We start from the raw sequence: 57,246 nt of genomic DNA, 5'->3' as shown, positions 1-57,246 counted from the left end.
TAGCTCCAATCTGCTCAGCGCTGAGGTGAACGAGATCGTGACCTTCAATGACGTCGATGATCCCGATCTCTGGATACGGCCCGATCTCCCACACGCTCCCATCGAATTCGTCGATCACGATCCTGCTTGGGCTGAGAACTATTCGCAGCTGTCGCAGCAGATCCTCACCCGGCTCGGGGACAAAGCCCTCGGCATCGCTCATGTCGGTTCCACCTCGGTGCCTGGTCTGGCGGCGAAGCCGATCATCGATGTCGCTCTCGTTGTCGCGGACCCCCGTGTAGAGCCCGACTTCCGACCATTGCTGAACCAGATCGGTTTCGAACTCGTCATTCGCGAACCGGCCTGGTACCTGCACCGAATGTTCAAACACCTCGACGCGCATTCAGGAATCCTGGTCGCTCCGATGTGCAACCTTCACGTGTTCGGACCACGGTGCCCGGAAGTCGCCCGCATGCGCCTGTTTCGCGATTGGTTGATTGGCAGCCCCGATGACCGGAATCGCTATCAGGCGGTGAAGCTGCGCTCGGTCGCTGAGGCGAATTCCGCCGGTGAGACGGTCATGGAGTACAACGCTCGCAAGCAATGCGTCATCAGGGAGATCTATCGCAGCATCTTCCGTGCAGAGGGCTGGATCTGAGCAACCGCGCCACACCCCTGGAAAATCGCATTGAAGCGCCTATGCTCGAGGTATGGCGAAGGCACTTCTCATCGTGGACATCCAGAACGACTTCACCGAGGGCGGGGCGCTCGGCGTGGACGGCGGCGACTCCGTGGCCACCGAGGTGACCCGCTACCTCGGGGCCCATGCCAGTGACAACGACGCAATCATAGCCTCCCGCGACTGGCATGATGCCGACAGCGACAACGGCGGCCACTTCGCGGCGAACCCGGACTTCGTCGACACCTGGCCGATCCACTGCGTGGCCGGCACAGGAGGCGCCCAATACGATCCTCTGCTGACCACCGACGCCATCACCCACCATGTGCGCAAGGGGCAGGGCACCCCCGACTACTCTGCCTTCCAGGGGACGACGGATGAGGGGGACCACCTCGGCGATCTGCTGACGAAGCTCACCATCACCGAGGTCGACGTCGTCGGCATCGCCACCGACCATTGCGTATGCGCCACCGTCCTCGACGCCCTCAAAGGCGGATGGTCCGTCCGTGTTCACCAGGAGCTCATCGCAGGAGTCGGCAAGGACTCCTCCACGTTGGCCCTGGCCGAGATGGACGCCGCCGGAGCGACGATCGTCTGAAGTAATTGCCCAGGTGACACGGTGCATAGTCGAGAATCCTGCGCTTTCTCCATCGAAAGTTGCAGGTTGAGTCTGAACTCCTAGGCGATGTTTCCGGCTCAGAAACTTGATGAGCTTGAGACATGAACACAACACTTGCGAAAAGCGCGCACACGCTCGTGTCGAAGCGCGGTTCGTGGTTCGTCCTCGGCGGGGTCGTCATCCTCGTCACCCTGCTCTTCGGACTCCTGTCCGGCGCAGGCGAGGACCGGGCCAATGAATCAGCTCCGGCCGACTCCGAATCCACCCAGGCCGCCCAACTCCTGCAGAAGTTCCCCGACGCCGACAAGCAGTCGGTCATGGTCGTTGCCTCCCACACCGACGGTTCGGTCCTCAGCGACAGCGACCAGTCCGAATTGGGGAAGCTGAGCGCCTCGCTCGGCGACTACATCGACTCCGCCCAGAACGGCGAATCGAGCACAGACTCCTCGTCCGATGATGCTGCATCCCAGGCGAGCGGACCGATCATCAGTGACGACGGCAAGGCAGCGCTCCTCATGGTCCCCATCGATGTCGGCCTGACCAACTCCGACACCGCCGATACCGTCGATGGACTCCGCGACTTCATCGTCGAGAACTCTCAGGCAGGTGACCTCACGGACTCCGGCATGTCCCTCCTGGTCACCGGTGGACCGGCGATCGGTGCCGACATCGCTTCGGCATTCGGCGGCGCGGACTTCACGCTCCTCATCGTCACCATCGTCATCGTCGCACTCCTGCTCATCATCACCTACCGCTCGCCGATCCTGTGGCTGCTGCCGCTGATCGTCATCGGCACCGCCGACGGACTCGCATCCACCGTGACCGCAGCAGTCGGCGACGCACTCGATCTGCAGTTCGACACGGGCATCATCAGCGTCCTTGTCTTCGGTGCCGGTGCCAACTATGCGCTCCTGTTCATCTCCCGCTACCGGGAGGAGCTGGGCCGCGAAAGCGACCACCGTCTGGCACTTGGCTCCGCCTGGACCCACACCGCATCGACGATCCTCGCCTCGAACCTGACCGTGGTCCTGTCACTGCTCAGCCTCGTCTTCGCCGTCATCCCGGGAACCCGCGGACTGGGCATCACCGCTGCAGTCGGACTCCTCATCGCCGCAGCCGCCGTGCTCTTCGCCCTGCCTCCGGTTCTCGCGATCTGCGGCAAGGGCGTCTTCTGGCCTTTCGTTCCCAAGGTGCAAGACGCCTCCGACGAGACTGCCACCGATGGGAGGGCTGCTGACGCCTCCGGGAGCGAGCCCGCAGCGAAGCCTTCCATCTGGAGGACCATCGCGACTCGCGTGGTCAAGAAGCCGGGCATCCACCTCGGCGCTGGAATCGTCATTCTCGGTGTCATGGCCACGGGTCTCATCGGTATCTCGGTGGGACTGGATCAGTCCGAGAAGTTCCGTGTGCAGTCCGAGTCAGCGCAGGGCCTCGACGTCCTGTCCGAGCACTTCCCTCCCGGTGAATCGCAGCCGATCTGGGTCGTGACCGACTCAGCCCACGCCGATCAGGCAGCGGATTCCGTGGCCGACATCGACGGCGTCGTGCGCGCCAACGTCGTCGACGAAACGAACGCCGGGGCAGACCCGATCTCGAAGGTCATGGTCACCGGCGAATACGAACCCGACAGTCCTGCGGGCCTCGACCTGATCACGGACATCCGGTCAGACGTCGACACGATCGACGGTGCGAACGCATACGTCGGCGGCGCGGCGGCAACCGAGCTCGATGCCCGCGACGGCAACGCTCAGGACTTCGGGACGATTGCGCCGATGATCCTGGCCATCAGCTTCATCATTCTGCTCGGCATCCTCCGTGCCCCGCTCGTGGCGGGAACCCTGCTCGTGGTCAACGTGGCGTCTTCAGCCGCGGCGATCGGCCTCGGCGCATTCCTCAGCCGGACGATGTTCGGTCAGGGAGCACTCGATGCCCAGGTTCCGATCCTCGCTTTTCTGTTCCTCGTGGCGCTGGGCATCGACTACTCGATCTTCCTGTCTCACCGTGCGAAGAAGGAATCGGTCGTCCACGGTGCCCGCCAGGGCATGATCGAAGCCGTCAGCCACACCGGCGGCGTGATCACCAGTGCGGGAATCGTTCTGGCCGGGGTGTTCGCAGCCCTGGGCATGCTGCCCCTGATGGTCCTGGGCCAGCTGGGACTCATCGTCGGAGTCGGCGTCCTCGTCGACACCGTGCTCGTGCGCACGGTCATCGTTCCAGCCATCTTCGGCCTGGCCGGAAACCGGATGTGGTGGCCCAACAGGGCAATCACACACTCGGAGCACAAGTACGCCGATGCTGACGCCGCCGCGGCCGGTGATGAGGAGACGGGGGATCTCCAGTCAGCAGGCTCAGCCCACGGCAGGCACTGACCCAAAGGTGCCGAGAGCTGACACAGGCGACTGACGCAGTCAGCTCACACGGGCAGGGCTCGACCATCGAAACAACTCGATGGTCGGGCCCCGTCGCCGCCGCAAGCGTCGACCGCTGAAAAGAGCACGCACTCGCCGCAGATGTGATTGAGTTGGCAGGAATGACCACAGCAGGATTGACGACAAGCACGAAGAACGACATGCAGGAAGGTGACACCGTGGACACACGCGGGTGGACAGAGAGAACCATGGAGATCGGCCAGCACGCAATGGCTCTGGCTCTCACCGTGATCTCGTGCGTCCGCGCCATCGATGCGGGAGCGGCACCCCTGGCCGCGATCGCCGTGAGCATCGTGTTCCTCGCCTGGTACGCCCTCGGCGCCGTCCGGGCCGCTCGCAGCGGTGCAATCGTTCTGGCCAAATGGTGGCTGCTGGTCCTCGCCGGTGCGTGGCTGTGCACCTTACTGGTCTCCGCCGAATTCATCTGGATCGCCTTCGTCCTCTGGCTGCTCGCCGGTCACCTGTTCTCGTTGCGCATAGCCGTTGTCTTCACCGCGCTGACCTACATCGCGACGGTCGTGGCACCCCTGGCCCATTACGGTGCGGTCGGCACCGCGAGCATCATCGGGTCGCTCATCGGCGCGGTCTTCGCGCTCGGACTCTCCCGTGGCTACATCGAACTTCTGCGGGAGGGGCGCAGGCGCGAAGAGCTGCTGCAGTCCTTGGAGCTGGCTCACCAGAATCTGCTGGACCTGCAGGACGAACTGGCCTTGACTCAGCGCCATGCCGGTGAGATCCAGGAACGCACCCGCGTGTCCCGCGACATCCATGACACGATCGCACAGGAGATCTCCTCGATCCGTCTCATCGCCCACGCCGAGATGGACAGGACCACCGATGAGCACGCACAACAGGTTCTGCGCCAAGTCGAGGACCTCGCCGCTCAGAGTTCGCGCGACGTGCGCCGGATCATCGCCGCCCTCGCCCCGGCCGAGCTCGAGGACGGAGCGCTGACCGCGGCCCTCCGACGCCTGCTCACCCGCCTGGAGGAGGACACGTCCATCCGGGGTCGCGTCGAGGTCGACGAGACCGTGCCCTCTCTGCCCGCCGAGGTGGAGGTTGCACTGCTGAGGACCGCGCAGTCCGCGCTCGCCAACGTCAGACAGCACTCTCAAGCCTCGAGGGTCGTGGTCAGCCTCATGGACTTGGACGGATCGATCCGCATGGACATCGTCGACGACGGTGTCGGCATGGCCGACCCGGAGGCGCGAAAGCGCGAATCGGAATCCGGTTTCGGACTCGATTTCATCGGCTCACGGATGCGCGAGCTGGGAGGCGAACTCGTCATCGAAACGACGCCCGGTTCAGGCTTCGCAATCTCAGCCACGCTGCCCAACAACCCGACTCTCACGTCACGACAGGACCACCTCGGCGAGGCCGATGACGCCGATGGACAACGCACGCAAGGGGACAGCGCATGAGCATTCGAGTGATTCTCGTCGACGACCATCCCGTGGTGCGCGCCGGCCTGCGGTCCGTCATCGACGCCCCCGACCATATCGCTGTCGTCGGTGAGGCCAGCAGCGGCGAGGAAGCGCTGGCCATAGTCGATGAGCTCGCACCCGATGTGGTGATGTGCGATCTGCGACTGGGCGATGGCATCGACGGCATCGAGGTGACGAAGCGGCTCAACGCCATGGAGCAGAAGCCTGCGGTCCTCATCCTCACGACCTTCGACAACGATTCGGAGATCGTCGCCGCCCTCAACGCCGGAGCTGCCGGTTATCTGCTCAAGGACATCAACCCCGAGGACATCTCGACTGCAATCGAGAAGGCCTCACGCGGGGAGACCTATCTGCCGCCCGAGATCTCATCGAAGGTCATCGCCGCGATGCGAAATCCAGGGCCGAAGCTGACCAGAAGGGAACGCGACGTGGTGAAGCTGCTGGCCACCGGTGCCTCAAACGCTCAGATCGCACAGGAGCTCTTCGTCACCGAAGCGACCGTGAAGAGCCACCTGGTCAACGTGTTCACGAAGCTCGGCGTGGACTCTCGTTCCCGCGCCATCCGTGTCGCCGAGGACCAGGGGCTGGTGTAGCAGCTGCCGGCGCGGAATCGGACTCCAGGCGGAATCGGACTCCAGGAGGCTGGGCTCAAAAGTTGTCCTGAAGTTCACCGATACTCATCGGCGGATTGTTGGTTCGCATGAGGCGCCGAGGCCAGAATAGTGAGAATGGGCGAATCGATGACAGACGTGCAGCAGGAGCGCAGGCATCCCGGCACGATCGGGGAAGTATTCTGGGCATTCCTGCGCCTCGGGGTGACCTCGTTCGGCGGACCAGTCGCACACCTGGGATTCTTCCGGGAGACCTTCGTTGAGCGCCGGAAATGGCTCTCCGACGGCACCTACGCGGACCTTGTGGCGCTGTGCCAGTTCCTTCCCGGTCCCGCCTCCAGCCAGGTGGGCATGGCGATCGGACTGCAGCGAGCAGGCATCGGCGGTCTGCTCGCTGCCTGGTTCGCCTTCACCATGCCCTCGGCAATTGTGCTGGTCGCCTTCGCCTTCGGCATCGCCTCACTGGGCGATGACGCGAATATGGGGTGGCTGTACGGGTTGAAGGCGGCTGCGGTCGCCGTAGTGGCTCAAGCGGTGCTGGGAATGGCGAAGAACCTCACCCCAGATGCCAAACGCGCCACCATCGCAGGCGCCGCTATGATCATCATCCTGCTGGTCCCGAACCCCTTCGTTCAGGTTGCGGCAATCGTGCTGGGCGCCGTCATCGGACTCGCTTGGCTGGGCCGAGAAGCCGCTGCGGTCACCGGCGGTCAGGGGCCGGATGCGGGTGCGCGGTCCGGCGGAGATGACGTGCGTCAGGATTTCGGGGCGCGATACGACTTCGGCGTACGCATCTCCCGCAGGGTCGGTGCCGTCGCTCTGACTGCCTTCGCGCTGCTGCTGGTGGCACTGCCGATCCTGACTGCAGTGACCGGAGACTCGAGTCTGCGCTTGGTCGACGTCTTCTACCGCGCCGGTGCTCTGGTCTTCGGCGGCGGTCACGTCGTGCTGCCTCTGCTCGAGACGGAAACTGTCGCGACCGGTCTCGTGGGGCACGATTCATTTCTCGCCGGATACGGCGCCGCGCAGGCGGTGCCGGGTCCGCTGTTCACATTCGCGGCGTTCCTCGGGGCCTCTACGACAACGGGGCCGACGGGACTGATCGGTGCCGGAATCGCCTTGGTGGCGATCTTCCTGCCGGCAGCGCTGTTGGTCATCGCCGCCCTGCCCTTCTGGGAGCGCCTGCGTCGTGCACCTTCTGTGCGGCGGGCACTGCTGGGAGTCAACGCGGCCGTGGTGGGCATCCTGGCGGCCGCCCTCTATGACCCGGTGTTCACTCAGGGCGTCACTTCGCCTGCCACCCTGGCGCTGGCGGTCGCCGTCTTCATCGCTCAGGTGAAGTGGAAGCTGCCGGCATGGGCCGCCGTCATCGCCGCCGGACTGATCGGGTTCGCGTTCCTCTGACTCCCAACCTCGGTGCTGACGTCGGGTTGGCATTCGCCGAAACACACCTGGAGCGTCGCCACCCCTGTGCGTGCACCGGGGTCTCGACACGACGGCGGTGTGTCGAAGCTCGGTAGACGCGAATAATCAAGAACGTGCCGATTGCGTCCGACTGTAAGTTGAATAACCGATAAGTAGCCGTTTGCGATGTCGCACCTGGTAGCAGGCCTGTCGATTCACGCGTTGAAGCTCGAATTGTGGCCTGGAGCCCGGACTCAACTGTGATGGTTCTTCTCCTCCAGGTAGGCTCTTCCATGCAGATCGGCAGTCCATGCTGGTCGAGACCGGTGGAGGCGAGCGATGGCAGATGGGGACAAGACACTGCCCGGTTCCCTTGACGAATCTGGCGTACGCCGCTTCGGAGCACTTTCGGGAAATACCAAAGGCATCAGTCCGCAGACGCAGCAGGCCGGCGACAGCGCAGCCTCAACCGAACCTCCGTCAGAGCCCCCAATCGAGCCGGCGCTGCCGCGCGCCGGCGAACTCACATCGGCGAGCGAAGACGCCATCGTCGATCCATCTGAGGCGATCCTCGAACGCATCGATCTCGACTCCTGGAAGTGGCCGAAGTACTTCGCCTTCGCTCTGACGCGCATGGAGGAGATATTCCCGACCGGGGGTATCCCGCGCGGGATCGGCCCGGTCCGCGAGCTTGTGACCGAAGAGAACGATTTTCGTCCCCTGCCCATCGACCGCGAGAAGTGGTCCGGTGCTGACGAGAGTTGGTCGACCGTCGGCGACGTTCTGGCCAACACATTCACCGACGCCTGGATGGTCTCCCGCGACGGCATCGCGCTGGAAGAGGAATACGCCTGGCCGATGAAGCCTGCGCGCCAGCATATGCTGTTCTCGATCAGCAAGTCCATCGTTTCCGCGGTCGTCGGCGCACTCACTGACGCGGGCCTTCTGTCCCCAGACGACCTGGTCACCACCCGCGTGCCCGCACTGTCCGAGAGCGGATATGTCGGGGCAACCATCCGCGACCTCCTCGACATGCGATCGGGCATCAAGTTCTCCGAGGAATACCTCAAGGAAGGATCCGAGATCCGGGACCTGTTCGAGGCGGTCGACTTCGCGCCGCGGACAGCCACCTCGGCGAACGGAATCAAGGACTTCCTCAAGGGCCTGACCAGCGAACGCGAGCACGGCGGTGCCTACGTCTACCGCAGCTGCGAGACCGACGTTCTGGCCTGGATCTGCGAAGCCGTCGTCGGGCAGCCCTTCTCCGTCATCGCCAGCGAATACGTATGGTCGAAGATCGGTGCGGCCCACGCGGCCCAGGTCTGCCAGGACCGGTGGGGCGGGTCCATCGCGGACGGCGCCATCAGCACCACCCTGCGCGACCTGACCAGATTCGGTGAGATGATCGCCCGCGGTGGAACCACGGCCGAGGGAGAACGTGTCCTCTCGGGCCAGTGGATCGACGACATCTTCACCGGGGCAGCCGATTCCGCCCAGGTATTCGCCGACTCCCCGTCGGGCCAGTCCTACCCGGGCGGAATGTACCGCAGCCAGTTCTGGGTGCCCTCGGCCAGCCGCGACGTGGTCATCGGCATCGGCATCCACGGCCAGATGCTCTACATCGACCGCGCCACCCAGACTGTGGGCGTCAAGCTCTCCAGTGACCCTCAGCCGGTGAGCCTGGCCCATCAGCACGGCACCCTGGCCATGTTCGAGGCCATCGCCGAGGCTGTTCCTCCGAAGACCGGATCCGCGGCTGCATCGCCGGTGGCATCCGCAGTCGAACCCTCGAGTGATCTCGGCAGTGCCGCTCCCGAAACCTCAGCTCCGAGCGCTTCGGCCCCGGCACCGAGCACTTCGGCACCAGCACCGAGCGCTTCGGCCCCGGCACCGAGCACTTCGGCACCAGCACCGAGCACTGCCGTGGCAGGAGCGCCCGCACCAGGTGTCCCAGCTCCGAACGCTTCATCTGCGAACGCTTCATCTGCGAACGCTGCGCCTGTGCACGCTGCGCCTGTGCACGCCGCGGTTCCCCGCGCTGCCGCAGCAGGCACCCTGATTCCGAACGTGGCCGCACCCGCCGCTGCCGCAAGCATCGCACCACAGCCGTTCGTGCCTCAGCCCGGCATCGTCTGACTCGCGTTCGAACGCCGCTGCCCGCCCGTGTATGACGAAAACGGATGCATCCCACTGCCTCGTGGCTGTAGCGTGACGAATTGGAACGATTTCGATCCCAGGAGGTAGCGCACCATGACTGATTTCTTCGATCGCGAAGGCGACGGAAAGTACGACAAGGCCTACAAGGAGACCACCCCGGACATCCTCAAGGCCTTCGGAGATTTCAACAATGCCGTATTCGCCGAGGACGGGCGTGAGATCCCGCTGAAGTACCGCGAGCTCATCGCCTATGCCGTCGGACTGACCACCCAGTGCACATATTGCATCGATGCGCACTCGAACGCGGCGGTCAAGGCCGGTGCTACGGAGACCGAGTTGGCAGAGACAGCATGGACTGCCTCGGCGATTCGGGCCGGCGGCGCATTCGCCCACGGCCGCCTCGGCTTCAAGCTCACCGGAGTCCACGACCACAGCTGAATCGAACGTCGGGGTCGTGCCCGATCCTCGACTGCTCAGAGTCGCTGATGAACGGGGCCATTCGATTGCCTAGACTGAAGAGCAATCATGACTGAAGATTCCCGATCACCTCTGCGCAGAACACCCCGTCTGCAGCCGCACCGCATTCTCGTGCTGGCTCTGGGCGGGGTGTCTGCCATCGACCTCGGCGTTCCCGTCCAGGTCTTCGGCCGGGTCTCCAATGCGGTCAGCCCCACCGCAACGGTCCATCCCAGCGGCATCCTCCCCGGTGGAACCTGGCCCTACTCTGTCGAAGTGTGCGGAGCCGGTCCCGGATTGGTCACTGGTGCCGACGGCCTCTCCTACTGCGTCGATGTCGGCCTCGACGCGCTGGAATCGGCAGACACCATCGTCATCCCCGGCGCCACCTCGGTCGTCGACGATGAGCCATCGGCGGCCGTTGTCGGCGCTCTGCTCTCGGCGTTCGAACGCGGCGCTCGGATCGCCGCGATCTCGACCGGGACCTTCGTCCTCGCGCGCACCGGTCTACTCGCAGGCCGGCGTGCCACGACTCACTGGTCCACGGCGAAGGAGCTGGCCCGACGATATCCCTCGATCGAGGTCGACGAGAACGTCCTGTTCATCGATGAAGGACCGTTGCTGACCTCCGCGGGAGCAGCCTCGGCTATCGACCTCTGTCTCCACCTCATCCGCCGCGACCACGGTGTGGGTCTGTCCAACCAGGTCGCCCGCCGGTTGGTTGCGGCCGCTTACCGCAGTGCCGGGCAGGCCCAATATGTGCCGCGCAGCGTGCCCGATCCTCTCGGCGAGGTCTTCGCCGACACCAGGCAATGGGTCCTGCAGCACCTCGGCGAATCACTGACGCTCACGGACCTCGCGGCAAATGCGGGAGTCTCCGTACGCACCTTCTCGCGGCGCTTCGTCGACGATACCGGATACACCCCGATGCAGTGGGTGCTCAGAGCCCGAGTCGATCTGGCCAGGGAGCTCCTGGAGAACAGCGACTTGGGGATCGAGCAGATCGCTGACCAGGTGGGACTCGGCACCGGAGCGAATCTGCGCATGCACTTCCAGCGCATCCTCTCGACCTCTCCCAATGAATACCGGCACACGTTCTCCGGGTGATTCTGGGGAAGAGTCGGCCAGCGGTCTCACCTGTGCGGCGATGGTGGCTCATACGCGGTGGTGGCCCATACGCGTAGATGCCTCAACGCGCAGATGCCTCACATGCGTAGATACCTCACACGGTGGTGGGGAGAACGCCGCCTTCGGCACGAAGTGCCGCGCCATTCGTTGCCGAGGACTTCGCGCTGGCCAGATAGGTCACCAGATTCGCTATCTCCTCGGGTTCGATGAAACGTTGGATGAGCGAGGACTCACGCACGAGTGTGGACTTCAATGCCGCGGGAGCAAGCGACTGTGCGGAAGCGATCTGCTCGACCGTGTCTGCTACGCCGGTGGAATAGGTCGGACCGCCCAATACGGTGTTGACCGTGACACCGGTGCCCCGGGTGAGTTTCGCGAGACCATTGCTCAGCGCGAGCGCAGCAGCCTTGGTCGCCCCGTAGTGGATCATGTCACCGGGCACATCCACGGCGGACTCGGTGCCGACGAAGATGATTCGGCCCCATCTCTGCTTCAGCATCGGCTTGAGAAGATGACGCGAGAGGCGGACCCCACTCATCACATTGATCTCGAACAGCTGCGACCACTCCGCGTCGGAGATCTCCTCAAACGCAGACACCTCGAAGTGTCCCACATTGTTGACCAGCACATCCACGGGTTCGAGTGCATCGAGGAGTGCACTGACTTGCCCTGAGTCAGCCACATCAGCGGCTATCCCCGAGACATCGCAGCCGGGCACCAAGCAGCGAAGACTCTCAAGGGCTTCGGACACGCGGTGCCCATCGCGACCGTTGATCACTATGGTGGCGCCCTCTGCAGCCAGGCTCGCGGCCACCGCGAATCCGATGCCCTGGGTGGAGCCGCTGACGAACACCCTTTTGCCTGAGATTTCTGTGTCCATGGTGCATCTGTCCTTTCGTGCCGCTGTCCACGGCAGCAATTACTTTCCTGAGTAAGTGAATCGTAGGTGTTTTCACTTTCCCAGACAAGTGAAATGCTAGGCTGTCGCTCATGATCGATGACCAATCCGCTGATGCATTCAACCCAGATGAGCTTGAAGCATGGTCAGCAGTGGCAACGCTTCTGGAATGGCTTCCTGCGGCGCTCGACGCGCAGATGCAGGGTGATTCGGGGATCAGTCACTTCGAATTCGGGATCCTCTTCGCCCTCTCGGAGGCTGAGGGGCAATCGCTTCGGATGAGTGAGCTTGCCGGCTACGCCAACAGCACCCTGTCCCGCTTGTCGCGCGCGGTCGCACGGCTGGAGCGGAAGCTGTGGGTACGCAGGGCTCCGGATCCGAGCGACGGTCGCATCACGATCGCGACGCTGACCGACGATGGACAGAAGGCTGTGCGTGCGGCGGCGCCCGGGCATGTTGCTCTTGTGCGCAAGCTCGTCTTCGATTCGCTGACTCGCACTCAGGCTCGCCAGCTGCGCGACAGCAGTCGACGAATCACCGCCGCCATTCGTGCTGATGGCGAATGGCGTTCCGGTGAATCGACCTGTGACGGGCGTGACTGATCGGCTCCCGGGCGGGTCAATTCGATAATGGCCAGATACTTTCGACATCTGGCAATACGTCTGGCGAGAACCTTTCGTAGAATGTCTCTATGGCCACTGTTGCTGTCTGTGCGAACACGAGACCATAGATATGTACCCACCAGCAGAACCCCTCCCAAGGAGTGACATTGACTCGCATCGCCATCAACGGTTTCGGTCGTATCGGACGCAGCACACTGCGCGCTCTGATTGAACGCGGCAGTGGCCTGGAGGTCGTCGCCATCAATGATCTCGGCCCCGTCGAAGACCTGGCCAGGCTGCTCAAGTTCGACACCACGCTGGGCCGCTTCGGATTTCCCGTCGAGGTCTCCGGCGATGAGATCATCATCGATGGAAAGCCGATCAAGGTCCTCGCCGAGAAGAACCCCGAGAGCCTGCCCTGGTCTGAGATGAACGTCGACGTGGTCCTGGAATCCACTGGGCGCTTTACTAAGGCAGACAAGGCACGGGCGCACATCACGGCCGGTGCAAAGAAGGTCCTCGTCAGCGCCCCGTCCAAGGGTGCGGATGTCACGCTGGCCTATGGCGTGAACACCGAGGCCTACAAGCCCGAACACACCATCATCTCCAACGCTTCATGCACGACGAACGCCTTGGCGCCCTTGGCGAAGGTTCTCGATGACCTGGCAGGCATCGAACAGGGCTTCATGACCACGGTCCACGCCTATACCGGCGACCAGATGGTCCAGGACGGACCGCACAAGGATCCCCGTCGTGCCCGCGCCGCCGCGGAGAACATCATTCCGACGTCGACCGGAGCCGCCAAGGCCATCGGCCTCGTGCTCCCGCAGCTCGACGGCAAGCTCAGCGGCGACGCCTTGCGCGTGCCCGTGCCGGTCGGCTCGATCGTCGAGATCAACGCCATCGTGTCCCGTGAGGTCACCCGCGACGAGGTGCTCGAGGCCTACCGCACGGCTGCCGACGGGGAACTCAAGGGAATCCTCGAGTACGAGACCGAACCGATCGTCTCCAGCGACATCGTCGGGCAGGCCGCATCCTCGATCTTCGACTCCGCCCTGACCCGTGTTGAAGGCAAGATGGTCAAAGTCACCGCCTGGTACGACAACGAGTGGGGCTTCTCGAACCGTGTCGTCGACAATCTGGAGCTCATCGCCGAAGGCTGAGGGCCCAACAGGGAGTCCAGTGAAGCAAGCTGACCCTCCAGCTGGCTCTCCGGGTGACCCTCGAGCAAGACAGAAGCTGCCCCGATCGTGCACAACGCGCGGTCGGGGCAGCTTCCGTCTGCACGGGTGGTCTCAGACATCGTCGTCGGCGGGTGTTCCGCCCTCGTCTTCCCAGCGCTCGATGGCGCGAACCTTGGCGCGGTTGAACTTCAGACGCACTCCATAGCCGCCCTGGGAGTCATCGCGGACGAACCGGGCGCCGAATTCTTCGAGGGCCTCGAGCACGCGGTGCTCCTGCTGTTCGGTGAGATCGTCGCGTCCCTTCTCGAAGTCCTTGAGTTCGGATTTCTTCACATCGGCTTTGGACGCCACGTCACTGGCAGAGACTCGAACCAGGGCACGGGCCGCACGAGCCAACGGCCCGTCGAAGATCTGTTCATTGCTCATGGTCTTACCCTGCCAGAAGAACCTGGAACCTGCCAGAAGCCCGCTTTCTTCCGAGGACGGCTGCACGGGCAGCTGCCGCTCCCACTGCAAGGACAGCTACACAGACTGCTGCGCATTCACGTGCGCGTTCTTCCGATGCTGTGCAGCCAGCCGAACGGGAGCATCGGGTGCACCGAATCCGAAGTAGTCGCCTCGGCGCTCGATCATCTCGAAGAAGACGGAGCCGATCGTCGATGTGTAGAAGTGCAGGAACTCACCGTGCTCGTCCCGATCGTAGAGGACATGATGGGCCTGCAGCCGCTGTAGGAACTCCGGGTCGAGATCGAAGCGGGAATCGAGGTCCTCGTAGTAGTTCTGGGGTACAGGAAGGAAGTCCAGTCCGCGTGAGAGTGCGGTGGCAGCGGCATGGAAGATGTCCTCGCAGGCCACGGCCACGTGCTCCGGGTAGGACTCGGCTTCTGAGTTGATTCCACGGCCCGCGACGGCTTCGGCATTCGGCTGCGGAGAGACGTTGAGCGGCATCCGAACCGATCCGTCGGTGCTCGACATGACCTGCGACCTGACCAGCCCTGATGGGCTCGGCACGTCCTGTGAGGACTGGGCGTGCAGTGCCAGCAGCGAGGTGTAGAACAGGACTGCCTCGTCGTAGTGGTTCGACGGTTGAGCCAGGTTCACATGGTCGATGTGCGAGACCTGCTCATCGTGATCACGTCCGAATTCCTTGATCCACGCCGGTGTCGTCTCGTTGAATTGGTGGAAGAAGACCTCGGAGCCGTCGGGGGCGAAGACTCCGCGCAGCACCTCGTCGTTGTGCGTCTGATCGCGTGGCACCTCCTCCGCATGCAGCAGCGCGGCGCGTTCCATGGCCGACTTCGAATCGGCGACTTCGAATCCGATTCCGCGCAGGAACGTACCGTTCACCGGCGCCGAGGTGGTGCCCGCTTCCTCCGTCACCTCGCTGACGATGATCCGGGCCTTCCCCCGCAGCCACAGCTGCACGTGGGGTTTGCTGCGGTGATAGCCGATGAACTGGAATCCGAGTTGGTGCATCTGGCGAGTCAGGGCGCCGAGGTCGTCGGTGCTCAGTTCGACATAGTTGATTCCGCGTGGTTCCTCCACCTCTGGCAGAGGTTGCAGATCAAGGCCCGGGCCCTGCGCCGCAGACTCAGCAGGGGCTGCAGATGCATCGGCAATGCTGGCCTCGAGCCAGCGCAGCGAGCGCAGGCCGTCGACGGCGGTCCGGTCGGTATCGCCCTGCCGGAACGAGTCGTTGAAGACCTCAAGCGATACCGGCCCGGCATAGCCCGTGGCGGCGATCCTGGTCAGGAAGTCGCTGAGATCCCAGGCGCCCTCACCGGGGAAGACGCGGTGGTGGCGGGACCAGCTGAGGACGTCCATGGTCAGTGCGGGTGCGTCGGCCAGTTGGAGGAAGAAGATCTTGTCTCCGGGAATCTCCGCAATGCGACCCAGATCCGTGTTGCGCGAGAGGATGTGGAAGCTGTCGAGGCAGGTCCCGATCCGAGGGTGATCGGCGGCCTTCACGAGGTCCCAGGCATGGTCGTATTCGGAGACGAACCGCCCCCAGGCCAACGCTTCGTAGGCGATATTCACGCGATGGCGGTCGGCCAGATCGCCGAGGCGACGCAGCTGTTCCACGACCACGCCGTCATCGGCGATGGTGGCAGTCCCGACGTTCGAGCACAGCAGGATGGTGTCGATCCCGAGCCTGGCCATGAGCTGGAATTTCGCCTCCGCCCGCTTCAGGTTCTTCTGAAACTGCGCCTCGTCGACGCCTTCGAGATCCCGGAAGGGCTGGTACAGATCGAGGCTGATGCCAAGATCGGCAGCCAACTTCGCGATGGCCTCGGGGGAGTCGGGGGAGACGACGAGGTCCTGTTCGAAGATCTCGACTCCGTCGAAGCCGGCCCGTGCTGCGGCCCGAAGCTTCTCTTCCAGAGTTCCTGACAGGCAGACTGTTGCTATCGACGTTTGCATAAACGTCCTTCCTTGCTTCTCATCACCGGCAGTTCTTCGTCACCGGCACGCTCCTCAGTGTGAGCGCGCAGCGTGGACTGTGTCGATCTCATCGAGGCTCAGACCCTTGGTCTCCTTCGCCGTCATCGCGGCCAGCGCGGTGAATACGCAGACACCGGCGGTGAACCCGGCGACGGAGATCCAATTCTCTCCCGAGGCGCCGGCGACGGCTGAGGCCAGCACCGGGGCGAGCCCGCCGGAGACGGCGAAGCCGATCTGCGTGCCCAGGGCCAACCCGGTGACGCGAACGGTGGTGGGGAACATCTCCGCGTAGAACGAGGGCCAGATCGAGTTGGCCATCGAGTAGGCGCAGCCGGACATGATCGCACCGCAGATGAAGATGAGGGTCCAGTTTCCGCTCGAGACCGCAGCCAGGTAGGGGAACATCATCAATCCGGCGCCCAAGGCTCCGATGATGAATACGGGTTTGCGGCCGATTCGGTCAGAGAGGATCGCGGCGGCCGGGATTGCGAGCAGAGCCACCCCATTGGCGATGACCGAGACCAGTAGCATGGTCGACCGTTCGAGCCCGACGATCGAGGTGGCGAACGACAGCGACCAGACGGTGAAGACCATGTTCACGGTGTTGACCATGGCACAGGCTGCCACTCGCAGAATCGCGGCTTTGTGCCAACGGAAGACCGCCATCAGCGGAGGATGCTCATTGCGAGCTTCCTTGAAGGCAGGCGGCTCGTCCAGGCCGCGGCGAATCAGCCAGGCGGTCAGCACCACGAATGCCGAGAGCCAGAATGGTACGCGCCAGCCCCAGCTGAACAGCGCCTCCTCGGGGAGGAAGGCTGTGAAGGGGATGAAGACCGCGGTCGCCAGGAGGGTGCCAGCCTGGGTGCCGTGCAGCGTCCAGCTCGTCGTCCAGGCGCGCTTGGTCTCCTCCGAGTGCTCGAGGGAGACGCTGATCGCGCTCGCCTGCTCTCCGGCAGCGGAGAGCCCCTGGACCACTCGGCACAGCACCAGCAGTGCCGGCGCGAGATATCCGATCTGGTCAAAGGTGGGCAGGCAGCCGACGACGAAGGTCGAAAACCCCATGAGGAACAAGGTGAGCATGAGGACGAACTTCCGTCCGAACCGGTCGCCCAGGGGCCCCATGACGAGGGCACCCAGCGGGCGAACCACATATGCGACGCCGACGGTGCCCATCGCCAGAAGGATGGCCATTCCCGGAGCGGTCGTGTCTGGGAAGAACAGAACGTTGAGGACCAGGGCTGCGGCGGTTCCGTATACCGCGAAGTCGTAGTACTCGAGAGCCGAGCCAGTCCAGCTCGACAGTGCCGCCCTCAGCGGGGTCTTGGCGGGACGAGCGTCATCGGTCGCGTTGATCATGCTTCCTCGCATTTCTCTATTGCCATAATATGGAAGTAGTTGTTACAGTGTGGTTTACAGTGTGATCGAAATGACATAGTCTGTCAACGTTCAGTTCACTCAAGCGAGCCAAGGAGGCGAAGAATGCCGGCAAAGGGATCCAACTCCGTGACCAAGGCCTTCGAAATGCTCGAACTCCTCGGTGACCATGCAGAGGGCATCAGCGCCGCCAGAGCCGCAGAGCTCACCGGCCATCCTTTCAGCACCGCCTACAGGCTGCTCGGCGGGCTCGTCGAGACCGGATACGCGGACTACGAGCCCTCCACCAAGGCCTACACCCTGGGGTTGGAGGTCTTCCGTCTCGGGCAGAAGGTTGCCCATCGTCGCGGCTTCGCCGGATCGTCCAAAGACCTGCTGCAGGCACTGACGGCGTCTACGGGGGAGTCGAGCATCCTCTCCGTTCGCCGCGGCAATGCCGCGCTCACGGTGATCACCGTCGATGGCCCGCAGTTCCGGACGACGACGGATCCCGGCGACGATTCGCCGCTGCACACCTCGGCGTTGGGGCAGGCGCTCCTCGCCCACGACCCCAACAGCGATGACACGATCGGTGAGCTCGAACTGGAGCCGCGGACTCCGAACTCCATCACCGATCCCGTACAGCTGCGAACCAAGCTCGAACAGATCCGCGCCACCGGCTGGGCGGGGCAGTCTGAGGAGAACGACATCGGCATGAACGCCCTGGCCGTACCCGTCTTCGACCTCGACGGTCGCCTGCTGGCGGCCCTTGCATTGGCCGCACCGGTGTTCCGCCGAACCTTGGACGAGCTCATCGAATTCGTCCCCCAGCTGACCGAGACGGCGGCCGCGATCGCCGCCAGATTGCCCAGGTGACCATGCAGACCGTCCTCATCCTCAACGGACCCAACCTCAACCTCCTCGGCGTGCGCGAACCTGAAATCTACGGCCGCACCACACTGGCCGATATCGAGGACATGTGCACCGCAAGCGCCGCCGAGGCTGGCCTGGGCGTTCGGTGTATCCAGAGCAACCACGAGGGCGAGCTCATCGATGCCGTGCACGAGGCCCGAGAGACCACCGTGGGTGCCATCATCAACGCCGGCGCCTACACGCACACGTCTCTGGCGCTCCATGATGCGCTCAAGTCCTATGATCATCCGATCATCGAAGTGCACCTGAGCAATCCGCATGCCCGCGAATCATTCCGTCACCACTCCTACCTCTCACCCGTGGCAGCCGCGGTGATCACCGGTGCCGGAGCCAAGGGGTATGTGCACGCGATGGAGATCCTGGCCGACAAGCTCGGCACCGCGGCTGGCTCAACAGCGGCGACCACGTCAGACACGAACACCACACGCACCACACGAAAGTGAGACTATGACCCGGTCACTGCTCCTGGGACTCATCGGCGAAGGCATCTCCGCCTCCCGCACCCCGCGCATGCACGAGAATGAAGGCGCTGCGCATGATCTGACCACGATCTACCGCACGATCGACATCGCCGAGGAGCGACTGGCCTCTGTGCCGCTGACTGAACTGCTGACATCGGCGGTGAACCTCGGCTTCGACGGACTCAACATCACTCACCCCTTCAAACAGCAGGTCATCGACCACCTCGATGAGGTTGCCCCCGGCGCTCGCCGGATCGGCTCGGTCAATACGGTCGTCATCGACGAAGCTGGACGGACGACCGGTCACAACACCGACGTCACCGGGTTCGCACGAGGATTCGAAGCCGGACTTGACGGTGCTGCAAGGAATCGCGTCGTGCAGATCGGTGCAGGCGGAGCAGGACGCGCCGTCGCCTTCGCGCTGTCAGAGCTGGGGGTCAAGGACCTCGTCATCGCCGACATCAGTGCACAGCGAGCTCAGGATCTGGCCACCGAGATCGGGGACCACGTCCGCGCGATCTCAACTCAAGAGCTGGAGCCGGCCATCACCTCGGCGGAGGGGATCGTCAACGCCACCCCGGTCGGCATGGCGGCCTTTCCTGGGACGCCCTTCGACACCGGGCTGCTGGATCCGCAGACCTGGGTCGCCGATGTCGTGTACTTCCCACTTGAGACCCAACTGCTCCGGGAGGCCATGGACAAGGGGTGCCGGACTCTCGACGGTTCAGGTATGGCCGTCAACCAGGCGATCGACGCCTTCGAACTCTTCAGCGGATGCAAGGCCGATCCGACGCGGATGCGCGAGACCTTCCTGTCCTTCGGCGCCTGAGTTCGACCTCCACTGAGCCCGCGATCACCGAGGCGTGAAGCGGCGGCTCACTGTGCGTTCTTCTGCTTGCGATATTCCCGGATATAGGTGATGACGAAGATGCCGACGATGATCGCCAAGGTCAGCCACAGCGCGTACTTGTCGACGACTTTGAGCACATCGACGGCGGCCTCACCGAGCTGATAGCCCAAGGTCGTCCAGATGATGGTGAAGAGCAGGCACCCCAGGAGGTCGGCGATGAGGAACAGTGACAGTCGCATCCGCGTCCAACCGGCGACGAGGTAGACGAGGGTTCCCGGTACTCCCGGGCACCGCGAGACGATGGTCATGAGGAACAGAGCCCAGTTGGGGATCCGCTTGAGGGATTCGATTCGCTTGAGCTGTCGTTCGTTCTGGGCGAAGAGCCGCAGGATTCCGTCGCCCCAGCGTCGGCCGGCCAGCCAGAACGCCCAGTCGAGTTTCGCCATTCCGATGAATCCCGCAACGACGACGAGCCACAGCGGAATCTCGCCGATGCGGGCGTAGGCTCCGGCCGCGACGACCGCGGTCTTCGCCCCGTTGATGAATTCCTGCAGCACCGGTGCGTTGACCAGCATCCAAGGGCGCAGCGGCATGAGGCCCAGGTAGACGAGGGGGACGCCGATGATGAGGAAGAGCAGCACCTTGTCCAGGCGCGAGGCCTTGCCCTGCCATGGTTTGAGCGCGGCCCAGGGGCTCTCGTCCGAGGAGTCAGTGCGGCTCTCGTCGGAGGAGTCAGGGCTTTCGGATTCCTCGAACCGGGCCTCGTCATCGGGCAGACGGTTCTCACTCATCAATGGCTCCTGCATGGGGCTGTGCGGACGGCGCTCACGGTATCACAGCGACTCAGGTGATCCCTGGCAGTGCGCGGATGATCTGTCTAAGAAGACTCTCATCGCTGATCGCTCGACAAACCCTCCGGCCTTGGGCAGTGTTGAGAGCGTGGAAGGAAGATCGAAGATTCTGGGCTCGGTGGTGGCCGCTCTGGTGATCGTGCTCGCAGTTCTCACGGTCATCATCGTCAGGAGCTCCGCTCAGCCGGAGCCGCCAGATCTCACCCCGGTCGAAGTCACCCCCGAGACCTCGGCACCCTCGAAGGCCGATGGACCTGCCGATCAACCCACCGGGTCGACCAATTCCTCCGATTCTTCCGGTGAGTCAACTGTGCCCGACGAACTCGAACATTCCTATGAGCCGGTGCCCAACCCGCCGCGCGAAGTGCCCGCCGATTCCGACGACGATGACCACGGCGACGACGACGATGACCACGACGACGACGATGACCACGACGGCGACGACGGCGACGACGATGACGACTGAACGTCGAATCCGGATGACCGTCCAGAATCGACTGACGATCACGGTCGCCATTCTCTCCGTACTCGCTCTCACCGTCGTCGGGCTCGTCCTCTACACCGTCGAAGCGAACAACGTCGAGGGTCGGAACACGGCCGCCATGGCTCAGGAGATCGCAGAGATGCGCTCCTTCGCCCAGAACGGTGTAGACCCCGAGACCGGGGAGCGCTTCACCTCTGTCGACCAGATCCTCAGCCAGTTCCTCGCCCAGAATCGGCCAGACGAAGATGAGACCCTGTTCGCCTTCCTCACCGACGGTCGTGTCCTCTACCAGGGGGAGCCGAATTCCGCGGTGAACGGTTCCGCAGAGTTCGAGAAGGCCGTGGCCGGAGTGTCCGCCGACGGCGGCGAGATCAACCTGACGATCGACGGCGACGAATACGAGGGCTACGTACTGCCGATCACCTCCGGACCCGGTGGAGACACACCCGGCGGAGACACGGCCGGTGGATCCAAGTCGGGCGCGGACAACGGCTTGGGGTCGTTCGTCGTCGTGCACAACGTCACCGCCAGCCACGCCGATCTCTCGCAGGTCATGCAGATCTACATCGTCGTCGCACTGGCCGCTGCGTTGCTCATCTCGGGAATCTCTTCGGTGCTGGCCAGGCGGCTTCTGGCTCCGGTCACCGAGTTGCGGCAGACAGCACAGTCGATCTCCGGCGGCGATCTCAGCAGCCGGCTCGCCACACGAGGTAATGACGACATCGCCGAGCTCGGACGCACATTCAATGATATGCTCGACCGCCTCGAAGCCTCTTTCGAGACGCAGAAGCGCTTCCTCGACGACGTCGGTCATGAGCTCCGCACGCCCCTGACCATCCTCAGCGGCCATCTTGAGACCATGGACTCCAGCGACGTCGATGATGTCGATGAGACTCGGACGATGCTGCTCGATGAAACCGACAGGATGGCCCGCCTCGTCGAGGAGCTGCTCATTCTGGCGCGTTCTCGTCGCCCCGACTTCGTTCGACCGGGCCAGGTCGACGTACCTTCGCTGCTCAATGAGACTCTGGCTAAGGCCAAAGGGCTGGGACAGCGTGGTTGGAAGGTCGAGACTCCACCGGCCGTCGTGCTCACCGCTGATCGACAGCGGCTGACGCAGGCTCTGCTGCAGTTGGCCGCAAACGCCTTCGAACACACCGAGGTGGATCAGTCGATCACCTTCGGCGCCGGCGTCGACGGTGACAGCGTCCATCTCTGGGTTCGCGACGAAGGCAGCGGCGTCCCGGATGAGATCGCAGCCGACATCTTCGAACGATTCAGCCGAGGGTCGACCGAGGGACACGGTTTCGGCCTCGGACTGTCCATCATCATGGCCATCGCCGAGGCGCACGGAGGGACCGTCGTCCTCGATCACGTATCCAGGGGCGCCCAGTTCCGAATGATCCTGCCGAAAGGACCGCAGTGAACAGAATTCTCGTTGTCGAAGATGAGGAGCGGATCTCCGCCTTCATCGCCAAGGGACTCAAAGCCGCAGGCTTCAGCACGGAGATCGCCGCCGATGGGATCTCGGGCCGAGACCTGGCGCTGACAGGAGACTTCGACCTGCTCGTCCTCGACATCGGGCTGCCGGGTCTCGACGGATTCAGCGTTCTCGGCCAGCTTCGCACACAGCGCCCCGACCTTCCTGTCCTCGTGCTCACCGCACGTGACAACGCAGACGACACGATCTTCGCGTTGGAGTCCGGCGCTGCCGACTATATGATCAAGCCCTTCCGCTTCGGCGAGCTGCTGGCCCGCATCAGACTGCGGCTCAAGGAGACGATCATCGAAGCTCCTAAGACAGAACTCGTTCGCGGAGATGTGCACGTCGACCTCCTCAGACGGCAGGTGTGGGTGGCTGGGAAGATCGTCGACCTTTCTGCCCGTGAGCTGTCATTGGCAGAGATCCTGCTGCAGAACCGCGGCAATGTGCTCTCGCGGGAACAGCTGCTCTCACATGTGTGGGGCTTCGACTTCGATCCCGGTTCCAATGTCGTCGACGTCTATGTCGGCTATCTGCGCAAGAAGCTGGGCAGCGACTTCGTCACCACCGTGCGCGGGTTCGGTTACCGCGTGGACTGAATGCGAGCCTAAGAGTCTTCTCATCTGCGTCTTAACTCCACCTTAATCAGGCAGACCAGGATGAAGAGTATGAATTCCACTCTGAGAATCGCATTGTTCTCCCACGACTCCCTGGGGCTGGGACACATCCGCCGGAACCGTGCCTTGGCCTTCGCTCTGGCCAAGGACCTTCCCACGCTGACCGGACGCAGAGTGAGCGGGCTGCTCATCGCAGGCAACCCCGAGGCCACTCGCTTCGATCTCCCCGCCGGATGGGACTGGGTGATTCTGCCCGGTGTGACCCCATCTGCTGGAGGCTACGAGCCCCGGGCATTGGCCTCGTCGATGGAAGGGCTCAGCGCCCTGCGGGCCGCAGCGATCACCGCGATCCTCGACCAGCAGGACCCTGAGCTCTTCATCGTCGATCGCCACCCCTTCGGCATCGACGGCGAACTGAACGACGCACTCGACCACGTCAGGGCTCGCGGGTGCCGCACGGTCCTTGGCCTGCGCGAGGTCCTCGACACCCCCTCGGTGATCGAACGCGAATGGGATCTTGTCGGCGGAGCCGGCGTCGTCGCTGATGCCTTCGACGAGGTCTGGATCTACGGTGACCCGGACGTCTACGACCCAAGGGCGACCGGTGAAGTGCCAGAGGAACTTGCGCGCATCGCGGAATGCACCGGATACCTGGCCATGGAACGCCCCGCGGAACACTCCGTGGAACGTGCGGCGACAACGCATGGACGGTTCGTCCTCACCTGCCTGGGAGGAGGCTCCGACGGCGCCGACCTCGCATCGATCGCGGTACGTGCGCGTCCACCGGCGGGCCACACTCACCTGGTCGTGACGGGTCCCCAGATGGACTTCGCCGAGTTCGAAGCTCTCAAACGATCCGCGTCGGAGTCGACCATCGTCATCCGACACAGCGACGACGTTCCCGGCCTCATCGACCGGGCATCCGCACTCGTCTGCATGGGCGGATACAACACCATCAGCGAGGTGATCGCGACGACGACTCCGGCCCTCGTCGTCCCCCGGAACGGGCATCGTGCCGAGCAGCCCCGGCGGGCATCTGCGCTTGCCGCGGTCGGCGCGATCGACACACTGTCCATTGATCGGATGAGCGCAACGGCACTCAGCGATTGGTTCAGCCGGCAGGTCGATCGCTCTATCGACCGCTCGCACATCGACCTGGCCGGACTGGCCTCGGTCGCGCACCTCGCTGCCGAACTCATCGGCCCGCACGTCACCGCCATCATCCCCGACCACAGTCCCGCGGCCTTCGGCGCCGTCGCTTCAATCGAGGAGGCCAGCTATGCAGGCTGAACACGCACTCACACACGGGCCCACAACTGCGCACTTGAACACCAAACGCGCCTACGTCCTGAAGATGTACCCGCGCTTCTCCGAGACCTTCATCGTCTCCGAGATCCTCGCCAGGGAGGCTGCGGGGGAGGAGCTGATCATCTTCTCCCTGCGGCCGAGCACCGATACCCGCTTCCACCCGGAGCTGGCCAGGGTCAAGGCCCCTGTCATCCACGTCGAACGGCCCTCGAGCGCCCGCAGCTTCTGGCAGACTTGGCAGGAGAACATGCAGGATCCGAGGATCGCCGCTGGACTCAGGGCCCACCTCGGCGACATCGCAGAGCTGAGCCACGACGATGCCGTCCAGGCTACTGCCGTGGCCCGCTTGGCACTCGACCACGAGGTCACCCACCTCCACGCCCACTTCGCGTCGGTGGCGACGACGGTGGCTCGGGCCGCCTCGGCGCTGACGGGGATCGCATATTCGTTCACCACGCATGCGAAGGACATCTTCCATGAGAGCGTCGAACTCGACGATCTGAGCAGGAAGGTCGCCGACGCCGACCACGTCATCGCCATCAGCGACTACAACCACAGCTACCTGCGCCGCACCCTCGGCCCTGAGCTCAGCGAGCGGATCGTCGTCGTGCGCAACGGTCTCGAACTCGACCGTTTCCCCTATCGTCCCGAGATCGCCGAGCGACCAAGCGGTGCGGCGCAGGCGATTCCCTCGCTTCTGGCCGTCGGCCGTCTCGTTGAGAAGAAGGGATTCGCGCATCTGCTCACCGCGCTCGCCCGGCTGCGCGACAGCGGCCTGCCCTGTCACCTCGATCTTGTCGGTACGGGTCCGCTTGAGGACGAACTGCGCGAGCTCATCGTCACCAGCCACCTCACCGAGCTCGTCGATATGCACGGAGCGCTGACCCAGTCCGAAGTCCGCGAGATGTTCGTCAGTCACGACCTCCTCGTCGCCCCGTTCGTCGTCGGCGCCGACGGCAATGCCGATGGCCTGCCGACCGTCCTGCTCGAAGGCATGGCCACCGGAATCCCGTGCATCGCCGGTACAGTCACGGCCGTGCCCGAGGTCATCATCAACGATGAGACCGGGTGGCTGGTCGAGGGGGATGCCCCCGACCAGATCGCAGCCACCATCGCCGAGGTGGTCCATCGTCTGCAGGAGAATCCTGCTTCCGTACGAGAGATCACCGATGCTGCTCGCCGCCTCGTGTGCCGAGAGCACGACTCACGCTCCCAGGCCCGCGAACTTGCCGACCTGGTGACTGGCGCAATCGCGACCGAGACTCCGGCGGCACACGTGCTCGGTCAGGCCGCATCGAACACTGGTCACCCCGCGCCGAACTCCGGCGAAGCCACGCCGAATGCCGATCGAGAATTGGAGCATGTGTCATGAGAATCGCCTATATTCTGCTCGACCCGGGCATCGGAGTATTCGGCACCAAAGGCGCAAGCGTCCACGTGCAGGAAGTCATCCGCACCTTCAGAAGCCTCGGGCACGATGTCAGCGTCTTCTGCACCCGCACCGATGACGACGTGCCGACCGACCTCGCCGATCTCAACGTCACCCGCCTCAAGGTGCCCGGCGGTCTTGATCGAAGCCAACGGGAGATGGCGCTCATGCGCCTGTCCGACATGCTCGCTGATATGGTCGTCGACACCGCTTCTGCTCCGGATGCGGGAACTGACCAGGCCTTCGACCTCGTCTACGAACGGTATTCGCTGTTCTCCACCGCCGGAGCACAGATCAGCAGTCGCCTCGGCGTGCCTCTGGTCCTCGAGGTCAACGCACCTCTGCTCGCCGAGCAGAAACAGCATCGCGGTCTCGTCCACGATGCACATGCCGCTCGGACCACAGCCCACTGCTTCGTCGAAGCCGAGCGGATCGTCTGTGTCAGTTCCGCTGTTGCCGCCTGGGTGGAGCGGGACTACCCGGGACTGCGCGATGTCTCGGTGGTCCCCAACGGTGTGAACACGGAACGGATCACTCCGGCACAATCGTCCGAAGGGATGGGCAGCCTCGGCGAGGAACCAAGCCTGGGCGAAGAACCAGGTCACGATCGACCCGTGCCAGGTCACAATCGACCTGTGCCAAGTCACGATCGACCTGTGCGGATCGGATTCGTGGGAACCCTCAAACCCTGGCACGGCACCGACCGACTCATCGAGGCCTGTGCCGATCTGCGCGGGAACTTCCATCTCGATATCCTCGGGCACGGGCCGGAGGCGGAGGCTCTGCAGAAGCAGGCGAAGACTCTTCGCCTCGGTGACCGCGTGACCTTCCACGGGGCGCTCGCCCCAGCAGAGATTCCTGTCCGACTGCGCACCTTCGATATTGCTGTGGCCCCGTACCCGGCAGGGGAGAACTACTTCTCGCCGCTGAAGATCTACGAGTACCTGGCAGCGGGACTGCCCATCGTCGCCTCGGCGATCGGTTCGATTCCCGAGGTCCTCGACGGGACCGGTGCGGCAGCGCTTGTGCCTGCCGGCGACTCCAGTGCGCTGGCCGGTGCCCTGCAGGACCTCATCGACGACGCCGCGGCGAGGCAGCGGATGGGTGCTGCCGCTCGCGCCGAAGCACTTGCCCATCATTCGTGGACCAGTCGGTGCCAGGAGATACTGGCGCCGTTCGTGTTGGAGTCGGTATGAGTCAGACCTCGAAAACGAATAGGGCCAGGACCAAGATCTCCCCCGGGGCACTGAAGCGAACCCTGCGGATCCTCACCCCGCACCTGGGCCAGCATAAGTGGCTCATCCTCGGCGGGCTGGCCGCGCTGTTCTGCGACGTCATCTTCCGCATCCTCGAGCCATGGCCGCTCAAGATCGCCATCGATGCCGTGACCGCGGCCCTGGGCGCAGAGATCGGGCCGACCATCGGCGTCGGATCGAACGTCGGGATGACCTTGGCAGCGGCCGCGATCGGTCTGGCGGTCATCGTGGCAGGCCGAGCCGTGGCGAACTATGCCTCGACCATCTGCTTCGCCCTTGTCGGCGCCCGAGTCGCGACCCAGCTGCGCTCGCGGGTCTTCGAGCATGTGCAGGCTCTGTCGCTGAAGTACCACTCGCGGGCCTCGATCGGAGACACCTCCCAGCGCCTCGTCGGCGATATCGGACGCCTCCAGGAAGTGGCGGTGACAGCAGGTCTTCCGCTGGTGGGCAACGTCATCACCCTGGCCGTCCTCCTCGTCGTCATGGTCATCCTCGACCCGGTGCTCAGCGCCATCGTGCTCATCACCGCAGCGATCTACGGGGTGCTGTCGAAGATCGCGACCCCGAAGATCACGACAGCCTCCCGCTCAACCCGCAAGGGCGAAGGAAGGCTCGTGGGCTCCGCCGCCGAAGCGCTGGGCGCCATCCGCGTCGTCCAGGCCTATGGTCTCGAGGGCACCGTGGCCCGCGAATTCTCCAATGGAAACGAACGCGCGCTCAAGGCGGGTGTGCGTGCCCGTCGTCTGGCCGCGGGGCTGGAACGATCAACCGACGTGCTCGTCGGCGTCTCCCAGGCTCTGGTGCTCATCTTCGGCAGCTACCAGGTGCTGCGCGGGGCCATGTCCCCCGGGGACCTGGTGCTGTTCCTGATGTACCTCAAGATCGCGATGAAGCCGCTGCGCGATATGGCCAAATACACTGGCCGCATCGCCCGAGCCACCGCGTCTGGGGAACGGATCGCCGACCTCCTCGACGAACCGATCGAGATTGCTGATGTCCCCGGCGCTCTGACCATGGGGCCCGTCGTCGGTGATGTTGTATTCGACCGCATCACCTCAGCGGACGGCCATGGGAATCCGCTGTTCAACGATTTCAATCTGCTGATCCCTGCGGGGCAGAAGGTGGGGATCCTCGGCGCCTCCGGAGCCGGGAAGTCCACGTTGATGAGTTACCTGCTGCGGCTCTCACAGCCGGAATCGGGGTCGATATTCATCGACGGCTACGACACGCACAACGTCACCAGGTCCTCCCTGCGCTCGAACGTGTCGGTGCTCCTGCAGGAATCGGTTCTGTTCGCCGCGACCGTGCGGGAGAACATCCGCTACGGCCGTCTGGATGCCACCGACGCCGAGGTGGAAGACGCGGCTCGTGCGGCCCAGGCCGAGGAGTTCATCTTGGGATTGCCCGAGGGGTATGACACCGTGTTGGGCAACCGGGGTGACACGCTCTCCGGTGGGCAGCGACAGCGTCTGGCGATCGCCAGGGCATTGGTTCGTGACGCACCTGTCGTAGTCTTCGACGAGGCGACTTCCGGTCTTGACCCGCAGACCCGCGGGCAGGTCGCGGGTTCGGTGTCGAAGCTGACCGAAGGACGGACGAGCATCGTCATCACTCACGACCTGGCGATGATCCGCGACCTCGACCGGGTGCTGTGGCTCGAGGACGGGCAGATCGTCGAAGACGGATCGCTGAGCGAATTGGCCAGTGACTCGGACACCAGAATCGCTCGCTGGATGCGCACGCAGGCCGAGGATTCCCAGATGGGGAACACTCTCAAGGAGGTGACGGGATGACGAATCTCCAGAGCATGGATGAGGCAACCGCAGAATTCGCTGGCCTGCCGTATGTCACCGAGCTCAGGTCGGCCGAAGCACTGTCTCAGCGTTTGGGATCTGCCGTCGTCCCGACCCGGATTCGGGTCAAACGCGGTCGCAGCGCCATCGTTTCCTGGCAGCGCAAGGGTGAGGGCCGCCTCGGCGGGCTCCATGACTGGGGGTGGAGCGCGGTTGTGACCAGCGCGGACAAACTCGCCAACATCCGCAGGCGGGCCGCCCGCGCAGGCGAGCCGGTGGTCGTTCACGAATGCAGCGAGCCGAGATCCGCCGGTGCCACGGGCAGCGTGCTGCTCAGCGGATCGGTGCTGGCCGATTCGAAGCTGGGTAAGGAGATCGCCCGTGCGATGCAGAGCTTGTCCGGCGCAGACAGCCTCGAGGTGATCGGGTACAACCCGGGCCGGCGCGTCCTGCTCAAACACAGACGGCAGCCGTCGGGCGACTCCGAGTTCATCCGCATCGGCACGCGTTCCCAGCAGCACCTGATCGGGACCGCCGCGCAGTGGGCCAGGTGGGGTCTGCCGACTCTGCCCGTCGAGTCCATCGGCAGCAGGGGTACGGCTGTGCGCTCCCCGTGGTGGGGGACCGGTGACCTCGAGACCCTCCCCGATCTGGCAGTGGCAGAGGAAGTGGGAGTGATCATCGCAGAACTCCACCGCCACACCCCCGCCGAGGTTGTACCTGGCTTCTCGACGTCGCCGATCGATCAAGCAGCTGCGGCCGCGGCAGTGTTGTCGCAGCTGCTGCCGGAGGTCGGCGGCGCGACGGATGGCATCGTCCGGCGACTTCACCATCGGATCGGGAACGAGTGCGGAACGGGGGTCGGCGCTGAAGCCGGCCTGGGTGCTCGCGCTATTCACGGTGACCTCAGTCCCGACCAGGTGCTCGTCGGCCATTCGGAATCTCGCATCATCGACCTCGATCGGGCCGGGGTCGGGCACGTCGGAATGGATCTGGGCAGGTGGGTGGCCGCCTGTCGGCGACATACCGATGTGGCGGCCGAAACCCTCGAAACCGGTTTCCTTGACGGCTACCGGAGCGCCGGAGCGGCCGAGGTCGACGTGGAGGCCTGGGCCGCGTGGGCCACGATCGTCACGGCCCTCGAACCGTGGCGGGCGTGCCGACCGGATTGGCAGCAGGCCACGCTGCAAGCCATCGGCGCTGCGCAGCAGGCGCTGACCGCAAGCGAGAGCCGGGTCTCGTGATGACGTCACGCGTCATTGCCGACGTCGTCACGGTCGACGGTGAGGCATGGGCAGTGCGCCGCGCCTGGCCGACCAGCCGCAATCGGATCGCCATCGAGGCCCAGAAGGGCTCGGAGATCAGAGCCGGCTTCCTCAGTGCCGGACATGTGGACATGCTCGCTGCGGGCAGAGATCCGAAGCTTCCGGGTCTCGAGCGACTCCTCGCCACCACCGGAAACCAGCTGATATCGCACCGGCCAGGAAAGAGAGCCGTCATCCGACTGGCCGAGGGAGGCTTCGCCAAATGTGTGCGCTCGGCACGGGCGGCAGACATCATCGCCGGCCAGGACCGGGCCGAATCCTTCCGGAACGGCTTCGCACTGCCGAACGTCCTTGCATCAGATGACTCAACAGTTGTCCTCAGCACATTGCCGGGTGTTGAACTCCACGATCCGCGGCGCCTTGGCGTTGACTGGGCGCAAGCCTGGACTGATGCCCTCGACGCGTGGGCGCTCGCCGCCGAAGAGACTGTGAGCCCGATGCCTGTTCATTCGGCAGCATCGGAGGTGCAGGTGCTCGAGGAGTGGCGAGATCGCGCCCACGAGATCCTCGGACCACAGCTTGCCGAGGTGGACTCCCTGATCACGGACGTGCGTGCTGATCTCCTCAATGCCGGTGCCGTCCTGACAGGCGAAGGGAACTGGGGGCCGATCCATCGGGACCTCCACGACAAGCAGATCATGTGGGACTCGGTCGCAGGGCCAGGACTGCTCGACGTCGACACCGCCTGCCTGGGCGAACGCGAACTCGACCTCGGCAATCTGTTCGCCCACGCACGGTGGCGCACTCAGCAGCGGATCTGGACGCCAGACGACGCCGAGGTGGTGATCCGGGAGATCTCCCGCGTCACCTCGGCGAGCGGACTCGATCCACGGCGGGTGCGCGCTTATGAGCGCTCAGCACTCGTGCGGCTGGCCTGCGTCTACGCGTTCCGGCCACGATGGAGCTCAATGACAGGCGTTCTGCTTGACGCCGCGCACGAGTAACTCATCAGCAACAGGCTGCCGGGGGTCTCAGTCCTTCGTGCTGCGGCGGGCGTCTCCCCAGATGTCGACGCCGGAATCGATCGCGAACTCATCGATTGCCCTCAGTTCCTCGGTGCTCAGCGGATCCGCGTCGAGGGCGGCGACATTGTGCTCGAGCTGCGAGACACGGCTGGACCCGATGACCAGCGAGGACACACGATCGTCGCGCAGTGCCCAGCTCAGGGCCATCTGTGCCAGCGACTGGCCGCGCGCCGCCGCGATCTCGTTCAGTCCGCGGATGCGCTCGAGGTTGTCCTCGGAGAGGAACCCGTCCTTGAACGACGGGGTGGCCTTGCCTGCGCGTGAGTCGTCGGGGACTCCGCCGAGGTACTTGTCGGTGAGCAGCCCCTGCGCGAGAGGAGAGAACGCGATGACGCCCAAGCCCTCGGACCCAGTGGTATCGAGCAGATCATCCGACTCGATCCAGCGGTTGACCATCGAATAGGAGGGTTGGTGGATGAGCAGCGGTGTGCCCAGGTCCTTCGCCAACGCCGAGGCCCTGGCGGTGTCAGCCGCCGAGTACGAGGAGATGCCCGCGTAGAGGGCACGACCCGAGCGCACCGCGGTGTCGAGCGCGCCGATGGTCTCCTCCAGCGGTGTCGAGGCATCGGGGCGGTGGGAGTAGAAGATGTCGACATAGTCCAGGCCCATTCGCTTCAGCGAGGCGTCGAGGCTGGCGAGCAGGTACTTCCGGCTCCCGCCCGGACCACCGTAGGGCCCTGGATGCATCCCCCAGCCGGCCTTGGTCGAGATGACGAGCTCGTCACGATACGGATGGAGGTCCTCGCGCAGCAGTCGACCGAAGTTCGTCTCGGCCGAGCCGGGCGGAGGTCCGTAGTTGTTCGCGAGGTCGAAATGGGTGATCCCCAGATCGAAGGCCCGACGCACGATGTCGCGCTGATTCTGGAAGGCGACGTCATCGCCGAAGTTGTGCCACAGCCCCAACGACAGAGTGGGAAGAACCAGGCCGGATCGGCCGACCCGGCGATAGGTCATCGATTCATAGCGGTCATCGGCTGCTTGATACACGGTGCCTCCTACGGCGTGAAAAGACTCGAGATGCTGAGCTCAGCTTATGCGAGAACGAGGAACGATTCGCCGGCAGGCCCGGCAGGACTCGCTGGCCCGGCAGGTCCGGCAGGCACAGTGCACCGGCCAGTGCTACGCCTCGGTGACGGTCTCCGGCAGAGGCTAAGGACGATTCTCCAGAGTGCAGACGCATGCGCGATTGCCGTCGGAATCGGCAAGGACGGTGAACGACGGCGCCCGGGACTCGTCGACGACCGTGCCACCGGCCGCGACGGCCGCGCGGATGCGCTCGGGTGCGACCGCACCGGGGACCGAGACGTCGACGTGCAGGCGCTGATGCGGCAGTGCGTGCTCTTCGCAGTCCTGGAACCACAGCAACGGCATCTGCCCGGCGGGGTCGATGACATCGCAGCCGGAGACATTGCTCGCATCGCCGGTGAGCAGGGCGGCCCAGAACGGGGCGATGGCATCTGGGTTCGCTGTGTCCATGCCGAGCTCGAGCAGTGCGGGTACCTTCGGATCCGCATGCACCCCCGCCGAGGCGGCGAGCTCGCTGATCTGCGCCGCGAGCCTGAGATCGCGTTCGGTCACGGCTCCGGTGTCGTGACTGGTCAGGCGGATATCGACATGAGGAAAGGTCAGAGTGACGTCCGGGTGGTGGTTCGCTTCCTCTGCGGCAGCACCGATGCGTGCGACGAGGTCCAGCCCGGTCGCGAAGTCGCCGGTGAGGAAGCGGGCGCCGAGGCAGTCCGGCAGTCCCTGCCAATCGGCGAGACCGTGCGCATCGAGAGTGTCGAGCAGCTTCTGTCCGGTGTATGCAGTCATGCAATCATGCTAGGACCCGGACCGGTGCCTGTGAAGTGGTCGACGGTTCCGACATCAGCGTCTCACGAACCTCTTTCCGAAGTTACGCCACGGATAAAGTCAGACCAGTGGTCTTGATTTTCTCGTGTGTCCTATGCCTCAATGGTCACGTGACTAAATTCCATTCGATTCGGGATCAGCTCCTCGACCGCCTTGAGTCAATGGCCGCCGGCGAGCAGTTCCCACCCGAACGCCAGCTCGCCGAGGCGCTGGGCATCTCGCGTATGACCCTGCGCCGAGCCATCGACGAACTGGTCGCCAAGGGCGTGGTCCGCCGCCGCCACGGTGCTGGTGTGTTCGCCCTCGGCCCAAAGCTCGATCAGCCCCTGGCCGCGAGTTCCTTCACCGAAGACATGCTCGCTCGCGGCATGCGCCCCGGATCTCGTGTGCTCTCCTTCGACGTGACGAAGGCCGGAGCCCACATCGGGCGCAGGCTGCACATCGTCGAAACCGCCGAGGTCATTACGATCCTGCGTCTGCGTCTGGCCGACGAAGAGCCGCTCGCGCTCGAAGAGCTCCATATCCCCTCTGCCCTCGTTCCCGGACTGTGCGCTGAAGACCTTGAGAACAGTTCGTTCTACGAACTGCTGCGCTCGCGCTTCGGCATCGCTCTCAACCACAGCGTGCAGACCATCGAACCGACCCTCCTCGACGCCGATGAGGCGCAGGTTCTCGGCGTCCCCGAACAGTCCCCGGCGCTGCTCTTCGAGCGCACCTCGCGCGGGGCCGAGGGCATTCCCTTCGAATTCGTCCGCTCGGTCTACCGCGGCGACCGCTACAAGATCCGCACCGAACTCACCCTGCCCGACCAGCAGCTCGCCGCGGCTTCGCAGTCGAAGGCAGCGCGGTCCGCAGTCGAACAGCCTCTAGGGGGCCTCTCATGATCATCGCCGGCCTCATGACAGGCACCTCCGCCGACGCCCTCGACGTTCTCCTCGCCGAATTCGCCTACGATCCGCAGAGCACCGAGGCAGACCTGAGAGTCCGCATCCTGGCCAGCCAGGAGCTCGAATTCGATCGCGAGCTGCGGGCCGACATCCTGCTCCTCCTCGAACCCCGCGACGTTCCCCTGTCCCTGGTCTCCAGCGTCGATGCTCGCCTGGGACGGTTCAGTGCCGGGGCACTGCAGCAGGTATGCGCCGAAGCCGGAGTCGACTGCGATCTCGTCGTCTCCCACGGGCAGACGGTGCGCCACGACATCACCGACGGGGCCGTCACCTCGACCCTGCAGATCGGCCAGCCCGCCTGGATCGCCGAGGCCACCGGTTCACCCGTACTCTCCGACGTCCGTGCCCGCGACGTCGCCGCCGGTGGCCAGGGTGCCCCGCTCGTCGGTATCCTCGACGGGCTCCTTGCCGGTGACGTCGAAACACCGACCGCGGTGCTCAACCTCGGCGGGATCGCCAACATCACAGTCCTCGCGCCCGAGAGCGATCCGCTCGCCTTCGACACCGGTCCCGCCAATGCCCTCATCGATATCCTTGCCGGCAGGATCAGCGGCGGAGAAGCCACCTTCGACCGTGACGGCACGCTGGCAGCACGGGGCCGCGTCGACGAGGAACTGCTCACCGAGCTGCTGGCCGATCCGTACTACCGGCTTCCGGCGCCGAAGTCGACGGGCAAGGAACTCTTCCACACCGACTACCTCGACGGTTTCCTCGCCACCAGGGCCCACCTCGGCGAGCATGATGCCATCGCCACTGTCACTCAACTGACCGCACGCACGGTCGCCGAGGCCTGTCGAGGACACGGCGTCACCCGGGTCATCGCCTCCGGTGGCGGAACGCGGAATCCCACGCTGATGCATCGCCTGCGCGCCGAGCTCGGCGATGACGTCACTCTGACCAGCACCGATGAGGAATTCGGCCTCCCTGAGGGCGGCAAAGAAGCATTCCTCATGGCACTTCTGGGATGGCTGACCTGGAACGGGCTGGCCGGAACAGAGCCGAGCCTCACCGGTGCCGGGCGCCCGAGCATCGCTGGGAGACTGAGCCCGGGCAAAAGCTCACTGCGGCTGCCGGAACCGCTGCATCGAAGACCCACTCGTCTGAGAATCCTGCACTGAAGCACACCTCTCGAAGCAACGCACACCCCTTGTACGAAGGAGACACACCATGCAGATCATCGACCTTCTGGTGATCATCGCCTACCTTGCCGCCACGGCATGGTTGGGTCTGAAGCTCAGCGGAAAGCAGAAGGACCTCCAGGGCTACTTCTTGGGTGGCCGGAACATACCGTGGTGGGCGGTGTGTCTGTCCGTGGTCGCCACCGAGACCAGCGCGCTGACGGTGATCGGCATCCCGGTCATGAGCTACCTCGGCGACATCAACTACCTGCAGCTGGGGCTGGGCTACATCCTCGGCCGAGTCATCGTCGCCTTCTTCATGCTCCCGAGATACTACGACGGTGAGATGCTCACCGCGTACGCCTACCTGGGCAAACGCTTCGGCACCTCGACCCAGACGACCGCGGGTGTGACCTTCCTGTTCACCCGTCTCCTGGCCGACGGCATCAGGGTCCTCGCCGCAGCCATTCCGGTCAAGGTGATCCTCGACGGTCTGGGCATCCACACGAACTACTTCGTCATCATCGTCGTCCTCTCGCTGGTGACGATCGCCTACACCTTCATCGGCGGCATCAAGGCCGTGGTCTGGGTCGACGTGGCTCAGATGTGCCTCTACGTCGTCGGCGGCCTCCTCACCATCATCGTCATCACCGCGACCTTCGGCGGCGGATGGGTGGCCGATGCCGCCGAGGCGGGCAAGCTCAATATGTTCATCTTCGAGGGCAATCCGATCTCCGCAGACGCCTCGTTCATTCCCTCGCTGCTCGGCGGCGCGGTCTTCGCCATGGCCTCGCACGGCTCGGACCAGCTCGTCGTCCAGCGCCTCCTGTCCTGCAGGTCCAAGGTCGAGGCGCAGAAGGCACTCATCGTCTCGGGCATCGTCGTCTTCGTTCAGTTCGCGGTCTTCCTCGCCGTCGGCCTGGCACTGTGGGCCTATTACGACCACGCCCTGCCTGCTGACCTGGGGCTCAGCCGCGATGACGAGATCTTCCCGCTCTTCATCATCGAAGGTCTGCCACCCGGCGTCTCGGGGCTGCTGCTGGCCGGCATCCTCGCAGCGGCGATGTCGACCCTGTCCTCGTCGCTGTCGGCACTGTCCTCGTCGACGGTCAACGATGTCTACGCACGGCTGAAGAGGACGCCGATGACCGACGCCGAGGGCTTCAAGGTCGGGCGCTGGGCGACCATCGGCTGGGGAATCGCCTTCATCCTCCCGGCAACGATCTTCCAATCCGATGAGGGCAACATCGTCATCCTCGCGTTGGGCGTCGCAGGCATCACCTACGGCGGGCTCCTCGGAGCGTTCGTGTTCGGCATCGTCAACAAGCGCGCCACAGCCGTCGATGCGAACATCACGTTCGCGCTGGCGGTCGCTGTCAACGCCTTCTTCTTCGTCATGGAGAAGTACGTCACCGGCGAGGTCTGGGTCGCCTGGCAGTGGTACCCGCTGCTCGGCGTCATCGTCATGGTCGGCATCGGCGGGCTCCTGTCCCTGCGCCACCCGAAGACGCAGAACCGGAACACCGTCGCCGAGGTGGAAGGCAGCAACCGCTGATGACGCAGTCCCAGCAGCCGGGGCCCCAGCAGCCTCAGCCTCCGCAGTCACCGTCCCCACGCCCGCGGTCCCAGCAGCCGTCGCCCCTGCGCCCGCTGTCGCCGACGGAGCAGCGCAATCCCCGCAGCGAGGGACTCGACGAACTCGACACCCTCGGCGTCCTGAAGGTGATGAACGGCGAGGACCAAGCCGTCCTCACCGCGGTCGCGAACGCCCTGCCGCAGTTGGCAGAACTCGTCGACATCGCGGCCGAGCGGATGCGCCGAGGTGGTGCGGTCCACTACTTCGGAGCCGGCACCTCCGGTCGCTTGGGAGTCCTCGACGCCAGCGAGCTCCTGCCGACGTTCAATCTCGAACCAGGTCGCGTGGTCGGACACATCGCCGGCGGCCAGGCGGCACTGGTCAATGCGGTGGAGAACGCCGAGGACTCCGTCGATGACGGACGCAGAGTCGGGGCAGAGCTGGGCCCGGACGACGTGGCGATCGGAATCGCGGCGAGCGGTTCGACGCCCTATGTCCGCGGTGCGCTGGAGGCTGCCGATGAGGCGGGCGCGCACACCGTGCTCATCTCGAACAACCCCGAGGCCCCCGTAGCCGAGGCGGCTGCTGCCCATATCGTGCTCGACACCGGGCCCGAGGTGGTGACGGGATCAACCCGCCTCAAAGCCGGCACAGCACAGAAGCTGACGCTCAATGGCTTCTCGACGGCATTGATGATCACTCTTGGCCGCACCTGGCGCAACCTCATGGTCTCCGTCGTTGCCACCAACGATAAACTCCGGGAGCGGACCGTGCGTATTCTCTGCGAAGCCGCGGACCTCTCAGATGCGACGGCACGAGACCTCTTGGAGCGTTGCGGCGGCGAACTCAAGACAGCCCTTGTCGTCTCCTTCACTTCGGTGACCCCTGCGGCTGCGGCCAAGCACCTCGCGGACAATGACGGGTCAGTCAAAGCTGCGATCGCCGCAGGTGCCGAGGGCGGAACTGCCTCGGAGCGCGAGGCCACATGAGCGCCTTCGTCCTCGGGATCGACATCGGCGGCACCGGCAGTCGGGTCGCACTGGCGAAGGTCGATGCCACCCGGGACCTGACCGTCGTTGCCACCATGACCGGACCTGGGGTGGAGATCAGTGCCGCCGGCAGCAATGTTCTCGGCATTGCCTCTGGCCTCATCGCCTCGGCGCAGGAGACATGGGGCGAACGTCTCGACCAGATTGCCGGTATAGGAATCGGCGCTACTGGAATTGCCTCGTTGGCCGAAGACCCAGCGTCCGCGATCGCCGAGATCTCGGGCAGGGCAGGGGCACCCACTGCCGCGGCGATCGACGCGGTCACAGCCCACCTCGGAGCGCTCTCGGGAAAGGCAGGCGCGGTCACGGTCTTGGGCACCGGGGCGATCGCGATTGCACATCCGGGGCCGGATGAGCACGGAATCTTGTCCCCGAATTGGACTCGAACCGATGGTTGGGGGCACCTGTTCGGAGATCGAGGGGGAGGAGCCTGGCTGGGGAGACGGTCTCTTGAGATCGCGCTGCGCACCCATGACGGGGTTGACCCGAGTGGGCGCTCACTGCTCGAGTCCGCGACCCGGCTCTTCGGCTCACCAGCCACCTGGCCGTCTCAGTTCTACACTCGCGACAATCGAGCAGGGATGCTTGCGGACTTCGCTGTCGAGGTCGCCGCACTCTCAGACTGCGGCGACGCCGTTGCCACTGGCCTGCTTCGTGAGGCTGGTGTCGAAGCCGCTCGCAGTGCTCTCGCCGCAGCGAAGGGCCTCGACAGTCCGCTGCGCATCGCTCTCACCGGAGGGCTGGTCCAGGCTGGTGAAGCACTCGTCTCCGGGTTCAGGGACGAGGCCTCTCGTCTCCATACCGGCGTCATCATCGAGGAGCCCGCCGGTGATCCGTTGGCCGGATCTGTGAGGCTTGGCGTTCTGGCTGCAGAAGGCAAGCTTCGCGCCCAGAACTCCGTGCTGTGGATGTGAAGTTCTGCGGTCGTGTGAGGCACTCAGCCTCTGCCGGTTCTCTGACCATCCGAAGTTCACGCACTCCGTCATATTCATCGGTTTCTACAGCACCGTCGAAGGCGAAGCCGTTTCTTCGGTAGAAAGCTTGAGCACGCGGATTCGGGTCGGCCACCCACAGAGAAGTTCGCTCCTCGGGACCGACGACTGCGTCAAGAAGCTGTTGTCCGATGCCCGAGCCGTGGACAGCGGCATATGCGTAGAGGACGAACAGCTGTCGCTCTCCGGGACGATCCTCAGCTGCCGACGGGCCTGACAAAGCGATTCCGACTATGACGCCGTCCTGGTCGGCGATCGCCGAGGTATGGTCAGGATGATTCTCAGGCGCGATGAGCGAACTCCACATTCTTCTGCGCTTGCCCATCATGTCAGGGGAATCGAGCAGCTCATCGGACATGAGTCCGCGATAGGTCTCGCGCCAGGTCTCAACATGGACCTGTGCCACCGCCTCGACGTCGTCGATGACGGGAGATCGAATCACAAAAGACATAGGACGAGGCTACAGCAGGCGTGCGGGAGCCCCTGTTGCGCACCGAATGTTCATCTGGCCGGCATCCCAGGACCAACCGCTGGTCAGGATCCTCAACCAGGATCGACTCTGTGAGATTGAATCGCGAATCGTCTTCGGCAGCCGTCTATTCCGCTGTGGCGACACCACCATCGGCAACCGCCTTACCTTCGGCATCCGCCTCACCCACGGCTGGCCAAGCACCGTCGTCGGTCGACTCCCTGCCGGCGACCGATCCGGCATCGGCCGAACTCGAACTTCCCACCGGGCCGCGCACGCGGGCCTATCGGTTCTTCGAAGCACTGCCGGCGATCGTCAGCTTCTCCGCCATCGGACTGGTCTTCGTCCTGCCGTTCATCAACGCGATGGCTGGGGCGGTCTATGTGCTCATCGTCGTCGGTCTTACGCTGATACGAGCGATGCGCGGTGCGGTCGACGTCTCACGCGGCTTCGTGCGTTACCGTCGCAGCTCTCGGGTTGATTGGGGTGCCAGACTGCTTGACATCGAACGGGCGATGGATGGGCTCCCGCCGCGACCGTATCCCTGGACGGGGTTTCAGGCCAAGGAGCATGCCGCGTCCATAGCCCGTGTGCGTGAGTTCCCGGGCGCGGTGGCGCGCCCTTCGACACTGCTCCATGCTGTTGTCGTCGCGGCCTACAACGAACCCTATGAGGTGGTCGCCGACGGAATCCGATCGCTCCTGCACACCTCGACCTCACCATCGAAGATCGTTGTGTTCTTCGCCTATGAGGAACGCGGCGGCCCACAGATGGCTGCGACAGCACGACGTCTGGCGGCCGAATACGGTGACGGATTCGCAGCGTTCGTCCTCGTCGAACATCCGGCCGGGATCCCGGGAGAGATCGCAGGAAAGGGAGCGAACATCACCTATGCGGGGCACAGACTGGCTCGTTGGGTGCAGGCGAACGGCATCGATCCGGAGTCGGTCCTCGTCACCAGTCTCGATTGCGACAACACACCCCATGAGGCGTATTTCGACTCCGTCGCATACGAATACGCGCTCGCTCCCGATCGCGCCCACCTCTCGTTCCAACCCATCAGCCTGTACATCACAAACATCTGGGAGGCGCCTGCGCCGTCTCGTGTCGTCGCGAGCGCGAACTGCTTCTGGAATCTCACCACAACGGTCCGTCCTCTCGCGCTGCGCAATTTCGCCTCTCACACGCAGCCGCTGACCGCTCTCATCGACATGGGATTCTGGTCGACACGGACCATCGTCGAGGACGGCCATCAGTATTGGCGCAGCTGGTTCCATTTCGAGGGTGACTATCGCGTCGTTCCCATTCATGTTCCGATCTATCAGGACGCAGTGCTGGCCGGCGGATTCAGGGACACGATGGTCGCACAGTTCAAACAGCTCAGCCGATGGTCCTACGGCGCCAGCGATGTGCCCTATGTGGGGGTGAGGGTATTCGCCGGCGATGCTCGGACACCTTTCTGGCCCGGAGTGCTGCGCTTCTTCTCCCTCCTTGAGGGTCATGTCAGTCTGGCCTCGATCTCCGTCATCATCGCCGTCGGTGGATGGATCCCATTTGTCGTTGCGTCACAGACCGGCCAGGTCACCAGCCTCATCGAGCGGATGCCGATGACGGTTGGTCTGGTGCAGCAGGTGAGCATGATCGCCCTCATCGCATCCATCCTCGTCTTCAAGTCGCTGTTGCCGCCTCGTCCGGTTCATGTTCCGCAGATACGGCGTCTGACCATCTGGCTGCAGTGGCTGCTCTATCCGCTGACTCTGCTCGTCTTCAACTCATCAACAGCGCTGCACTCACAATGGCGTCTGCTCACCGGCCGCTACCGTGAACGCTTCGATGTCACTGAAAAGGTCTCCGGCACTTCCCTCAGAACGGTGTGAGAGACGACTCTCGGCCGCGATCGGCTCTCAACTTCGCAGTCACCGGTGATCCGAACACACTTCGCAGTCACCGGTGCTGAGTCTCGCCGCATCATGTCTTTCGACTCGCCCGTGGACTAGCATCGATTCTGTGCCCGCAATGCTGAGGAACACAATGCTGAGGAGCGTGTCATGACAGACGCCGCGCACGACCAGTTCGATGTCGGATACGACTGCAACATCTCCGGAGGTGGGCCCGCCGGAATCGTCGCCGGGCTGCTCCTGGCGCGCGGCGGCGTTAGAGTCGTGGTGCTGGAGAAGCACACTGACTTCTTCAGAGATTTCCGTGGTGACACCATCCACCCTTCAACACTGCGGCTCCTCGACGAGCTCGGACTCTACAACGAGTTCGCGCAGATCACGCACCGCAGGGTGACCAATATCAGTCTTGTCGGCGACGACGGTCGGGACTACATCCTCGGCGACCTGTCCAGACTGAACACAGCGCATCCGTTCATGACGATCGCACCCCAGTGGGACTTCCTCAATCTGCTGGCGAAGGCGGGGGAGGCTGAACCCGGTTTCGATCTGCGGATGGGGGTCGAGATGACCTCATTGATCTGGGACGACGACAGGGTCGTCGGCGTCCGCGCACAGACTCCCGAAGGTGAGACCGAGTTGCGCGCGCCACTCGTCGTCGCTGCCGACGGACGCTGGTCGAAGGCCCGGGGCGAGGCGCAGCTGTCGATGCGCGAGCTGCGGTCCACGATCGACGTGTGGTGGTTCCGGATCGACACCCAGGCGCAGCTGAACGAATCCATCGCTCCCCGAACCAAGGGAGGCAATGTGTTCGTCGCGATTCCGCGCGACGGGCATGTCCAGATGGCTCGTCTCATCCCGAAGGGCGAGGACGGACGTTTCCGTGAGCGGGGGATCGAGTCTCTTCGTCGTGCGGTCGCAGAGACATTCCCTGCACTGGCAGACGATGTCGAAGCACTCCAGTTTGATGACGTGAAGCTCCTCGATGTGCGCCGCAACGAAGCCAAACGCTGGTTCATCGACGGGCTGCTGTGCATCGGCGACTCCGTCCATGCCATGAGTCCCTTGGGCGGAGTCGGCGTCAACCTGGCGGTCCAGGATGGCGTGGCCACGGCTCGACTTCTGGCCGAGGCCCTGCGTTCAGGGAGTGTGTCCACTCGCGATCTCAAGCGGGTCCAGCGCCGACGATTGCTGACGACGAAGACCGTCGAGCTGCTGCAGGGCGGCATTCACCGGATGATCGAGCCGGTCGTCCACAACGGCGGAGTCATCCGCCCGCCGGCGCCGATCCTGTGGCTGCTGAAGACGTTCCCCGCGCTGACTGTGATCCCGGCGCACATCCTCGGCTTGGGTGTTACCCCCGAGCACGCTCCGGAGTTCGCTCGACGTCCAGTCGATGGCATCGACCGGAGGGCGGAGGGTCGGAGCCGGACCGAGCAGGAAGCCTAGTCCCGGTACCGACGCTGCCGCGCCAGCAGTTTGGTCAGTTGGTGACACTCTGCTTCGGTCATCGAATCCAGACCGAAGCGGGCATCGGCGACGATCTGACTGGCTCGATCGGTCAGTGCCCGACCTCGCGGCGTGATCTCGGCGAAGACTTCACCGTCGTCACCGGGCTCCATGACTCTTTCGATCAGCCCATTGTCTTCGAGCCACCTGACCGAGGAGAAGGACGAGCTGGCTTCAACTTGCAGCTGGTCCGTGAGCTCGACAAGAGGGAGTGCGCCCTGCTGGTCGAAGAACAGGAGGAGCAGCACCTCGTACCGGGCATAGTTCAGACCCAAGGGACGAAGCTTCTCGTCGAGGTCGGAGATGAGGCGTCGGTGAGCACGCATCAGCTCCGTCGCCGTCTGCATGCGGTCGCGTTCGGGCCACCGCAGCTCCCATGAGCTTGCAGCCCTGGCAACAGGGTCGTTCAACGCAGGCAGTGCGCTGCCGATTCTGAATTCCTCGGATTCGCTGAAGCCGTGGCCGGTATCGAGCTCCATGGTCGACCACTCTCCGGTGTCCACCTCAGGACCTGCCCCCGCGCGCACGGTCGAGTGACCATCGGTTCTCTCGCCTGCATTGAAACGAGGTTTGCTGTTGACCACAGCCGGCTCAGGGTGTGGTTCGACGTCGTCTTCGCGGTCGTATTCGTAGCCGTAGGCATCGTCGGAATCGGAATCACTCTCGACATCGGCTTGGAGGTCCGCGTCTACCTCCAGGTTCGTATCCGGTTCCTCAGCGTCATCCTCGTTGTTCTTGTCGTTGAAGGATTTGATGGCTGAGCGCAGTCCGGAGCGCTGAATCACCGTCTGGATGGTGAGGTCCCTTTCGTCCGGTCGTCCGACAAAACGGATATCGCGCAGGCCCTGGTCCTGGGCGGCAGACTCGAAGACGAAATGCCCGTATCTGAAGATCCGACCCATGAGCGGTTTGTGCACCGAGATGTCGAGAATACGCGACATCGGCATCGTCGCCTTGTGCTGGGTGAAGATCCCGTGGATTCTGAACACTCGCATGTTCGTGATGACGAACCGGTCCATATGCACGAACAGTGCGCGGTAGACACCGAACAGGGCAATGGCGGCGCCGATGCCAAGCGGGATCGGGGCGAAGTCAACTGGGACCGCGAAGCTGATGGCTGCGACGGCCACTCCAAGCGCAATGATGAGCGAGGGGGCGACGAAGGCGAGGAAATGGCGACGTACTTCGTCGACAATGAGCTCACCTTCTTCAACGATGAGGTGATTTTCGACCTTCGGATCGATCAGTCCCCTGAACACGTCAGGCTGCTTCCGGCGCGGTTACGAGGACAGAGTAGTGAAGAAAGTGACCAATGAGCCGACACCGGTTCCCACTGCCTCGAACGCGTTCCGCACTGCATCGGCTGAATCTTCTGGCCGACTGAACAGATAGAACGCCACAAATATGACGACGAGCGTGAGGACGGCCTTTTTTACCCACTTCACAATGGACTCCTCTTTGCCGCGTCGCTGGGAAGGCGGATGCGGACAATTGGTTGCACAACCCGTTAATCGTAACCGCCCTTGCTGGGTGCCTCGGAGTAGGCGCGCCCAAAACCTGTGATCGTCATCTCATATAACGAGAATTGCAATCAGAGGGGCGCCGAGGTGACCGTTGCCCCGCCAGCGCCCCCACCGGATGCCATTCCGGTTTCCCTCAGTCCGGTTAGACGGTCAGCACCCCTGTGCAGACAGCGAAATCTGCGTACTGTTGAGGGTATGAGAAAACTATTTGATTCCATTCGCAAAGTTGGTTTCCGTCGCGGTCCCGACCGGATTCTCGGCGGTATTGCCGCTGGTCTCGCCGAGGCGACCGGGATGAACGTGTGGCTGATGCGCCTGCTGGTCCTCATCTCGTTCCTGCTTCCGGTCCTGGGGATCGGCGCCTATCTCGTCGCCTGGGTCCTCACCCCATGGCAGGACGGAAGTATTCCAGTTGAGCAGGCGTTCGGTGGCCGCCTTGAACGGTAAGTGAACATTTGGTGTCGGCAGCTTCACCCCCGATTCGCTGACTCGATGGTAGAATTCCGGGCCGAGCAGTCCCGGGCTCATGCGTATCTGCCTCGGCGCCGCATGGTGGGAGCCGGAGTTCGCGCAGAAGATTGCCGCCGTCGAGAGCACGGACTCGAACTCCGAGGGCCAGGTCGAAAGGCTCTTCTTCGTCAGAGGCAAGAGACGTCCTCAACAGGGGAATGGCGGGTGCTCATCAGACCGTCCCCGCTGTGCGCATGATCCAGGTCCGAGACGAGAGACGTGCCGTGCTGAACGAGAGGCTGTGTTCTCAGTGCTCGCTGTCCAAGAGCATCATCTGTTCGGACGGATAGCGATCGCCCCGGACCTCGCTGTCTGCCAGAGCAGCGTCTAAGGCTGCCAGATCATCGACGCTCAGATGCACGCCATTGCTGGAAACGGTGGCGGCCACCTGATGAGCAGTACGAGACCCGACGATTGGCACGATGTCCTCACCCTGTGCGGCCACCCATGCGATCGCCAGCTGGGGGAGCGTCACGTCTCGCACTGCAGCGAATTCCGCGAGAGTCGAGACTATCCGCTGATTGTGGACAAGGTTGTCCCCCTGGAAACGCGGGAACATCGCGCGAGTCCCTCCCGTGGAACCTGCCAGCAGACCCTTGGCCAAAGCCCCGTACGCCGTGATGCCGATGCCGAGTTCGCGGCATGCAGCCAGAATCCCATTGTCTTCGATGCTGCGGCTCAGCAGCGAGTATTCGATCTGCAGGTCACTGATGGGCGCTGCCGCCGCCGCCCGACGAATGGTCTCCGAACCGACCTCGCTGAGTCCGATGTGACGAACGTATCCGGCTTCGACGAGTTCGCTGATGGCGCCGACAGTCTCCTCGATGGGCACATTCGGGTCGAGTCGGGCCGGCCGGTAGATGTCGACGTGGTCCGTGCCCAATCGCTTCAGCGAATAGGTCAGAGAGTTTCGGATTGCGTCCGGTCGAGTGTCGAATCCGATGAACGATCCGTCGGGGGCAAGAACGGCGCCGAATTTCAGTGAGATCACGACGTCCTCACGGCTGCGCTCTCGAAGTGCTGCGCCGACGAGCATTTCATTGTGACCGGCACCGTAGAAGTCTCCGGTGTCGATGAGAGTGCCTCCGGCATCCATATACTCATGGATGGCTGCGATGCTCTCTTCATCCCGTGTCGGTCCGTAGGCTCCCGACATGCTCATGGCGCCCAGTCCGGGAGATGTGACGCGAGGTCCTTGGATTCCGAGTCGGCGAGTGTTGACGGTTGAGTTCTCATTGTATGTGCTCATGACCTCAAGCCTGGCAGGGCGGTGGCGAGGGGGCGAGGCCCTGTCGATCCTGGGACAGGCTGTCCCTGGTTAGATCGGCCGATCGGGCGGACAATCAAGAGATGACCGATCGTTCTGCATTCGCTGACTTCATTCGCCGTCGACGGGAGCAGCTGCGCCCAGAAGATGTGGGGACTGGCCACACGGGCCGTCGCCGTACTCCCGGACTGCGGCGCGAAGAGGTTGCCATGCTCGCTGGAGTATCGGTCGACTATTACGCTCGCCTCGAACAGGGGCGTGGGTCGACCCCGTCGATCGGAGTGGTTTCGGCGGTGGCTCGAGCGTTGCAGTGCGACCGTGATCAGCGCGACCACATGCTGCATCTCGCAGGCCACCCGGTGCCACCGCGCAGCTCCGACGGTCACGTGCGTCCCGGTCTCATTGCTGTTGCCAACCGTCTCGTCGATCTTCCGGCGCTGGTCGTCACCGACCTCGGCGAAATCGTCTGGGAGAACTCCCTCGGTCGTATACTGCTCGACGGCCTTGCGGGGGAGCCTGGGCGCGGCAGGAATCTCATCTGGGAGTGGTTCGCCGACCCCGACGCTCGGGCGATGCCCCCGGAGCATTGGCGCAGCATCTCTGCAGCGCACGTCAGCGATCTGCGAGCCACTTACACCCGCAGGTCACACGAGGCTCACGTGAGGAGATTCGTCGAGGACCTCATTGCGATCAGCGATGAGTTCAAAGAGCTCTGGGACCGTCACGATGTGGCAGTCCACCGCTCGGACACCAAGGTCTTCGTCCACCCAGAGGTCGGATTGATCGAACTTCGGTGTGAAGTCCTGCTGACGCCGGACGATGACATCTCTCTGCTTGTGTTCTTCCCGATGGAGGGCACGAACGCGGCAGAACAGCTGCAGCTGCTCGGAGTGGTCGGTTCTCAGAAGATCTCATCCGACTGAGAAAAGCAAAAGCCCCGCTTCCCCCCTAGTTCTAGAGGATCGCGAGGCTTTGCGTTCGGGTGGGCCCCGTGGGGATCGAACCCACGACCCACGGATTAAAAGTCCGTTGCTCTACCAACTGAGCTAGAGGCCCCGCCCCAACACAGCCGCGTGGACAAGCGTCACACCGGAGTTGTTGGAGACTCAATAATATTAGAGGTAAGGAGCCCGAATACTCAAACTGGTTCGCGGTGGCAACCAGCAGGCTTCACCCGCTGATCACTTTCCGAGTTCAGGGTGCTCGTCACCGGTGTAGGTGCGCGGGAGAGCATCCGGTGCGGTGGGATCCTCATCGGCCGCCTCGTCGATGACATCGGACTCAATGGCCTTGTTGTTCTTGATCGCGCCGCGCAGCGCCGCGACGTTCTTCAGGCCTGCCAGCAGCTTGCGATCCTTTTTCGGGGCGACATACTCAGGATCGGTCTCCAGCGGGAAGATCGTAGGCGCGGCACCGAAGGCCTCGGTCGACTCATTGGCGACCTTGCGGGCCATCTGAGCGTTGACCACGCCGCCGATGATCGCGCCGATGCCGAAGGGCAGCAGGCGACCGACCAGCGAGCCGCCGGCACGAGCGGCGAACTTGCGGATGAAGGTCTTGCGCAGCTTCCGCACCAGCAGATCGACGACCGGGGCAGGGAGCTGCTTCGTCACGGTAGAGCCCCAGTTGCCGAACATCGACTCCGATCCGCCGGACTGCTTGCTGAACTTCTGGACGAGGTTCTTTCCGTCCTTGCCGAGCATGAGCCCCAGCACCAGTGCATTCGCGCGTTTGGAGTCCTGAACCGGAAGGCCGTGGATCTCCGAGACCGCCTGCGCGAACAGTGCCGTGCCTTCGAGGAATCCGGCGGTCTCAGCGGTGGCCACACCGAGTGCGGCTGTCGTGCCGAGTCCGGGGACTGCAGCGGTGGCACCGACTGCTGCGCCACCCGAAGTGGTCAGCGCGAGGTAGTGCCGGCGAATGATCTTGATGAGCTCTTCCGGAGTCGCATCCGGATTCCGGCGACGCAGGCTGCGCACATAGGCAAGGGCCACCGGGCGCTGGACCGACAGAAGTTTCGACAGCATCGACTGGGCGCGGGGGTTGAGGGACCCGTCCTCGTTGACAGCGAATTTCGCTGCCTTGTCCAGGCCCTTCTTCGCCACTGATGATTTTGCCACGGGAGTTCCTCCTCGTTGTCTGCACTCGTGACCTGCTGGTCGCAGGCCCGAATTTGTCACCAGTTTAGTAGTTGCCACTGTGAACCTGACGAATGAACCCTGACCGGGAGGCGAAAGCCTGATCTGACCGGCGGGAGGCGAAAGCGTGATCAGGGTGGAGCGCCGGTCAGAGTAGGGGACTAGAATGCTCTGACGATGACACAGCCACGCTTTCACCGCCCGATACCTTTGGCCGATCTCGATTCGGTCAGTGCCTCGAATGACCCAGTGACCAGATCAGAGACCTCTCACGCGACTGCCGCACTCCTGCTCGGAGACTCGCGCGGACGGCGCGATGAGGCCGCAACGAAGCGGTTCGTAGAGTTGGCCGACGACATCGGTCTCGAGGTCATCGCCGAGATGTGGTCTGCTGCCCCTGCCGTCTCAGCACCGGGAGCGCTCTGGCGCCTATACGCACTGCGCGAATGGATCCTCACCGCTCCGCGTGAGCTCGCCGACATGTTCTCCGCCGGGCAGCGCAGGATGACCGACGGCCTCGGACTCGATGAGATCCTCGCCGGCGTCGAGCTTCCCGCAGGCCCCGACGAGGTTGCCCGTGCCATCGATGAGATCCTCGCCGGAGCCTTCCGCGGGGACGTCGTCATCGCCCTCCTCCGAGCCGCAGCGTTCGTCGGCATGTGCGCCGAAGGCACCGACAGCTCCGAGACCGCCACGCGGCTGCGCCAGTTCGCGAAGGACCTCAAAGACGCCGCCATCTCCCACCGTCACGGCGGACTCGACTGACAGTCTCACTGCCTGGCTGACGGTCCGACCGCCTAACTGACACGAGGGCTCAACCTCCCGGATGGAACTTGGCCACGTGCGCAGACTGTGAGATTTTCAACTCTCGTTCACCCGCCTCGGCGGTGGACTCATGAGCGTGAGCGAGTATCGTTGTGGGTGGCCCTCGTGGCCACCGGACGCTGGATCTGAAGCCCCGGGCTCCAAATTCAGCCGCTTCGAGCGGCCTACCGCCGAGAGGCGCTCTCGGTTCAGCGTCCGGCACATACAATTGAAGCAACATGCACATTCGTCCGGCTCGACCGGGCCCCGGGCAGGAGGAACGCATGCGGCTCAAGCGGGTACCGCAGGACACTGTCTTCTACGAACGCCTGTCCGACCTGGTCGGGCAGATGCGGCAATGCAACCTGGTGCTTGCCGAACTCTCCGGCATCGAAGTCAGCGAACGACGGCAGGTCGCAGACCGTCTCCGCGAGATCGGCGATCAAGCTGATGAAGATATGGGCGCCGTGCTTCGTGCCCTGCGCGAGAACTACATCACCCCGTTCGACCGCAATGACCTCTACCTGCTCGGTCATCACATGCGAGACATCTGCCATCTTCTCCACGGTGCCGGATTCGTCCTCGCCTCGGAGGCCTTCGACGAACTGCCCTCCGGTGTCCTCGAAACCCTCGCGGTCCTGTCCAACCAGACCGACCACACCTCGCGGATGGTCACTCGGCTGCCGGGCAAACTCGATCAGTGGGACTACGTCGACTCCATCAACCGCCTCACCTACCAAGTTGAGGCCCTGCAATGGCGGATGTCTGACGCCGTGCCGAACTCGAAGCGCGGCCTGACGTACATGGCCGCGGTCTCCCAGTTGGGGCAGGCCTTCGTGCGTGCCGCATACGGCTTCACCGAGCTGGGCAAGGTCGTCGCCGCCATCGCGATCAAGGAGTCGTAGTCCGTGGAGCTGCTCTTGGCGGGAGTCATCGTCACCGCGGTGATCTTCGCCGGTTCGAACGGTTTCCATGATGCTGCGCTGACGATCGGCAATGCCGTCGTCGGACGCTCCATCAACGCACGGTGGGCCCTGGGCCTGGCCGTCGTCTTCAACTTCATCGGCGCACTCCTGGGTGAGGGAATCGCCTCAGTCGTGGCCAACCAGATCGTCCACTTCGACGGAGACCCCGAGGTCATCCTCACCTCTCTGATCATCGCCTTCGTCGCCGCAACGGCGTGGAGTCTCTTCACCTACTACCTCGCGCTGCCTGTGTCCTCCACGCACTGCCTCATCGGCGGTCTCTTGGGTGCTGGGATCGTGCTGGGGTTCTCAGTCAACTCCACCGAGGCGGTCAACTCGGTGATCCTGCCCCTCGTGATCTCGCCGATCCTCGGATTCGTGCTCTCTTGGGGCCTGACGGCTCTGCTGTCGAAGACCTTTGCCGCTTCACCGCCCAAACCGCTCTTCCGCGGTGCGCGCATGGTCGACTCGGTGCTCACCGCCTCGCTGTCTCTGGTCCACGGCGTTCAGGACGCACAGAAGATCGCGGCCCTGGTCATGGTCGGGCTCCTCGCCGTGGACGCCAACCCGTACACCGAGCTCTCCGTCGTCGAGATCTCCTGGCCGGTGCGGCTGATCATCGCCGGAGCGCTGGCGATCGGCACCGGCCTGAGCGGGTGGCGAGTTGTCCGCACACTGTCGGTTCGCATGGCCGGTCTCGACCCGCTGAAGTCCGCGACAGCAGATGCCACCGCCACGGTGCTCATGTACACGGCGGCGCTCATCATGCGGGTGCCGGTGTCGCTGACCTTCATCCTCGGATCTGCCATCCTCGGAACCCAGTTCGCCGGACGCCAAGGTCGCGCCCGCGCCCGCTTCATCGTTCCGATCGCCGGGGTCTGGGTGCTGACCATTCCCGCGGCCGCGGCGTTGGCGATCTGCATCGGCCTGGTGGTCAGGGTCTTCACCGGCTGAGACGTCACCGCTGTGGAGCAGTGTGAGCCTTCCGGCCGAAGACGATCCCTGTCGTGATCATCGCTGCTGCGAGGACGAAGTGGAGCCAGTTGTCAGCGGTGTTGAGCGGAACGAAGTTGCCCATGGACTCCATCGGAACGACGAGGCCGTAGATCCACAGCACGGCATAGATGATGCCTCCGACGATGAGGTAGGTCTTGGCCAGTCGGCGTGACTTGAGCCCCAGCAGGCCGACGATGCCGAAGAGCAGATGGACGATGTTGTGCAGCACTGAGACCTGGAAGATCCCGAGCAGCGCGGCTTGTGAATGATGCCCGGCGAACATCATCGTGTCCAGGTCCTTGGTGATGCCCGGGACGAAGCCCAAGATGCCCACCAGGAGGAACACGGCCCCGAAGATGCCTGAGACGATCTGGACGCTGGTGCGGGCGGTGTGAGCTGATGATGAAACTGTGTGAGTGCTCATGACGATCCTTTCGAAGACTCTCGTCGTACATCAGCTGATTCGGAGCCGATTGTGTCGTGGATGGGTTCGGTCGAGGCTTTTCTGCCGCGACGGTAGTCTGGTGACGGTGAAGGCTCGCGTGTCAAGGTTGTGGCGCAGGCTGCTGGTCCTGCTGATCGGCGGCGTCATCGCCGTGCCCTACGCGGCGGTCGTGATCTGGATCGTGACTGCCTCGAACCAGGTCGGCAACCGCGCCGATTCGCTGACCATCATCGTCGTCGGAATCGTCGCTTTCGCGCTGCTGTGCATTCCAGCATTTCTCTCCGTCATCCGCGCCCTCGAACGCACACTGGCCGAGCAGCTGCTCGAACTGAGCATCCCCACCCCGCCGAGGCGGCCCCGAACGGCCGATCGACTGCGCGGTGCCCTGTTCTACTTCGGTCACACCTTCGCCGGCGCACTGCTCTTGCTCACGATCATCGTCCTCATCCCCGCCGCCATGGTTCTAGCCGCTGACCCCCGACAGGCTCATGAACTCTCCAACGGTCTGATCGGAACCGAGACGAGCCTCGCGGCCACCGTGCTGCCCGCAGGGCTGATCCAGGCCCTCGCTCTGGGAATCCTGCTGATGTGCATCGCGATCATCGTCGTGGAGGGATACTTCCTGCCGAACTATGCACTCATTCTCCTCGGCCCGTCGGCGGCTGACCGCGCGGAGCTCGCTGGCCGCGAGCGGGCCCGCCGGTTCCGCCGCACGGTGCTTGCCCGCGAGGTCCATGACTCGATCGGCCACGCACTGACCGTGACGACGATGCAGGCGGCAGTCGCCAAGCGCGCACTGCAGACAGACCCCACCATCGCCGAGGCGGCCGTTGACGAAATCGCCCGCACCGGACGTGAGGCGGTGGCCGAGTTGGACTACGTTCTCACGCTGCTCCGCACGGAGGCCGATCCGGAGGCAGACGATGACGCCGTCAACAGTGCGGAAACGGCACAACTACCTCGGCGAACGATCGAGGATTTCGAGATCCTGGCCGAGGAAGCGAGATCAGTGGGGCACCCGACCCAGCTGAGAATCAGCGGCGGCATGGGCTCATTGCCGTCAGCCGTGGCGCACGAGCTGCATCGGATCGTGCGGGAGGCTCTGACGAACTCGCTTCGCCACGCCTCAGTCCCGGGGGCCTCGGTGTCGATCAGCGTCGACGCGGGATTCGTGACGCTGACGGTGAGCAACGCCTGCGTGGTGAATACCAGTGGTGCGAGGAGCAATGCGGGTACAGGCCGGGGTCTGCAGGGGATCAAAGAGCGCGTTGAGCTCTTCGGTGGGGAAGTTCGGTGGACTGCTGATGCTGGCTTATGGACGCTTGAGGCCGTGCTGCCGACAGACAGCTGCACTGCGACAGACACTGGCACAGCGACAACCAGCGACACTGTACGAGTTGCGAACGAGGAAAGGCAGACATGAGCATCAGGGTGGTCCTCATCGACGATGAGCCGTTGGTTCGTGCCGGGCTCGCGGCGATCATCGACTCGGACACCGGACTCGAGGTGGTCGGTGAGGCCGGCGACGGTGCCGACGCCATCGACCTCGTCCAGCGCACACAGCCCGATATCGTCATCATGGATGTGCGCATGCCGCAGCTCAGCGGACTCGAAGCGACTCGATTGCTCGTGGCACGGCAGGACCCTCCTCGTGTGCTCATTCTGACCACTTTCGACAGCGACGACTACGTCTTCGAAGCGCTTCGTGCCGGTGCCGATGGCTTCGTGCTCAAGCGGGCCCGGCCGGAGGAACTCATCCGCGCCGTGTACGTCGTGGCCGGTGGGGAAGTGCTCCTGTATCCGCAGAAGGTTCGTGAGATGGCAGCTCAGGCGGGGAGGCGCGAAGACCTGGCCAGTGTTGCCCAGCTGAGCAGTCGCGAGCAGGAGGTGCTCTCACTCATGGCGCGCGGTCTGAGCAATGTGGAGATCGCCGGTGAGCTGTTCCTCGGCAGTGAGACGGTCAAGACCTATGTCAGCTCGCTGCTCGGCAAGCTCGGCGCCAGGGACCGGACCCAAGCCGTCATCAGAGCCTTCGAATCGGGTTTCATCACCCTCTGAGGGGCATGCTTCACCCTGTGAGTGATGCCGTTCACCCGTTCGGGGGAGTCTGTCAGGATGGCTTCGGCACGAGTGTTGAAGCATGAAGCCAACACAGAGCTATACCCAGTCAGCCCATCCATCTCAACCGACGCGGGTACTCAATGTCGGTGTCACTATGCTCGGCCTGAGCGCGGTCTGGTCAATGACCATGCTGGTCATCTCCGTGCTGTGGGGGAGCGGACTACTCGTCTCTCCGTTCGGTCATGCGGAACCGGGCGAATACAACACACTCTTGGACTATCTCTCCATCCCTGCTGGAGCCGCACTGGTCGGATTCTGTGCGCTGCTGAGTCTGACTCTCGCCTCGACCCTCCTGACCCTGCCACGACTGCGCGGCAGAGTCGTCGCAGCAGTTGGAACCTTCGCTGTCTTCCTCACCCTCGTCACTACCGTGGTCTTCACCGACACCTTGGTGTTGGCATACCTCGGCTACACGTTGAGCCTGCAGTTCCCGCCGATCCCCGGCGCCGTGCTCTGGCAGGGGTTCATGCTGCTCGGCCCGGGGCTGTGGGCAGCGGTATGGGCATCGTTGGAGGGCCGTCAGCGACGCAGCCGGGCAGGAGCCGATGGTGCGGCCGTGGATGCCCCTGTCGGCGATGCCTCTGTCGGCGATGCCTTCGCCGCGGGGGTGACCACTGCGAAGGTTGCCGAAGGTCGCCAGCCCGTCCAGGTCAGTGCCAAAATCGCCGTCGGCGTGGCCGTGGCGATTCCCGTCATCTATGCATCCACTCGTATTCTGTGGGCACTGGGTATCCCGTTCGGGCTCAGCCCCGAGTTCTATTCCGAAGGCCTCCAGGCCGGGATGTGGCATTCGGGTCTCGCCTTGGCGATTGCCGGACTGGTCGGAGCGCTGCTGACCCTGGGGCTGGTGCACAGATGGGGAGAGAGATTTCCGCGTTGGACAGGGCCGCTGGCAGGACGACGTGTGCCTATCCTCCTCGCGACGATACCCGCCGGCATCGTCACATTGGCGATGTTCACCGGAGGCATGGGCATGATCCATTCGGTCCTGTTCAACGGTGTCAGCATCAACGGCAACTGGGTGACGATCGGCCCGACTCTCCTATTTCCGCTGTGGGCTCTGGCACTCGGTTGGGCCACCTATGCCTACCGTGCCAGGCGACTTGATGCCCGCGCCTTTCGGCGGCAGTGACAGGTCGATTCAGCGTGCCCTGCTGGTGGGGTCGGATGACCGTGTGCTCTCACCTGCGGCGGTGTCGGCGGTTGAGCGTCCTGTGTCGAAGCAGAGTGACCAGGCTGTGGATGAGCGCCGGCACCGAGGCGATGAGCATCAGGACGCCACCAAGTGTCGTCATGGACAGCAGCACTGCACCGCCGATGACGAATCCTGTGAACAGCACGGCCGAGATCACCCCGCGGGCCAGAAGTTCGAGGCCCGCGACCCGACGGTCCAGCTTGGGCGTGGCCACCGAGAGTTCACCGTCCTCGAGCCTCTGGACCAGGGCGTCGAGGCGCCCCGGCAGGCCGAGCGTCAGGCGCACAAGGTTGATTGCCTCCTTCGCCACGGTGCCGGCGGCGCCGCCCTTCTCCTCCTCGATCAGCTCGCTCGCATAGGGTTCGACGACCTCCCAGATGTTGAATGAGGGATTGAGGGAACTGCACAGACCCGAGACCATGGACAGCGAGCGAATGACGAGGAAGAGGTTCTCCGGCAGCTGCACGGGCAGATCCCGCACCACCGATTCGAAATCCGTGGAGAAGGCTCGCAGCTCCTTCTCATCGACGTCGCGCAGCTGGGCGAACCCCATGCCTCCGAACCGTGCGAAGAGTCCTGTGAGAGAGCGTTCGAGCTCTTCCGTGTCCGCGCCGTCGAGCAGAACGCCGATGAGTCCGACGCTGGCGACGAGGCGGCGGGAGTCCCGCATCGCCACGGCGATGAAGAGCTCCCGCAGGCCCGCGCGCAGATTCTCCGGCACGTGCCCCATCATCCCGAAGTCGATGAAGGTCAGATGCCATCCTGCCCCCGCCGAGGTTGTCCCCGAGCGGGCAGGTGTCACGAAGATGTTGCCGGGGTGGGGGTCGGCGTGGAAGAACCCGGTCCGGAAGAGCTGATCGAACATCGTGTGCGCGAAGGTCGTCGCAACCTCGTGAGGGTCGATCCCGGCTCGACGCAGCGCAGCGACGTCGTTGGCCTTGATCGCCGTGACGTCCTCCATGGTCAGCACCTGTGGTGTGGTCTGTTCCCAGACGATCCGCGGAGCCTGCACCCCGGCCGACTCAGCCGCGTCCATGGCGAAGGTCTCAGCGTTCGCAGCTTCGTGGAGATAGTCGATCTCTTCGAGGCTGACATGGGCGAACTCTTCGACCAGTGCCGGCATGTCGACGCGGCGGGAGATGAACTGGACGCGGGAGAGCCATCCGGCGATCCGGCGCAGGGCACCCAGATCGACCTCGACGATATCGGCGATGTTCGGACGCTGGACCTTGACAACCACCTCGGCGAAACCGATCTCTGCGGCGATCTCCGGGGTCAGGGTCGCCGAGTGCGCCTGCCCCAGGGATGCCGCGGCCAATGGGTGGGGTTCGAAGGAGGTGAAGGCATCAGTGAGTGCCATCCCCAACTGCGCTTCGGCAAGGTCGCGGATCTGGTCGACGGGGACCGGGGCGACCTCGTCCTGCAGGCCCTCCAGCTCTTTGGTGATCTCGGGCGGGAGAACATCCATGCGCGAGGAGAGGAACTGGCCGACCTTGATCATCAGACCGCCGAGTTCCACGGCCAGAGTGCGAAATCGCCTGGCCGTGGAACGCCAGCGCTCCACCCGACCTCTTGCCGCGAGATGACCCAGGCCAACTCGCGGCAGCGTCATCTCGAACCACCAGGCCATGACCATCTGGGCCGCGGCGAAGCGGAGGATCCGACCGGAACGAGCCCGAAGGGTTCGCGCCGTCACTGTTCAGTCCTCGGCGAGGATCGAATACAGCCTGCGCTTGGTGTCCTCGAGCGCGGTGACCGCCTCGGCGACCTGTTCCTTGCTGCCGGACCGGCCGACTTGAGCGGCTGCCTGTGCCAGCTCGACGCCGGCCTTGGCCAGGTTTGCGGCCCTGGGTGCTTCGGGCTTCTTCGCAGATTCCCATGGAGCATTGGACTCCGGCTCGGATGCGACCTGTTCGCGTCCGGCCTCGGTGAGTGAATAGGTCTTGCGCCCGCTTGAGGACTCCGCGCTGATGAGGCCCTCATCCGTGAGCAGCTGCAGCGTCGGGTAGACCGATCCCGGGCTGGGCTTCCAGCTGCCGCCGCTGCGCTCTTCGATCTCTTGGATGATCTGGTACCCGTGCATCGGCGCTTCGGCCAGCAGCGTGAGGATTCCGGCGCGGACATCTCCGCGGTTCATGCGGAACGGCTGTTTGGGGTTGAAGGACGAGCGCAGCTGCTCCACCGCTTCCCAGATATTCGCCCCGCCCCAATCGCCGTTTCGACGAGAGAAACCTCCGTGATTGAATGGCTCGTTCATGATGACCTCCAGGTCTGATCGAATCGTCTTGACGATATATAACGATATATCGGCGATGGGTTGCTGGGAAGGTCCTTCTGTCGATTGCGGAGGTAACTCTCAGACCACGCTCAGGCCGTTGCGGACTGCTCACCGACAGTGTGTGACAGGACGGGACCTCTTCGAATGCAGTCGTCAATGAGCGGTGACACCCCGAGGGCGACTGTGAGCTGGGTGACTGATCGAGGGGTGACACACCGATGGCGATACTGAACGGGGTGACGCTGAACAGGGGTGACACACCGATGGCGATACTGAACGAGGTGACGCTTCGAGGGGTGACACACCGATGGCGATACTGAACGGGCTGACGCTTCGAGGGGTGACACACCGATGGGTCACCGTAGGTCGTGAATACAGGCAACGGTTGGTAAGTTAG

The 57,246-nt window shown here is 63.9% G+C and carries 52 protein-coding genes and 1 tRNA gene (1 of these 53 cut by a window edge); 38 read left to right on the top strand and 15 right to left on the bottom strand.

Annotation, left to right across the window (positions count from 1 at the left end; translation table 11 throughout):
* From ACE03M_RS13395 to ACE03M_RS13355, 9 genes are all read left to right on the top strand, one after another.
* A protein-coding gene (locus ACE03M_RS13395; protein WP_485934413.1) for a GrpB family protein crosses the window boundary here: on the top strand, positions 1-637 show its 3' portion. 50 nt of this gene lie to the left of the window's left edge; only the last 637 of its 687 coding nucleotides appear in the window; its start codon lies beyond the left edge, outside the window; the stop codon is at positions 635-637.
* 52 nt (positions 638-689) lie between these two features.
* Positions 690-1,256, top strand: coding sequence for an isochorismatase family protein (locus tag ACE03M_RS13390; protein WP_485934411.1), 567 nt, complete (start codon positions 690-692; stop codon positions 1,254-1,256).
* Positions 1,257-1,378: 122 nt separating this feature from the next.
* Complete coding sequence (locus ACE03M_RS13385; protein ID WP_485934409.1) at positions 1,379-3,646, top strand: MMPL family transporter; 2,268 nt, start codon at positions 1,379-1,381, stop codon at positions 3,644-3,646.
* A 161-nt stretch (positions 3,647-3,807) separates the two neighbouring features.
* Entirely contained in the window at positions 3,808-5,127 is a 1,320-nt protein-coding gene (locus ACE03M_RS13380; protein ID WP_485934407.1) for a sensor histidine kinase, read from the top strand.
* Positions 5,124-5,744, top strand: a complete 621-nt coding sequence (locus ACE03M_RS13375) for a response regulator (protein WP_143920738.1) — start codon at positions 5,124-5,126, stop codon at positions 5,742-5,744. Before ACE03M_RS13380 ends, ACE03M_RS13375 begins: the two co-directional genes overlap by 4 nt.
* Positions 5,745-5,879: 135 nt before the next feature.
* Positions 5,880-7,166, top strand: coding sequence for a chromate efflux transporter (gene chrA, locus ACE03M_RS13370; protein WP_143920736.1), 1,287 nt, complete (start codon positions 5,880-5,882; stop codon positions 7,164-7,166).
* Positions 7,167-7,505: 339 nt separating this feature from the next.
* The gene (locus tag ACE03M_RS13365; RefSeq protein WP_485934405.1) at positions 7,506-9,302 is read left to right on the top strand and encodes a serine hydrolase domain-containing protein; all 1,797 of its coding nucleotides are present in this window, start codon (positions 7,506-7,508) and stop codon (positions 9,300-9,302) included.
* Between the two features lie 114 nt (positions 9,303-9,416).
* Positions 9,417-9,761, top strand: coding sequence for a carboxymuconolactone decarboxylase family protein (locus ACE03M_RS13360; protein ID WP_143920732.1), 345 nt, complete (start codon positions 9,417-9,419; stop codon positions 9,759-9,761).
* Between the two features lie 87 nt (positions 9,762-9,848).
* The gene (locus ACE03M_RS13355; RefSeq protein WP_485934402.1) at positions 9,849-10,886 is read left to right on the top strand and encodes a GlxA family transcriptional regulator; all 1,038 of its coding nucleotides are present in this window, start codon (positions 9,849-9,851) and stop codon (positions 10,884-10,886) included.
* A 115-nt stretch (positions 10,887-11,001) separates the two neighbouring features.
* Here ACE03M_RS13355 and ACE03M_RS13350 read toward each other — a convergent pair whose 3' ends face one another.
* Entirely contained in the window at positions 11,002-11,787 is a 786-nt protein-coding gene (locus tag ACE03M_RS13350; protein ID WP_143920729.1) for an SDR family NAD(P)-dependent oxidoreductase, read from the bottom strand.
* A gap of 110 nt (positions 11,788-11,897) precedes the next feature.
* On the opposite strand from ACE03M_RS13350, the gene ACE03M_RS13345 reads away from it, so the two are divergent.
* Positions 11,898-12,407, top strand: a complete 510-nt coding sequence (locus tag ACE03M_RS13345) for a MarR family winged helix-turn-helix transcriptional regulator (RefSeq protein ID WP_485934400.1) — start codon at positions 11,898-11,900, stop codon at positions 12,405-12,407.
* Positions 12,408-12,574: 167 nt separating this feature from the next.
* The gene (gene gap, locus ACE03M_RS13340) at positions 12,575-13,570 is read left to right on the top strand and encodes a type I glyceraldehyde-3-phosphate dehydrogenase (RefSeq protein ID WP_485934398.1); all 996 of its coding nucleotides are present in this window, start codon (positions 12,575-12,577) and stop codon (positions 13,568-13,570) included.
* Between the two features lie 132 nt (positions 13,571-13,702).
* On the opposite strand, the gene ACE03M_RS13335 is transcribed toward gap, so the two are convergent.
* The 3 genes from ACE03M_RS13335 to ACE03M_RS13325 all read right to left on the bottom strand — a co-directional run bounded on the left by ACE03M_RS13335 (position 13,703) and on the right by ACE03M_RS13325 (position 17,389).
* Entirely contained in the window at positions 13,703-14,017 is a 315-nt protein-coding gene (locus ACE03M_RS13335) for an XRE family transcriptional regulator (RefSeq protein ID WP_143920723.1), read from the bottom strand.
* 96 nt (positions 14,018-14,113) lie between these two features.
* On the bottom strand, positions 14,114-16,012 hold the full coding sequence (locus ACE03M_RS13330) for a bifunctional sugar phosphate isomerase/epimerase/4-hydroxyphenylpyruvate dioxygenase family protein (protein ID WP_485934396.1): 1,899 nt from the start codon (positions 16,010-16,012) through the stop codon (positions 14,114-14,116).
* A 54-nt stretch (positions 16,013-16,066) separates the two neighbouring features.
* Positions 16,067-17,389: an MFS transporter gene (locus ACE03M_RS13325; RefSeq protein WP_485934394.1), complete on the bottom strand. Its 1,323-nt coding sequence runs from the start codon at positions 17,387-17,389 to the stop codon at positions 16,067-16,069.
* A 123-nt stretch (positions 17,390-17,512) separates the two neighbouring features.
* Here ACE03M_RS13325 and ACE03M_RS13320 point away from each other — a divergent pair, with 123 nt between their 5' ends.
* From ACE03M_RS13320 to ACE03M_RS13310, 3 genes are read left to right on the top strand one after another with little or no spacing between them, the layout of a single operon-like run.
* On the top strand, positions 17,513-18,262 hold the full coding sequence (locus tag ACE03M_RS13320; protein WP_143920717.1) for an IclR family transcriptional regulator: 750 nt from the start codon (positions 17,513-17,515) through the stop codon (positions 18,260-18,262).
* A 2-nt stretch (positions 18,263-18,264) separates the two neighbouring features.
* Entirely contained in the window at positions 18,265-18,762 is a 498-nt protein-coding gene (aroQ, locus tag ACE03M_RS13315) for a type II 3-dehydroquinate dehydratase (protein WP_485934559.1), read from the top strand.
* A gap of 4 nt (positions 18,763-18,766) precedes the next feature.
* Positions 18,767-19,609, top strand: coding sequence for a shikimate dehydrogenase (locus tag ACE03M_RS13310; protein WP_485934393.1), 843 nt, complete (start codon positions 18,767-18,769; stop codon positions 19,607-19,609).
* 47 nt (positions 19,610-19,656) lie between these two features.
* Here the strand turns inward: ACE03M_RS13310 and ACE03M_RS13305 are convergent, their stop codons facing one another.
* Positions 19,657-20,421, bottom strand: coding sequence for a DedA family protein (locus ACE03M_RS13305; RefSeq protein ID WP_143920713.1), 765 nt, complete (start codon positions 20,419-20,421; stop codon positions 19,657-19,659).
* A 148-nt stretch (positions 20,422-20,569) separates the two neighbouring features.
* Between ACE03M_RS13305 and ACE03M_RS13300 the strand changes: the two genes are divergently transcribed.
* From ACE03M_RS13300 to ACE03M_RS13260, 9 genes are all read left to right on the top strand, one after another.
* On the top strand, positions 20,570-20,947 hold the full coding sequence (locus tag ACE03M_RS13300) for a hypothetical protein (protein WP_485934392.1): 378 nt from the start codon (positions 20,570-20,572) through the stop codon (positions 20,945-20,947).
* The gene (locus ACE03M_RS13295) at positions 20,868-22,391 is read left to right on the top strand and encodes a sensor histidine kinase (protein WP_485934390.1); all 1,524 of its coding nucleotides are present in this window, start codon (positions 20,868-20,870) and stop codon (positions 22,389-22,391) included. The genes ACE03M_RS13300 and ACE03M_RS13295 overlap by 80 nt, the downstream gene beginning before the upstream one ends.
* Positions 22,388-23,047: a response regulator transcription factor gene (locus tag ACE03M_RS13290; protein WP_143920710.1), complete on the top strand. Its 660-nt coding sequence runs from the start codon at positions 22,388-22,390 to the stop codon at positions 23,045-23,047. The genes ACE03M_RS13295 and ACE03M_RS13290 overlap by 4 nt, the downstream gene beginning before the upstream one ends.
* A 69-nt stretch (positions 23,048-23,116) precedes the next feature.
* Positions 23,117-24,355, top strand: a complete 1,239-nt coding sequence (locus ACE03M_RS13285; RefSeq protein ID WP_485934388.1) for a glycosyltransferase family protein — start codon at positions 23,117-23,119, stop codon at positions 24,353-24,355.
* Positions 24,345-25,745, top strand: coding sequence for a glycosyltransferase (locus tag ACE03M_RS13280; protein ID WP_485934386.1), 1,401 nt, complete (start codon positions 24,345-24,347; stop codon positions 25,743-25,745). Before ACE03M_RS13285 ends, ACE03M_RS13280 begins: the two co-directional genes overlap by 11 nt.
* Positions 25,742-26,998, top strand: a complete 1,257-nt coding sequence (locus ACE03M_RS13275) for a glycosyltransferase family 4 protein (RefSeq protein ID WP_485934384.1) — start codon at positions 25,742-25,744, stop codon at positions 26,996-26,998. Before ACE03M_RS13280 ends, ACE03M_RS13275 begins: the two co-directional genes overlap by 4 nt.
* Complete coding sequence (locus tag ACE03M_RS13270) at positions 26,995-28,851, top strand: ABC transporter ATP-binding protein (RefSeq protein WP_143920701.1); 1,857 nt, start codon at positions 26,995-26,997, stop codon at positions 28,849-28,851. The genes ACE03M_RS13275 and ACE03M_RS13270 overlap by 4 nt, the downstream gene beginning before the upstream one ends.
* Positions 28,848-30,095, top strand: a complete 1,248-nt coding sequence (locus ACE03M_RS13265) for a phosphotransferase (RefSeq protein WP_485934382.1) — start codon at positions 28,848-28,850, stop codon at positions 30,093-30,095. Before ACE03M_RS13270 ends, ACE03M_RS13265 begins: the two co-directional genes overlap by 4 nt.
* Entirely contained in the window at positions 30,095-31,120 is a 1,026-nt protein-coding gene (locus tag ACE03M_RS13260; protein ID WP_485934380.1) for a phosphotransferase, read from the top strand. Before ACE03M_RS13265 ends, ACE03M_RS13260 begins: the two co-directional genes overlap by 1 nt.
* Before the next feature lie 27 nt (positions 31,121-31,147).
* On the opposite strand, the gene mgrA is transcribed toward ACE03M_RS13260, so the two are convergent.
* Positions 31,148-32,188, bottom strand: coding sequence for an L-glyceraldehyde 3-phosphate reductase (gene mgrA / locus ACE03M_RS13255; protein ID WP_485934378.1), 1,041 nt, complete (start codon positions 32,186-32,188; stop codon positions 31,148-31,150).
* 162 nt (positions 32,189-32,350) lie between these two features.
* Positions 32,351-33,013 (bottom strand): VOC family protein, encoded by a 663-nt coding sequence (locus ACE03M_RS13250; RefSeq protein WP_143920693.1) that lies wholly within the window; start codon positions 33,011-33,013, stop codon positions 32,351-32,353.
* Positions 33,014-33,162: 149 nt separating this feature from the next.
* On the opposite strand from ACE03M_RS13250, the gene ACE03M_RS13245 reads away from it, so the two are divergent.
* Genes ACE03M_RS13245 through ACE03M_RS13225 form a run of 5 tightly spaced genes read left to right on the top strand, consistent with a single transcriptional unit; the run spans position 33,163 to position 38,656 of the window.
* The gene (locus ACE03M_RS13245) at positions 33,163-33,936 is read left to right on the top strand and encodes a GntR family transcriptional regulator (RefSeq protein ID WP_485934376.1); all 774 of its coding nucleotides are present in this window, start codon (positions 33,163-33,165) and stop codon (positions 33,934-33,936) included.
* Complete coding sequence (locus ACE03M_RS13240; RefSeq protein ID WP_485934374.1) at positions 33,933-35,117, top strand: anhydro-N-acetylmuramic acid kinase; 1,185 nt, start codon at positions 33,933-33,935, stop codon at positions 35,115-35,117. Before ACE03M_RS13245 ends, ACE03M_RS13240 begins: the two co-directional genes overlap by 4 nt.
* 49 nt (positions 35,118-35,166) lie before the next feature.
* On the top strand, positions 35,167-36,672 hold the full coding sequence (locus tag ACE03M_RS13235) for a sodium:solute symporter (RefSeq protein ID WP_143920687.1): 1,506 nt from the start codon (positions 35,167-35,169) through the stop codon (positions 36,670-36,672).
* Complete coding sequence (gene murQ / locus ACE03M_RS13230; protein WP_485934373.1) at positions 36,672-37,682, top strand: N-acetylmuramic acid 6-phosphate etherase; 1,011 nt, start codon at positions 36,672-36,674, stop codon at positions 37,680-37,682. The genes ACE03M_RS13235 and murQ overlap by 1 nt, the downstream gene beginning before the upstream one ends.
* Entirely contained in the window at positions 37,679-38,656 is a 978-nt protein-coding gene (locus tag ACE03M_RS13225) for an N-acetylglucosamine kinase (RefSeq protein WP_485934372.1), read from the top strand. Before murQ ends, ACE03M_RS13225 begins: the two co-directional genes overlap by 4 nt.
* Here ACE03M_RS13225 and ACE03M_RS13220 read toward each other — a convergent pair.
* Positions 38,553-39,185, bottom strand: coding sequence for a GNAT family N-acetyltransferase (locus ACE03M_RS13220; protein ID WP_485934370.1), 633 nt, complete (start codon positions 39,183-39,185; stop codon positions 38,553-38,555). The two genes, ACE03M_RS13225 and ACE03M_RS13220, sit on opposite strands and share 104 nt — an antisense overlap.
* A gap of 110 nt (positions 39,186-39,295) precedes the next feature.
* On the opposite strand from ACE03M_RS13220, the gene ACE03M_RS13215 reads away from it, so the two are divergent.
* Together ACE03M_RS13215 and ACE03M_RS13210 are read left to right on the top strand one after the other, a co-directional pair.
* On the top strand, positions 39,296-41,080 hold the full coding sequence (locus tag ACE03M_RS13215) for a glycosyltransferase family 2 protein (protein ID WP_485934369.1): 1,785 nt from the start codon (positions 39,296-39,298) through the stop codon (positions 41,078-41,080).
* A gap of 171 nt (positions 41,081-41,251) precedes the next feature.
* Entirely contained in the window at positions 41,252-42,547 is a 1,296-nt protein-coding gene (locus tag ACE03M_RS13210; protein WP_485934368.1) for an FAD-dependent oxidoreductase, read from the top strand.
* Here ACE03M_RS13210 and ACE03M_RS13205 read toward each other — a convergent pair.
* Positions 42,544-43,866, bottom strand: coding sequence for a PH domain-containing protein (locus ACE03M_RS13205; RefSeq protein ID WP_485934367.1), 1,323 nt, complete (start codon positions 43,864-43,866; stop codon positions 42,544-42,546). The two genes, ACE03M_RS13210 and ACE03M_RS13205, sit on opposite strands and share 4 nt — an antisense overlap.
* A 459-nt stretch (positions 43,867-44,325) precedes the next feature.
* Here ACE03M_RS13205 and ACE03M_RS13200 point away from each other — a divergent pair, with 459 nt between their 5' ends.
* Entirely contained in the window at positions 44,326-44,577 is a 252-nt protein-coding gene (locus ACE03M_RS13200) for a PspC domain-containing protein (RefSeq protein WP_143920677.1), read from the top strand.
* A gap of 310 nt (positions 44,578-44,887) precedes the next feature.
* Here the strand turns inward: ACE03M_RS13200 and ACE03M_RS13195 are convergent, their stop codons facing one another.
* Positions 44,888-45,889, bottom strand: coding sequence for an aldo/keto reductase (locus ACE03M_RS13195; protein WP_485934366.1), 1,002 nt, complete (start codon positions 45,887-45,889; stop codon positions 44,888-44,890).
* A gap of 101 nt (positions 45,890-45,990) precedes the next feature.
* On the opposite strand from ACE03M_RS13195, the gene ACE03M_RS13190 reads away from it, so the two are divergent.
* Positions 45,991-46,830 (top strand): helix-turn-helix transcriptional regulator, encoded by an 840-nt coding sequence (locus tag ACE03M_RS13190; protein ID WP_485934364.1) that lies wholly within the window; start codon positions 45,991-45,993, stop codon positions 46,828-46,830.
* 60 nt (positions 46,831-46,890) lie between these two features.
* On the opposite strand, the gene ACE03M_RS13185 is transcribed toward ACE03M_RS13190, so the two are convergent.
* Positions 46,891-46,963 (bottom strand) — tRNA-Lys (locus ACE03M_RS13185).
* Positions 46,964-47,088: 125 nt separating this feature from the next.
* On the bottom strand, positions 47,089-48,027 hold the full coding sequence (locus ACE03M_RS13180) for a hypothetical protein (RefSeq protein ID WP_260847906.1): 939 nt from the start codon (positions 48,025-48,027) through the stop codon (positions 47,089-47,091).
* Between the two features lie 267 nt (positions 48,028-48,294).
* Here ACE03M_RS13180 and ACE03M_RS13175 point away from each other — a divergent pair, with 267 nt between their 5' ends.
* The 3 genes from ACE03M_RS13175 (at position 48,295) to ACE03M_RS13165 (ending at position 50,768) form a co-directional block, all read left to right on the top strand.
* Positions 48,295-48,810: a hypothetical protein gene (locus tag ACE03M_RS13175; protein ID WP_260847905.1), complete on the top strand. Its 516-nt coding sequence runs from the start codon at positions 48,295-48,297 to the stop codon at positions 48,808-48,810.
* A 278-nt stretch (positions 48,811-49,088) separates the two neighbouring features.
* Positions 49,089-49,754, top strand: coding sequence for a DUF47 domain-containing protein (locus tag ACE03M_RS13170; RefSeq protein ID WP_235344617.1), 666 nt, complete (start codon positions 49,089-49,091; stop codon positions 49,752-49,754).
* A 3-nt stretch (positions 49,755-49,757) separates the two neighbouring features.
* On the top strand, positions 49,758-50,768 hold the full coding sequence (locus tag ACE03M_RS13165) for an inorganic phosphate transporter (protein WP_143920672.1): 1,011 nt from the start codon (positions 49,758-49,760) through the stop codon (positions 50,766-50,768).
* A 4-nt stretch (positions 50,769-50,772) separates the two neighbouring features.
* Here the strand turns inward: ACE03M_RS13165 and ACE03M_RS13160 are convergent, their stop codons facing one another.
* Positions 50,773-51,234 carry a DUF4383 domain-containing protein gene (locus ACE03M_RS13160; RefSeq protein WP_143920671.1) on the bottom strand — a complete coding sequence of 154 codons (462 nt, stop codon included), beginning with the start codon at positions 51,232-51,234 and terminating at the stop codon, positions 50,773-50,775.
* A gap of 106 nt (positions 51,235-51,340) precedes the next feature.
* Between ACE03M_RS13160 and ACE03M_RS13155 the strand changes: the two genes are divergently transcribed.
* The 3 genes from ACE03M_RS13155 to ACE03M_RS13145 all read left to right on the top strand — a co-directional run bounded on the left by ACE03M_RS13155 (position 51,341) and on the right by ACE03M_RS13145 (position 54,508).
* Complete coding sequence (locus tag ACE03M_RS13155; RefSeq protein ID WP_485934361.1) at positions 51,341-52,678, top strand: sensor histidine kinase; 1,338 nt, start codon at positions 51,341-51,343, stop codon at positions 52,676-52,678.
* Positions 52,675-53,313: a response regulator transcription factor gene (locus tag ACE03M_RS13150; RefSeq protein WP_485934359.1), complete on the top strand. Its 639-nt coding sequence runs from the start codon at positions 52,675-52,677 to the stop codon at positions 53,311-53,313. The genes ACE03M_RS13155 and ACE03M_RS13150 overlap by 4 nt, the downstream gene beginning before the upstream one ends.
* A gap of 82 nt (positions 53,314-53,395) precedes the next feature.
* Positions 53,396-54,508 carry a hypothetical protein gene (locus tag ACE03M_RS13145; protein WP_485934357.1) on the top strand — a complete coding sequence of 371 codons (1,113 nt, stop codon included), beginning with the start codon at positions 53,396-53,398 and terminating at the stop codon, positions 54,506-54,508.
* Positions 54,509-54,557: 49 nt separating this feature from the next.
* Here the strand turns inward: ACE03M_RS13145 and ACE03M_RS13140 are convergent, their stop codons facing one another.
* Together ACE03M_RS13140 and ACE03M_RS13135 are read right to left on the bottom strand one after the other, a co-directional pair.
* Positions 54,558-56,207: an ABC1 kinase family protein gene (locus tag ACE03M_RS13140; protein ID WP_485934558.1), complete on the bottom strand. Its 1,650-nt coding sequence runs from the start codon at positions 56,205-56,207 to the stop codon at positions 54,558-54,560.
* Between the two features lie 63 nt (positions 56,208-56,270).
* Positions 56,271-56,828, bottom strand: a complete 558-nt coding sequence (locus ACE03M_RS13135) for a PadR family transcriptional regulator (protein WP_485934355.1) — start codon at positions 56,826-56,828, stop codon at positions 56,271-56,273.
* Between the last annotated feature and the right edge of the window lie 418 nt (positions 56,829-57,246).

This window comes from Brevibacterium sp. AGC70 (assembly GCF_057334195.1).
This window is presented reverse-complemented; position numbering and strand designations above follow the sequence as displayed.

Bases quoted from the DNA above. Each gene is read 5' to 3' on its own strand.
- ACE03M_RS13390 (WP_485934411.1), top strand. From the start codon at position 690: ATGGCGAAGGCACTTCTCATCGTGGACATCCAGAACGACTTCACCGAG.
- ACE03M_RS13385 (WP_485934409.1), top strand. From the start codon at position 1,379: ATGAACACAACACTTGCGAAAAGCGCGCACACGCTCGTGTCGAAGCGC.
- ACE03M_RS13380 (WP_485934407.1), top strand. From the start codon at position 3,808: ATGACCACAGCAGGATTGACGACAAGCACGAAGAACGACATGCAGGAA.
- ACE03M_RS13375 (WP_143920738.1), top strand. From the start codon at position 5,124: ATGAGCATTCGAGTGATTCTCGTCGACGACCATCCCGTGGTGCGCGCC.
- chrA (WP_143920736.1), top strand. From the start codon at position 5,880: ATGGGCGAATCGATGACAGACGTGCAGCAGGAGCGCAGGCATCCCGGC.
- ACE03M_RS13365 (WP_485934405.1), top strand. From the start codon at position 7,506: ATGGCAGATGGGGACAAGACACTGCCCGGTTCCCTTGACGAATCTGGC.
- ACE03M_RS13360 (WP_143920732.1), top strand. From the start codon at position 9,417: ATGACTGATTTCTTCGATCGCGAAGGCGACGGAAAGTACGACAAGGCC.
- ACE03M_RS13355 (WP_485934402.1), top strand. From the start codon at position 9,849: ATGACTGAAGATTCCCGATCACCTCTGCGCAGAACACCCCGTCTGCAG.
- ACE03M_RS13350 (WP_143920729.1), bottom strand. From the start codon at position 11,787: ATGGACACAGAAATCTCAGGCAAAAGGGTGTTCGTCAGCGGCTCCACC.
- ACE03M_RS13345 (WP_485934400.1), top strand. From the start codon at position 11,898: ATGATCGATGACCAATCCGCTGATGCATTCAACCCAGATGAGCTTGAA.
- ACE03M_RS13335 (WP_143920723.1), bottom strand. From the start codon at position 14,017: ATGAGCAATGAACAGATCTTCGACGGGCCGTTGGCTCGTGCGGCCCGT.
- ACE03M_RS13330 (WP_485934396.1), bottom strand. From the start codon at position 16,012: ATGCAAACGTCGATAGCAACAGTCTGCCTGTCAGGAACTCTGGAAGAG.
- ACE03M_RS13325 (WP_485934394.1), bottom strand. From the start codon at position 17,389: ATGATCAACGCGACCGATGACGCTCGTCCCGCCAAGACCCCGCTGAGG.
- ACE03M_RS13320 (WP_143920717.1), top strand. From the start codon at position 17,513: ATGCCGGCAAAGGGATCCAACTCCGTGACCAAGGCCTTCGAAATGCTC.
- aroQ (WP_485934559.1), top strand. From the start codon at position 18,265: ATGCAGACCGTCCTCATCCTCAACGGACCCAACCTCAACCTCCTCGGC.
- ACE03M_RS13310 (WP_485934393.1), top strand. From the start codon at position 18,767: ATGACCCGGTCACTGCTCCTGGGACTCATCGGCGAAGGCATCTCCGCC.
- ACE03M_RS13305 (WP_143920713.1), bottom strand. From the start codon at position 20,421: ATGAGTGAGAACCGTCTGCCCGATGACGAGGCCCGGTTCGAGGAATCC.
- ACE03M_RS13295 (WP_485934390.1), top strand. From the start codon at position 20,868: ATGACCACGGCGACGACGACGATGACCACGACGACGACGATGACCACG.
- ACE03M_RS13285 (WP_485934388.1), top strand. From the start codon at position 23,117: ATGAATTCCACTCTGAGAATCGCATTGTTCTCCCACGACTCCCTGGGG.
- ACE03M_RS13280 (WP_485934386.1), top strand. From the start codon at position 24,345: ATGCAGGCTGAACACGCACTCACACACGGGCCCACAACTGCGCACTTG.
- ACE03M_RS13275 (WP_485934384.1), top strand. From the start codon at position 25,742: ATGAGAATCGCCTATATTCTGCTCGACCCGGGCATCGGAGTATTCGGC.
- ACE03M_RS13270 (WP_143920701.1), top strand. From the start codon at position 26,995: ATGAGTCAGACCTCGAAAACGAATAGGGCCAGGACCAAGATCTCCCCC.
- ACE03M_RS13265 (WP_485934382.1), top strand. From the start codon at position 28,848: ATGACGAATCTCCAGAGCATGGATGAGGCAACCGCAGAATTCGCTGGC.
- ACE03M_RS13260 (WP_485934380.1), top strand. From the start codon at position 30,095: ATGACGTCACGCGTCATTGCCGACGTCGTCACGGTCGACGGTGAGGCA.
- ACE03M_RS13250 (WP_143920693.1), bottom strand. From the start codon at position 33,013: ATGACTGCATACACCGGACAGAAGCTGCTCGACACTCTCGATGCGCAC.
- ACE03M_RS13240 (WP_485934374.1), top strand. From the start codon at position 33,933: ATGATCATCGCCGGCCTCATGACAGGCACCTCCGCCGACGCCCTCGAC.
- ACE03M_RS13235 (WP_143920687.1), top strand. From the start codon at position 35,167: ATGCAGATCATCGACCTTCTGGTGATCATCGCCTACCTTGCCGCCACG.
- murQ (WP_485934373.1), top strand. From the start codon at position 36,672: ATGACGCAGTCCCAGCAGCCGGGGCCCCAGCAGCCTCAGCCTCCGCAG.
- ACE03M_RS13225 (WP_485934372.1), top strand. From the start codon at position 37,679: ATGAGCGCCTTCGTCCTCGGGATCGACATCGGCGGCACCGGCAGTCGG.
- ACE03M_RS13220 (WP_485934370.1), bottom strand. From the start codon at position 39,185: ATGTCTTTTGTGATTCGATCTCCCGTCATCGACGACGTCGAGGCGGTG.
- ACE03M_RS13210 (WP_485934368.1), top strand. From the start codon at position 41,252: ATGACAGACGCCGCGCACGACCAGTTCGATGTCGGATACGACTGCAAC.
- ACE03M_RS13200 (WP_143920677.1), top strand. From the start codon at position 44,326: ATGAGAAAACTATTTGATTCCATTCGCAAAGTTGGTTTCCGTCGCGGT.
- ACE03M_RS13195 (WP_485934366.1), bottom strand. From the start codon at position 45,889: ATGAGCACATACAATGAGAACTCAACCGTCAACACTCGCCGACTCGGA.
- ACE03M_RS13190 (WP_485934364.1), top strand. From the start codon at position 45,991: ATGACCGATCGTTCTGCATTCGCTGACTTCATTCGCCGTCGACGGGAG.
- ACE03M_RS13170 (WP_235344617.1), top strand. From the start codon at position 49,089: ATGCACATTCGTCCGGCTCGACCGGGCCCCGGGCAGGAGGAACGCATG.
- ACE03M_RS13160 (WP_143920671.1), bottom strand. From the start codon at position 51,234: ATGAGCACTCACACAGTTTCATCATCAGCTCACACCGCCCGCACCAGC.
- ACE03M_RS13150 (WP_485934359.1), top strand. From the start codon at position 52,675: ATGAGCATCAGGGTGGTCCTCATCGACGATGAGCCGTTGGTTCGTGCC.
- ACE03M_RS13145 (WP_485934357.1), top strand. From the start codon at position 53,396: ATGAAGCCAACACAGAGCTATACCCAGTCAGCCCATCCATCTCAACCG.
- ACE03M_RS13140 (WP_485934558.1), bottom strand. From the start codon at position 56,207: ATGGTCATGGCCTGGTGGTTCGAGATGACGCTGCCGCGAGTTGGCCTG.
- ACE03M_RS13135 (WP_485934355.1), bottom strand. From the start codon at position 56,828: ATGAACGAGCCATTCAATCACGGAGGTTTCTCTCGTCGAAACGGCGAT.